The organism is Streptomyces sp. NPDC043853 (genome assembly GCF_056436025.1).
Genome location: NZ_JBWKDJ010000003.1, coordinates 383,386 through 439,075, shown reverse-complemented (window position 1 = coordinate 439,075; position 55,690 = coordinate 383,386). Strand labels below are relative to the sequence as shown.

57 protein-coding genes and 1 pseudogene (1 of these 58 cut by a window edge) are annotated in these 55,690 nt (G+C 71.8%); 28 read left to right on the top strand and 30 right to left on the bottom strand.

The features are described from left to right. The 3 genes from AC067U_RS10820 to AC067U_RS10810 all read right to left on the bottom strand — a co-directional run. Positions 1-129: the start of an NAD(P)/FAD-dependent oxidoreductase gene (locus AC067U_RS10820; RefSeq protein ID WP_478829300.1), read on the bottom strand. Its footprint begins 918 nt before the window's first position; 129 of the gene's 1,047 nt are visible here — the first part of the coding sequence; its start codon is at positions 127-129; its stop codon lies off the left edge, out of view. Positions 130-172: 43 nt separating this feature from the next. Beyond that, on the bottom strand, positions 173-1,120 hold the full coding sequence (locus AC067U_RS10815) for a cucumopine synthase-related protein (RefSeq protein WP_478829299.1): 948 nt from the start codon (positions 1,118-1,120) through the stop codon (positions 173-175). A 663-nt stretch (positions 1,121-1,783) separates the two neighbouring features. Beyond that, positions 1,784-2,002, bottom strand: a complete 219-nt coding sequence (locus AC067U_RS10810; RefSeq protein ID WP_478829298.1) for a DUF4287 domain-containing protein — start codon at positions 2,000-2,002, stop codon at positions 1,784-1,786. Between the two features lie 169 nt (positions 2,003-2,171). On the opposite strand from AC067U_RS10810, the gene AC067U_RS10805 reads away from it, so the two are divergent. Together AC067U_RS10805 and AC067U_RS10800 are read left to right on the top strand one after the other, a co-directional pair. Next, on the top strand, positions 2,172-2,627 hold the full coding sequence (locus AC067U_RS10805; protein ID WP_478829297.1) for a hypothetical protein: 456 nt from the start codon (positions 2,172-2,174) through the stop codon (positions 2,625-2,627). 122 nt (positions 2,628-2,749) lie between these two features. After that, entirely contained in the window at positions 2,750-3,502 is a 753-nt protein-coding gene (locus AC067U_RS10800) for a hypothetical protein (protein WP_478829296.1), read from the top strand. A gap of 18 nt (positions 3,503-3,520) precedes the next feature. Here the strand turns inward: AC067U_RS10800 and AC067U_RS10795 are convergent, their stop codons facing one another. Then, positions 3,521-3,820, bottom strand: coding sequence for a hypothetical protein (locus AC067U_RS10795; protein ID WP_478829295.1), 300 nt, complete (start codon positions 3,818-3,820; stop codon positions 3,521-3,523). A 406-nt stretch (positions 3,821-4,226) separates the two neighbouring features. Here AC067U_RS10795 and AC067U_RS10790 point away from each other — a divergent pair. Further along, positions 4,227-5,018: pseudogene (locus AC067U_RS10790) on the top strand (SigB/SigF/SigG family RNA polymerase sigma factor); the annotation flags it as partial. On the opposite strand, the gene AC067U_RS10785 reads toward AC067U_RS10790, so the two are convergent. Further along, positions 4,987-5,307 carry an ATP-binding protein gene (locus AC067U_RS10785; protein WP_478829581.1) on the bottom strand — a complete coding sequence of 107 codons (321 nt, stop codon included), beginning with the start codon at positions 5,305-5,307 and terminating at the stop codon, positions 4,987-4,989. The pseudogene AC067U_RS10790 and the gene AC067U_RS10785 sit on opposite strands and share 32 nt — an antisense overlap. 334 nt (positions 5,308-5,641) lie before the next feature. After that, the gene (locus AC067U_RS10780; protein WP_478829294.1) at positions 5,642-5,995 is read right to left on the bottom strand and encodes a PRC-barrel domain containing protein; all 354 of its coding nucleotides are present in this window, start codon (positions 5,993-5,995) and stop codon (positions 5,642-5,644) included. 185 nt (positions 5,996-6,180) lie between these two features. Here AC067U_RS10780 and AC067U_RS10775 point away from each other — a divergent pair, with 185 nt between their 5' ends. Further along, positions 6,181-7,521, top strand: a complete 1,341-nt coding sequence (locus AC067U_RS10775; RefSeq protein ID WP_478829293.1) for an aminotransferase class III-fold pyridoxal phosphate-dependent enzyme — start codon at positions 6,181-6,183, stop codon at positions 7,519-7,521. A gap of 379 nt (positions 7,522-7,900) precedes the next feature. Next, positions 7,901-8,818 (top strand): factor-independent urate hydroxylase, encoded by a 918-nt coding sequence (gene pucL, locus AC067U_RS10770; protein WP_478829292.1) that lies wholly within the window; start codon positions 7,901-7,903, stop codon positions 8,816-8,818. Positions 8,819-8,828: 10 nt separating this feature from the next. Here the strand turns inward: pucL and AC067U_RS10765 are convergent, their stop codons facing one another. After that, on the bottom strand, positions 8,829-9,266 hold the full coding sequence (locus AC067U_RS10765) for a histidine phosphatase family protein (protein ID WP_478829291.1): 438 nt from the start codon (positions 9,264-9,266) through the stop codon (positions 8,829-8,831). 166 nt (positions 9,267-9,432) lie between these two features. On the opposite strand from AC067U_RS10765, the gene AC067U_RS10760 reads away from it, so the two are divergent. The 5 genes from AC067U_RS10760 (at position 9,433) to AC067U_RS10740 (ending at position 11,488) form a co-directional block, all read left to right on the top strand. Further along, positions 9,433-9,654, top strand: coding sequence for a CbtB domain-containing protein (locus AC067U_RS10760; RefSeq protein ID WP_478829290.1), 222 nt, complete (start codon positions 9,433-9,435; stop codon positions 9,652-9,654). Positions 9,655-9,685: 31 nt separating this feature from the next. Beyond that, positions 9,686-10,450, top strand: a complete 765-nt coding sequence (locus tag AC067U_RS10755) for a CbtA family protein (protein ID WP_478829289.1) — start codon at positions 9,686-9,688, stop codon at positions 10,448-10,450. Between the two features lie 32 nt (positions 10,451-10,482). After that, positions 10,483-10,731 (top strand): hypothetical protein, encoded by a 249-nt coding sequence (locus tag AC067U_RS10750; protein WP_478829288.1) that lies wholly within the window; start codon positions 10,483-10,485, stop codon positions 10,729-10,731. A 120-nt stretch (positions 10,732-10,851) separates the two neighbouring features. Further along, positions 10,852-11,202 (top strand): hypothetical protein, encoded by a 351-nt coding sequence (locus tag AC067U_RS10745; protein ID WP_478829287.1) that lies wholly within the window; start codon positions 10,852-10,854, stop codon positions 11,200-11,202. Positions 11,203-11,260: 58 nt separating this feature from the next. Then, a complete protein-coding gene (locus AC067U_RS10740; RefSeq protein ID WP_478829286.1) occupies positions 11,261-11,488 on the top strand; it encodes a hypothetical protein in 228 nt (75 codons plus the stop codon). A gap of 58 nt (positions 11,489-11,546) precedes the next feature. Here AC067U_RS10740 and AC067U_RS10735 read toward each other — a convergent pair whose 3' ends face one another. The 3 genes from AC067U_RS10735 to AC067U_RS10725 all read right to left on the bottom strand — a co-directional run bounded on the left by AC067U_RS10735 (position 11,547) and on the right by AC067U_RS10725 (position 12,987). Further along, positions 11,547-11,942 carry a hypothetical protein gene (locus AC067U_RS10735; RefSeq protein ID WP_478829285.1) on the bottom strand — a complete coding sequence of 132 codons (396 nt, stop codon included), beginning with the start codon at positions 11,940-11,942 and terminating at the stop codon, positions 11,547-11,549. A gap of 101 nt (positions 11,943-12,043) precedes the next feature. Beyond that, entirely contained in the window at positions 12,044-12,439 is a 396-nt protein-coding gene (locus AC067U_RS10730; protein ID WP_478829284.1) for a RidA family protein, read from the bottom strand. A 74-nt stretch (positions 12,440-12,513) separates the two neighbouring features. Next, complete coding sequence (locus AC067U_RS10725; protein ID WP_478829283.1) at positions 12,514-12,987, bottom strand: RrF2 family transcriptional regulator; 474 nt, start codon at positions 12,985-12,987, stop codon at positions 12,514-12,516. A 120-nt stretch (positions 12,988-13,107) separates the two neighbouring features. Between AC067U_RS10725 and AC067U_RS10720 the strand changes: the two genes are divergently transcribed. The 4 genes from AC067U_RS10720 to AC067U_RS10705 all read left to right on the top strand — a co-directional run bounded on the left by AC067U_RS10720 (position 13,108) and on the right by AC067U_RS10705 (position 18,205). Beyond that, positions 13,108-13,953, top strand: a complete 846-nt coding sequence (locus AC067U_RS10720; RefSeq protein ID WP_478829282.1) for a hypothetical protein — start codon at positions 13,108-13,110, stop codon at positions 13,951-13,953. A gap of 130 nt (positions 13,954-14,083) precedes the next feature. Next, positions 14,084-16,120, top strand: a complete 2,037-nt coding sequence (locus AC067U_RS10715; protein WP_478829281.1) for an FUSC family protein — start codon at positions 14,084-14,086, stop codon at positions 16,118-16,120. A 75-nt stretch (positions 16,121-16,195) separates the two neighbouring features. Further along, the gene (locus AC067U_RS10710) at positions 16,196-16,918 is read left to right on the top strand and encodes a hypothetical protein (protein ID WP_478829280.1); all 723 of its coding nucleotides are present in this window, start codon (positions 16,196-16,198) and stop codon (positions 16,916-16,918) included. Between the two features lie 15 nt (positions 16,919-16,933). Next, complete coding sequence (locus AC067U_RS10705; RefSeq protein ID WP_478829279.1) at positions 16,934-18,205, top strand: ATP-binding protein; 1,272 nt, start codon at positions 16,934-16,936, stop codon at positions 18,203-18,205. A gap of 4 nt (positions 18,206-18,209) precedes the next feature. Here the strand turns inward: AC067U_RS10705 and AC067U_RS10700 are convergent, their stop codons facing one another. Next, the gene (locus AC067U_RS10700) at positions 18,210-20,294 is read right to left on the bottom strand and encodes a PhoX family protein (protein ID WP_478829278.1); all 2,085 of its coding nucleotides are present in this window, start codon (positions 20,292-20,294) and stop codon (positions 18,210-18,212) included. A 308-nt stretch (positions 20,295-20,602) separates the two neighbouring features. Here AC067U_RS10700 and AC067U_RS10695 point away from each other — a divergent pair, with 308 nt between their 5' ends. After that, on the top strand, positions 20,603-22,459 hold the full coding sequence (locus tag AC067U_RS10695) for a VWA domain-containing protein (RefSeq protein ID WP_478829277.1): 1,857 nt from the start codon (positions 20,603-20,605) through the stop codon (positions 22,457-22,459). Between the two features lie 73 nt (positions 22,460-22,532). Here AC067U_RS10695 and AC067U_RS10690 read toward each other — a convergent pair whose 3' ends face one another. Then, positions 22,533-23,135, bottom strand: coding sequence for a Uma2 family endonuclease (locus tag AC067U_RS10690; protein WP_478829276.1), 603 nt, complete (start codon positions 23,133-23,135; stop codon positions 22,533-22,535). Positions 23,136-23,319: 184 nt separating this feature from the next. Next, on the bottom strand, positions 23,320-25,152 hold the full coding sequence (gene aspS, locus AC067U_RS10685; RefSeq protein WP_478829275.1) for an aspartate--tRNA ligase: 1,833 nt from the start codon (positions 25,150-25,152) through the stop codon (positions 23,320-23,322). Between the two features lie 215 nt (positions 25,153-25,367). On the opposite strand from aspS, the gene AC067U_RS10680 reads away from it, so the two are divergent. Together AC067U_RS10680 and AC067U_RS10675 are read left to right on the top strand one after the other, a co-directional pair. Beyond that, positions 25,368-27,563, top strand: coding sequence for an ATP-binding SpoIIE family protein phosphatase (locus tag AC067U_RS10680; protein ID WP_478829274.1), 2,196 nt, complete (start codon positions 25,368-25,370; stop codon positions 27,561-27,563). Between the two features lie 85 nt (positions 27,564-27,648). Continuing rightward, a complete protein-coding gene (locus AC067U_RS10675) occupies positions 27,649-28,758 on the top strand; it encodes an AI-2E family transporter (protein ID WP_478829580.1) in 1,110 nt (369 codons plus the stop codon). Between the two features lie 52 nt (positions 28,759-28,810). On the opposite strand, the gene AC067U_RS10670 is transcribed toward AC067U_RS10675, so the two are convergent. Beyond that, a complete protein-coding gene (locus AC067U_RS10670) occupies positions 28,811-29,812 on the bottom strand; it encodes a pirin family protein (protein WP_478829273.1) in 1,002 nt (333 codons plus the stop codon). Between the two features lie 153 nt (positions 29,813-29,965). On the opposite strand from AC067U_RS10670, the gene AC067U_RS10665 reads away from it, so the two are divergent. Then, a complete protein-coding gene (locus AC067U_RS10665; protein ID WP_478829272.1) occupies positions 29,966-30,412 on the top strand; it encodes a hypothetical protein in 447 nt (148 codons plus the stop codon). Positions 30,413-30,475: 63 nt separating this feature from the next. Here AC067U_RS10665 and AC067U_RS10660 read toward each other — a convergent pair whose 3' ends face one another. The 3 genes from AC067U_RS10660 to AC067U_RS10650 all read right to left on the bottom strand — a co-directional run bounded on the left by AC067U_RS10660 (position 30,476) and on the right by AC067U_RS10650 (position 32,464). Continuing rightward, positions 30,476-30,844: a hypothetical protein gene (locus AC067U_RS10660; protein WP_478829271.1), complete on the bottom strand. Its 369-nt coding sequence runs from the start codon at positions 30,842-30,844 to the stop codon at positions 30,476-30,478. 122 nt (positions 30,845-30,966) lie between these two features. After that, positions 30,967-31,926 (bottom strand): ArsR/SmtB family transcription factor, encoded by a 960-nt coding sequence (locus tag AC067U_RS10655; protein WP_478829579.1) that lies wholly within the window; start codon positions 31,924-31,926, stop codon positions 30,967-30,969. A gap of 85 nt (positions 31,927-32,011) precedes the next feature. Continuing rightward, complete coding sequence (locus AC067U_RS10650) at positions 32,012-32,464, bottom strand: SseB family protein (RefSeq protein WP_478829270.1); 453 nt, start codon at positions 32,462-32,464, stop codon at positions 32,012-32,014. 146 nt (positions 32,465-32,610) lie between these two features. Between AC067U_RS10650 and AC067U_RS10645 the strand changes: the two genes are divergently transcribed. From AC067U_RS10645 to AC067U_RS10630, 4 genes are all read left to right on the top strand, one after another. Then, positions 32,611-34,440 carry an acyl-CoA dehydrogenase gene (locus tag AC067U_RS10645; RefSeq protein WP_478829269.1) on the top strand — a complete coding sequence of 610 codons (1,830 nt, stop codon included), beginning with the start codon at positions 32,611-32,613 and terminating at the stop codon, positions 34,438-34,440. Between the two features lie 214 nt (positions 34,441-34,654). Next, positions 34,655-35,383 (top strand): hypothetical protein, encoded by a 729-nt coding sequence (locus AC067U_RS10640; protein WP_478829268.1) that lies wholly within the window; start codon positions 34,655-34,657, stop codon positions 35,381-35,383. 99 nt (positions 35,384-35,482) lie between these two features. Further along, a complete protein-coding gene (locus AC067U_RS10635; protein WP_478829267.1) occupies positions 35,483-36,787 on the top strand; it encodes a M18 family aminopeptidase in 1,305 nt (434 codons plus the stop codon). 2 nt (positions 36,788-36,789) lie between these two features. Next, the gene (locus tag AC067U_RS10630) at positions 36,790-37,374 is read left to right on the top strand and encodes a DUF6434 domain-containing protein (RefSeq protein ID WP_478829266.1); all 585 of its coding nucleotides are present in this window, start codon (positions 36,790-36,792) and stop codon (positions 37,372-37,374) included. A 40-nt stretch (positions 37,375-37,414) separates the two neighbouring features. On the opposite strand, the gene AC067U_RS10625 is transcribed toward AC067U_RS10630, so the two are convergent. The 6 genes from AC067U_RS10625 to AC067U_RS10600 all read right to left on the bottom strand — a co-directional run bounded on the left by AC067U_RS10625 (position 37,415) and on the right by AC067U_RS10600 (position 42,607). Next, positions 37,415-37,930: a GNAT family N-acetyltransferase gene (locus tag AC067U_RS10625; protein WP_478829265.1), complete on the bottom strand. Its 516-nt coding sequence runs from the start codon at positions 37,928-37,930 to the stop codon at positions 37,415-37,417. Then, entirely contained in the window at positions 37,927-39,741 is a 1,815-nt protein-coding gene (locus tag AC067U_RS10620) for a thioredoxin-like domain-containing protein (protein WP_478829264.1), read from the bottom strand. The genes AC067U_RS10625 and AC067U_RS10620 overlap by 4 nt, the downstream gene beginning before the upstream one ends. Before the next feature lie 174 nt (positions 39,742-39,915). Beyond that, positions 39,916-40,359 (bottom strand): DUF6879 family protein, encoded by a 444-nt coding sequence (locus AC067U_RS10615; protein WP_478829578.1) that lies wholly within the window; start codon positions 40,357-40,359, stop codon positions 39,916-39,918. Positions 40,360-40,402: 43 nt separating this feature from the next. Continuing rightward, positions 40,403-40,630: a hypothetical protein gene (locus AC067U_RS10610; protein WP_360621510.1), complete on the bottom strand. Its 228-nt coding sequence runs from the start codon at positions 40,628-40,630 to the stop codon at positions 40,403-40,405. 207 nt (positions 40,631-40,837) lie between these two features. Next, complete coding sequence (locus tag AC067U_RS10605; protein WP_478829263.1) at positions 40,838-42,403, bottom strand: recombinase family protein; 1,566 nt, start codon at positions 42,401-42,403, stop codon at positions 40,838-40,840. 33 nt (positions 42,404-42,436) lie between these two features. Beyond that, positions 42,437-42,607 carry a hypothetical protein gene (locus AC067U_RS10600; RefSeq protein WP_478829593.1) on the bottom strand — a complete coding sequence of 57 codons (171 nt, stop codon included), beginning with the start codon at positions 42,605-42,607 and terminating at the stop codon, positions 42,437-42,439. Positions 42,608-42,753: 146 nt separating this feature from the next. Here AC067U_RS10600 and AC067U_RS10595 point away from each other — a divergent pair, with 146 nt between their 5' ends. Further along, positions 42,754-43,356, top strand: a complete 603-nt coding sequence (locus AC067U_RS10595) for a Uma2 family endonuclease (protein ID WP_478829262.1) — start codon at positions 42,754-42,756, stop codon at positions 43,354-43,356. A 9-nt stretch (positions 43,357-43,365) separates the two neighbouring features. Here AC067U_RS10595 and AC067U_RS10590 read toward each other — a convergent pair whose 3' ends face one another. Then, complete coding sequence (locus AC067U_RS10590) at positions 43,366-44,160, bottom strand: carbon-nitrogen family hydrolase (protein WP_478829261.1); 795 nt, start codon at positions 44,158-44,160, stop codon at positions 43,366-43,368. Between the two features lie 158 nt (positions 44,161-44,318). Between AC067U_RS10590 and AC067U_RS10585 the strand changes: the two genes are divergently transcribed. After that, positions 44,319-45,152: a maleylpyruvate isomerase family mycothiol-dependent enzyme gene (locus AC067U_RS10585; RefSeq protein ID WP_478829260.1), complete on the top strand. Its 834-nt coding sequence runs from the start codon at positions 44,319-44,321 to the stop codon at positions 45,150-45,152. A 30-nt stretch (positions 45,153-45,182) separates the two neighbouring features. On the opposite strand, the gene AC067U_RS10580 is transcribed toward AC067U_RS10585, so the two are convergent. Both AC067U_RS10580 and AC067U_RS10575 read right to left on the bottom strand, forming a co-directional pair. Then, positions 45,183-46,568: an MFS transporter gene (locus AC067U_RS10580; protein WP_478829259.1), complete on the bottom strand. Its 1,386-nt coding sequence runs from the start codon at positions 46,566-46,568 to the stop codon at positions 45,183-45,185. Between the two features lie 71 nt (positions 46,569-46,639). Continuing rightward, complete coding sequence (locus AC067U_RS10575) at positions 46,640-47,344, bottom strand: GntR family transcriptional regulator (protein WP_478829258.1); 705 nt, start codon at positions 47,342-47,344, stop codon at positions 46,640-46,642. 162 nt (positions 47,345-47,506) lie between these two features. Here AC067U_RS10575 and AC067U_RS10570 point away from each other — a divergent pair, with 162 nt between their 5' ends. Continuing rightward, positions 47,507-48,841 carry a DUF418 domain-containing protein gene (locus AC067U_RS10570; protein WP_478829257.1) on the top strand — a complete coding sequence of 445 codons (1,335 nt, stop codon included), beginning with the start codon at positions 47,507-47,509 and terminating at the stop codon, positions 48,839-48,841. Positions 48,842-48,990: 149 nt separating this feature from the next. Beyond that, on the top strand, positions 48,991-49,962 hold the full coding sequence (locus AC067U_RS10565) for a D-alanyl-D-alanine carboxypeptidase family protein (protein ID WP_478829256.1): 972 nt from the start codon (positions 48,991-48,993) through the stop codon (positions 49,960-49,962). Between the two features lie 96 nt (positions 49,963-50,058). On the opposite strand, the gene AC067U_RS10560 is transcribed toward AC067U_RS10565, so the two are convergent. Then, a complete protein-coding gene (locus AC067U_RS10560; RefSeq protein WP_478829255.1) occupies positions 50,059-51,963 on the bottom strand; it encodes a C1 family peptidase in 1,905 nt (634 codons plus the stop codon). 434 nt (positions 51,964-52,397) lie between these two features. Between AC067U_RS10560 and AC067U_RS10555 the strand changes: the two genes are divergently transcribed. After that, positions 52,398-53,066, top strand: coding sequence for a hypothetical protein (locus tag AC067U_RS10555; RefSeq protein ID WP_478829254.1), 669 nt, complete (start codon positions 52,398-52,400; stop codon positions 53,064-53,066). Between the two features lie 25 nt (positions 53,067-53,091). Here AC067U_RS10555 and AC067U_RS10550 read toward each other — a convergent pair whose 3' ends face one another. Further along, positions 53,092-53,553 (bottom strand): hypothetical protein, encoded by a 462-nt coding sequence (locus tag AC067U_RS10550; protein ID WP_478829253.1) that lies wholly within the window; start codon positions 53,551-53,553, stop codon positions 53,092-53,094. Positions 53,554-53,648: 95 nt separating this feature from the next. Here AC067U_RS10550 and AC067U_RS10545 point away from each other — a divergent pair, with 95 nt between their 5' ends. Further along, a complete protein-coding gene (locus AC067U_RS10545; protein ID WP_478829252.1) occupies positions 53,649-54,332 on the top strand; it encodes a sporulation protein in 684 nt (227 codons plus the stop codon). Between the two features lie 80 nt (positions 54,333-54,412). Here AC067U_RS10545 and AC067U_RS10540 read toward each other — a convergent pair whose 3' ends face one another. Further along, positions 54,413-54,607, bottom strand: a complete 195-nt coding sequence (locus tag AC067U_RS10540; RefSeq protein WP_478829251.1) for a DUF397 domain-containing protein — start codon at positions 54,605-54,607, stop codon at positions 54,413-54,415. After that, a complete protein-coding gene (locus tag AC067U_RS10535) occupies positions 54,604-55,485 on the bottom strand; it encodes a helix-turn-helix domain-containing protein (protein ID WP_478829250.1) in 882 nt (293 codons plus the stop codon). The genes AC067U_RS10540 and AC067U_RS10535 overlap by 4 nt, the downstream gene beginning before the upstream one ends. Positions 55,486-55,690 lie beyond the last annotated feature (205 nt).

Genomic DNA, 55,690 nt, shown 5'->3' with positions numbered 1-55,690 from the left:
GCCGCCGAGGCCGCCGCGTTCCAGCAGCACGGTGTCCACACCGGCTTCGGCGAGGTGGTAGGCGGCGGAGGTGCCGATCACTCCGCCGCCGATGACAACGGCGTCGGCGCGAGCAGGCAGGGTGCTCAAGGTTGTCCCCTCTCCTGTGGTGTGGGGTTCGGGCGGCGGATTCCTAGGCGCTCTGCTGGCGAAGGTGGTCCCCGGTCTCCCACGGGTACAGCTGGAGGTTCCAACCGCCGAGGCAGTTGATGTAGAGGGCCATCTGGCTGGCGACGGCGTAGAAGTCGTCACGGTCGAGCTCGTCCAGGACGGCGAGGAAGCGCTGGGTGAACGCCCACAGGTTCTCCAGGCCGCAGTAGCCCAGGAACTCGGCCGGGACGCCGACCAGGAGGCGGGTCATGTGGACGAGGGATTCCATGGGCATGCCCTGGACGGCGGCGCGGACGATTCCGCCGTATGCGGCGTACCCCAGCGGACGGGTCTCGCCGTTGACGAACAGCAGGGTGGGAAGGACGGTGCCGAAGTTGCCCGCCTGGGAGGGGATGACGCCCCGGTGGAGGCCCTCCAGCTCGGCCGGGGCCTCCAGCCAGATCCGCTCGGTCTCGGCGACGATGTCGGCGATCAGGGCGGCGGCGTCCGCGTGGGCGGCGCGGAGCGTCGGGATGCCGTGCCCGCTCGGCTCGCCCTTGCGGCGGACCTCGGCGACGATCTGCTTCTTCGTGGAGTAGACGGCGTCCCAGATCGCGGCGCCGGCCTCCAGCAGGGCGGGCATGTCCGCCTCGCGGATCCGGCCGATGGGCGTGGCGGGCATCGGCTCGGTCAGGGTGCCGTACTTGATGCCCAGGTGCTGCAGCCCGGACAGGAACACGGTGCCGTTGGGCGCCTCGCGCCGGTCGGGGATGCGCGTGTCGTGGGGCGTGTGCAGCAGGGCGGGGATGGGCGATACGTGGTAGAGGTGCTCGCCCGCGATGAGGGCGTGGCCCTGAAGGCTCCGGTAGGGCAAGGACTCCCAGAGGGCGTCGGCAAGCGCCGGGTTGCGGCCGTCGAGGTCGGCGGTGACCGTGATGCCCAGGTCGGGCCAGGAGATTTCGATATGGCGGGAAGTTAAGGACTGACTCACGGCTCTCTCCTTGGTTCGGTTCAGCGCGGTGTGGGTCCCGCGAGGGTTCTGCGAGGGTCCTGCGATTACTTCGCGAGCGACGCGAAATGCTCTCGGACGGCGTCCAGTGGCGCATTGCGCGCATTCACCGGATCGCCACGAGAACTCCTCTCGGCCGCGGGAAACCCCTTGCCCCATCGGCAACTTGTGCGAGGAGCACCCCAGGAGTACACAGCGGACCGCACGGAACCAGCCAGGGGTGGAAGGCATGAAGACAGCCGCAGGCCGCGAGTGGATCTTCGTAGATTTCCACAACGGATTCCGGGAATTCGGCGAGCGGAAGAACAGATTCTCCCGAGCATTTCCCGTGCGCGCTTCGAGCGTGCCGGCGAAGGGCCACTGCCGGCCGGATCCTCAAATGAAAGGCCATCCGGAACGTCCGGGAAATAACATAACAGCGTTCAAATAGCTTGTCTCAGCTGGGGGAATGATGAACCGCTCCGGCTCGGCCCGCCGGGATGTGTGAGGAGAGTGAGTGACGGGGCTGGTGTGACGGATGTGGCGATCGCAGGTGATCGACTCCGGATCGCGCTCCCCCAGGGCCGGCCGCCGCGCGCACGTCGGTACGACACCGCCGTGGTCCGCGCACACCGCGGCCACGGCCCACCCCGGCCCCGCCGCCCGTCAGCCGGTCTTGTCCTCGTCGAGCGTGTGCTTGACGAGGGCGTTGGCGTGGCCGTGGCCCAGGCCGTGTTCGGACTTGAGCCAGGCGACGAGCTCGCCGTGCTTGCTCAGCGGCGAGGCGCGGACGAGGTCCTTCCATTCCGCCACCGGGCGGCCGTACTTCTTCTCGATCGAGGGGAAGTAGCTCTCCGGTCCCTTGGGCGTGGGCGTGGTGGTCATGGTGTGTCTCCTCGTCGCGGCCGTGCCGCCGTTGCCGTGTCTCTCCTCTCATGACCGGCGGAACGCCGCGGATTCATCGGCCGCGGGGGGTGAGCCGGGTCACATCACCGGCGTCCGAGGGGTGGGCGTGGGCGGCGGCCGGGCCGGGGGCGGTTGTACGCTCGCCCGCATGGCCACCGTCGGAAGCTCAGCCGGAACCGCGTGGTCCTGGCGAACGACGGGGACCGCGCGCTGGGTGTGGTTGGTGTGGTCGGCGGCGTTGTTCGCCTTCCTCTACACGCACGGTGTGAACACCGAGACCGCCGCGAGCCACTTGACCGGGCACTCCGTCGTCACCGCGCACCAGAGCACCGGCCATCAGAGCAGCAACCACCAGGGCAGCGGGCACCAGGGCGCGGGCCACGAGCCGGACGGGGACCGGGAGTCCGGGGTGCATCCGGCCGGCGTCTGCGTGTCCGGGCAGCCGCCGGAGGGCGCCTGCACCGAGGCCCCGGCACCGGTCCTGCTCGCCTGGGCCTGCCACCGTGCGGCCGACCGTACGGCCGTGTCCGCGCCGGCCCCGGAGCGGACGGCCGCCCTTCCTCCCGAGGACTACTCCGCCCGTTCAGTGGTGCAGCGGATCTAGATCCGCCGGTCGAAGCACGAAGTCATCTCCCTTTTCACCGCTGCTTCCTGACGTGGTGTGACGCGCCGTCCGGCTCCGCCGGACGCGCCGCTGCGCCATGCGCCGACCGAGGAGTTCCTCCCTTGTCCACGCACCACCTGACCGACCGTCCCGCGCCTTCCCCGGCCCTGTCCCCCACCCGGGCCGCGCTGCGGCGCGCCCGCAACAGCCGGGCCCGCCGGCTGTCCCTGCCCGCCCGCTACCTCGGGTACGTCGGCTACTTCGTCGGCGCGGGCCTGATCAGCGGCGCCGTCGTGCACCACCCGCTCGACCCCGCCCGCTACACCCGGATCGCCGGCTACGGCGTCCTCGTCTTCCTCGCCGCCACCGTCCTCAACGAGTTCGTCATCAGCCGCGAGCGGCCCGGGCTGCGGCGCGCGTGTGCGGTGATCGGCGCCTCGCTGATGCTGTCCTTCGGCATCGGCATGCTCAGCGGCGGACTCCAGCACTTCGAGGACTTCCCCGCGCGCGGGGCCGTCCTCGTGCCGATCGGACTGGTCGTCTCCTTCGTCGCCTTCGTACTCAAGGACGCGGACACCTCGTGGCGGCGGATCTTCGGCCCGGTGGGGCTGGCCGTGCTGGTGACCGCGGCGGTCGCCTTCCTGGGGCTGAGCCGGCTGGCCGAGTCCGCGGACCCGGCGGAGAGCGGCGGGCACAGCCACGCCCCGGCGGCCACCTCGGGTGCCACCCCCACCGCCGGTCCGGACACGGCTCCCCACACCGCTCCGCACACGGCTCCGGACACCGCTCCGGCCGCCACCGGCGGCCCCTCGGCCACCCCCGCTCCGCGGAAGCAGCCGGAACAGGGGCACGGCGGCGACGGCCACGGCCACTGAGCAGCCGTCCTCGGGCGGTCACGCCTCCAGGTGACTGAAGCCCACCTCGAAGTGCTCCACCGACACGATGCGCTGGCCCTCCCGCCGGGCGGACTGCTCGCGAACGCGGGAGGCCAGCTCCTCGCTGTCCCGCATGGCCTGCTCGCTGTCCCACAGGGTCAGCGACTTGGCCTTCCCGGAGACCCGGTCGACGAGGTAGTACACGCCCCGGAAGCCGGGGACGTCGCGGACCTGCTGGACGACCGCCGCCGAATTGCCGGTGATGTCACCCTCCGCCGGAACCGGTGACCCCTGGTACGTGCTCAGCCTGGCGAACATCGATCACGACACCTCTCGAGACCCGTTTTGCGCTTGACGCCCGAATCGTGACAAACCCTATCGCCGCGCCCCGTCGACACCCCCGCCCGACGCCCCGGAACCGCACCGACGGCGGCGGACACTCCGCATACCGGCGCATATCCGCCTAAAATGACGCTGTGCGCCACGCCAGGGCAGCGCGCGGTCCGTGACCAGCGGGTCACGGGGTACACGTGCTGCCCTGGGGGTATATCCAAAAGGAACGGCTCACGACGGCCCCGCCGTGCTGCGCACGGCGTGACCCCCACCGTCGGAGGAGCGATCGCAGATGGACACCGACCGCGCTTGCACGAAGGCCACCGGTACCGCCGGAATCCCCGGGACGCCCGGGACGCCCGGGATCCCCGGGACGTCCGGGATCCCCGAGATGCCCGAGATCCCCGAGGAACCGCTGCGGGCCAGCACCACCGAGGCCCGCACCCTGTCGGTGGCCCTGTTCCGCCGGCTGAAGGCCCTGGAAGAGGGAAGCCCGGAGTACTCGTACGTCCGCAACACCCTCGTCGAGCTCAACCTCAGCCTGGTGAAGTACGCGGCGCGGCGGTTCCGCAACCGCAGCGAGCCGGTCGAGGACATCATCCAGGTGGGCACGATCGGCCTGATCAAGGCGATCAACCGGTTCGACCCGGAGCGCGGGGTCGAGTTCACGACCTTCGCCATGCCCACCGTGACCGGTGAGATCAAGCGCTTCTTCCGGGACACCAGCTGGGCCGTGAAGGTGCCCCGCCACCTCCAGGAACTCCGCATCGACACCGCCAAGGCGTACGACGAGCTGGAGCAGGCCCTGGGCCGCGGCCCCACCGACACCGAGCTCGCCGAGCGTCTCGGCGTGCCCGAGGAGGAGGTCGCGGAGGGCCGCAAGGCCGCGCACGCCTACTCCACCCGCTCCCTGGACGCCCCGGTGCAGGAGGACGGCGACGCGTACGCGACGACGCCCTCCCTCGGCGAGGAGGAAGCCGCCTACGACCGGATCGAGTGCATGGAGGCGCTCAAGCCGCTCCTGGCCGAGCTGCCCGAGCGCGAGCGCACCCTGCTGTCGCTGCGGTTCGGCGGTGAGCTGACCCAGTCCGAGATCGGTCAGGTGCTCGGCCTCTCCCAGATGCACGTGTCCCGGCTGCTCACCCGTACGCTCACGAGGCTCCGGACCGGGCTGCTGACCGACCCCGAGCCGTCGGCGGACCCGGTGCCCCCCACCCGTTCACCGGCCCCCGCCGATCCGGCGGACACGGCACCTCCGCCCACACCGTCTTCCCGCCGCGCGGGTCGTCGTTCCGCGCCGTGCCCCAGCTCCGGGACAGCCGCTGCAGCACGATCAGCCCGTGCCCTCCCGCCTCGGCGGGGCCGGCGCCCCGGCGCCGCCGCGGGGGCTCGGGGCTCCCGTCGCTGACCTCGATCCGCAGCCGTTCGGCGGTACAGCGGAGCACCAGCTCCCTGGGGCCGCCGGCGTGCATGCACGCGTTGGTCACCACCTCGGAGACCAGTAGCAGCACGTCCTCGGCGGCCTCCTCCCGCTCCCGCTCCGGGGAGCCCGGGGAGCCCGGCACCGGGGACCGCGGAGCGCCCGCCCCGCCGTCACCCACCCCCTCGTCGGCCGCCCGGCCGTCACCCTCCGGGCCGGTCCAGTTCCAGTCGGCCAGCGCCCGCCGGGTGAAGTCCCGGCAGCGCCCGACCACGCCCGTGGTGGACCCGCCCAGCAGCAGCCGCCGGGTCTGTTCCACGCCCACGTCCACTCCCCTCACCCCCGATCGCCCGGCCCTCCGCCCCGCCGCCCGCACCGCGTCGCCGTCAGCTGTGCCAGTACGCGTGGTGCTGCTCGGCGATCCGGATGGAAACCAGGTCCTCGTCCTCGTACTGCCCGGTCTCGAAGTCCGGGCTCGCCTTGATCTGTGCCTTCGTCGCGGCGACGTGCACCGTCTCGTTCACCAGGTCGACGTCCTTCACCAGCCCGCCCGGGATCAGCTTCCGCCGCCCCAGGATCCACGGACCGGTGTCGACCACGATGTAAGCGCGGGCGGCCCCGAGGGAATGCTTGTCGATGTGACCGATGTGCCCGTCCGCCGCGTCCACCCGGAACCCGGCGAGGTCGGCGCCCACCACGTGCCCGCCGCTGTTGGCGTATGCCCACATCTCCGTACCCACCACGGCCTCCAAGGCGCTCCCGGCCCCCGCGTGCCTGTCGTCAGCTGCGCACCTACCCGCGAGCCCTCCACGCAATCACCGCAATTCAGGTAATCGTCGCAAGCCTCGCGTTCGCGGCAGGGTCAGACTGACAACGTCGGGCAGGACTTCTCGGTGTCCACATCGCGGACGCTTACTCTCGATTCATGAACGCAGACGTCGAGACCGTCAGAACGGCAGACCGGAAGCACGTCTTCCACTCCTGGTCCGCACAGGAGCTCATCGCCCCGCTCCCCGTGGCCGGGGCCGAGGGCTCGTACTTCTGGGACTACGAGGGCAACCGTTACCTGGACTTCAGCAGCGCGCTCGTCTACACCAACATCGGCTACCAACACCCCAAGGTGGTCGCCGCGGTCCAGGAGCAGGCCGCGAAGATGTGCACGGTCGCGCCGGGCTTCGCCGTGGACGTCCGCTCCGAGGCCGCCCGCCTGATCGCCGAGCGCACCCCGGGCGACCTCGACAAGATCTTCTTCACCAACGGCGGCGCCGAGGCGGTCGAGAACGCCGTCCGCATGGCGCGCCTGCACACCGGCCGGCCCAAGGTGCTGAGCGCGTACCGCTCGTACCACGGTGCGACCACCGGGGCGATCAACCTGACCGGTGACTCCCGGCGCTTCGGCAACGACTCGGCCACCGCCGGCGTCGTCCACTTCTGGGGCCCGTTCCTCTACCGCTCGGCCTTCCACGCCACCACCGAGGCCGAGGAGTGCGAGCGCGCCCTGCGCCACCTGGAGGACACCATCGTCTTCGAGGGCCCGCAGTCCATCGCCGCGATCCTCCTGGAGCCGGTGGTCGGCGCCGCGGGCGTGATCGTGCCGCCGGCCGGCTACCTCCCCGGCGTACGGGAACTCTGCGACCGCTACGGCATCGTGTTCATCCTCGACGAGGTCATGGTGGGCTTCGGCCGGACCGGAAAGTGGTTCGCCGCCGACCACTGGGACGTCACCCCCGATCTGCTCTGCTTCGCCAAGGGCGTGAACAGCGGCTACGTGCCGCTCGGCGGCGTGGCGATCTCCGCGGCCATCGCCGAGACCTTCGCCCGCCGCCCCTACCCCGGCGGTCTGACCTACTCCGGGCACGTGCTGGCCTGCGCCGCCGCCGTGGCGACGATCACCACCATGGCCGAGGAGGGCATCGTCGAGCGGTCCGCCCGCACCGGCGCGGAGCTGCTCGGTCCGGGCCTGCGCGAGCTGGCCGAACGGCACCCGTCGGTCGGTGAGGTCCGGGGCCTGGGCACCTTCTGGGCGCTGGAGCTCGTACGGAACCGGGAGACCCGCGAGCCGCTCGTCCCGTACGCGGCCTCCGGCGCCGACAACGCCCCGATGGGCGCCTTCGCCGAGGCCTGCAAGAAGGGCGGCCTGTGGCCGCTGGCGGCCGGGAACCGGCTGCACGTCGCGCCGCCGTGCACCATCGGCGCGGAGGACGTGGCCAGGGGCCTGGAGATCCTCGACGGGGCCCTCACCGTCGCGGACGCCCACATGGCCTGACGGGCGCACCCCCCGGTCGGCGGGGCACCGCGCCCGGTCGGCGGGGCACCGCGCCCGCCCCTCGGGGCACACCACCCGATCGGTGGGCACACCACCCCAACGGCACCAGAGCGCGCACGTCGGTTCATCCAGTTCGCGGGTGCTGCTTCCCGTATGTTTCGGCCCATTCCTAACAGGACGTAAACATGCTGCAATCCGAAGCAGCACCTACGGACCGGGATGCACGTCAGTCCCGGGGCGGTCCCCCGTGCGCAAGGAAGTACCGAGGGGCCGAACGGCGGGGGGCGGCACGCCGGGAATGGGCTCCGGGGCGGACCGCCGGACGCCGGGCGTACGGGATCCATTCATCCGGACTCCGTAACCCGAAGGAAGTCAGCGCATGAGCAAGCACGTCCTGGGCCAGAACCAGTACGGCAAGGCCGAGAACCGCATCGTCGTCGTCACCCGCAAGGGCAGCGACGGTTCCTGGCACGAGATCCGCGACCTGAACGTGTCGGTCGCGCTGCGCGGTGAGTTCCGCGACGTCCACCTGACCGGCGACAACACCAACTGCCTGCCGACCGACACCACCAAGAACACGGTGTACGCGTTCGGCAAGGAGCACGGCGTCGCCTCCCCCGAGGCCTTCGCCATTCACCTGGCCAAGCACTTCGTCTCCTCGCAGACCCCGATCCGCGAGGCGCAGATCCGCGTCGAGGAGTTCGCCTGGGAGCGGATCCCGGTCCCGACCCGCAAGGAGCAGCACTCCTTCGTCCGCAAGGGCCAGGAGGTGCGCACCGCGCAGATCACCTACAGCGAGTCCACCGGCCTGCAGGTCATCTCCGGTCTGAAGGACCTGACCGTGATGAACTCGACCAACTCCGAGTTCCACGGCTACATCAAGGACAAGTACACGACCCTGCAGGAGGCGTACGACCGCATCCTGGCCACCAAGGTCACCTCGCGCTGGGCGCACTCGGCCCTCGCCGCCGACGACGCCGAGTACGACTGGGACGGCTCGTACAAGAAGGTCCGCAAGCACATGCTGGAGGCCTTCGCCGAGACCTACTCCCTCTCGCTGCAGCAGACCCTGAACCAGATGGCCGAGCGGGTGCTGGACAACTGCCCGAAGGTCAACGAGGTCCGCCTGAACCTCCCCAACAAGCACCACTTCCTCGTCGACCTGGAGCCCTTCGGCCTCAAGAACGACAACGAGGTGTACTTCGCCGCGGACCGCCCCTACGGCCTGATCGAGGGCACCATCCACCGTGACGGTGTCCAGCCCGTGATCGCGACCAGCGACTGGATCGTGGCCTGAGCCTCCCCGCTCAACGCCCGGCCGCGGACTCCTCTGCCTCCCCGCAGGGCCCGCCCAGCCGCAGGTTCCACCGCCCCGCACGCCCACTGAGTTCGGTGAGCGTGCGGGGTTTGGCGTCCAGCCGCCAGAAGGTCGCGGGCGGCAGCCCGAGGGCGTGCACGACCGCCGCCCGTACGAAGGACTGTTCGACGGTGATCCGGTGCGTGCCCGGGGCCAGGCCGTCCAGCCAGCGGCCCACGCGCTCGACGAGACCGAGGACGGATTCGCCGCCGGGCGGCGCGTACGCGGGATCGGTGAGCCAGCTGCGGACCGCTTCCGGGTCCTCCGCGGCGACCTCGTCCAGGGTCCGGCCGGCCCAGTCCCCGTGCTCCGGACCGAACCGGTGTTCCCGCATGGCGGTGTCAAGGGGCGGGGTGACCAGCAGAACTCGTACCGAAGAGGGGTTCATAAAGGCAGCGTAAGCGCGGTACGGTCTGAGCCGACAAATACACAAGACGACGGACGGCGGAAGTACCGGTGAGAATCCGGCACGGTCGCGCCACTGTGAAAGTCAGACCCGCCACCGTCGGACGTGCACCACTGACCGGGACGCGTGTTCCCCTGGAGGTACTGCCATGGCTCACTCCGCCGTGCCCGCGACGACCGATTCCGCTGCGATCGTCGCCCCCATCTCGCTCAAGACCCTCGCCCCCTGGGCCGTGTTCACCGGCGTCCTGATGCTGGTCCTGCTCTACTTCATCGGTGCCGAGCAGGGCGCCACCGCCGTCTTCGAGGGCGAGACCGTCCACGAGTGGCTGCACGACGGCCGCCACCTGCTCGGCTTCCCCTGCCACTGAGCCACCGGCTCCGAGAACCAGGGGAACCACTGTGAACTCCGTTTCGCCCCGTGCTCTGTTGATCCGGGGCATGCTCGCCGGCCTGCTGGCCGGCGCGGCCGCCTTCCTCGTCGCCTACCTGATCGGTGAGTCGAAGGTGGACGCGGCCATCGCCATCGAGGAGGCCGCCGCCCACGGCCACGACCACGGTGAGGAGGCCCCGGTCAGCCGGGCCCTCCAGGCCACCGCCGGGCTCGGTACCGGCGTGCTGCTCTACGGGGTCGCGCTCGGCGGTATCGCCGCGCTCGTCTTCGCCTTCGCGCTGGGCCGGATCGGCCGGTTCTCGCCGCGCGCGACGGCCGCCCTGACCACGGGCGCGCTGTTCGTGACGGTGACTCTGGTGCCGTTCTTCAAGTACCCGGCGAACCCGCCGGCCGTCGGGGATCCCGAGACCGCGGGCCGCCGTACGGCCCTCTACCTGCTGATGATCGCGCTGAGCGTACTGCTGGCGGCCGGCGCGGTGATCCTGGGCCGGCGGCTGGCGCCCGCCCTCGGCCACTGGAACGCGAGTGTGGCCGGCGCCGGGGGCTTCGTCGCCGCGGTCGCCCTCGCGTACGCCCTCCTGCCCGGTATCGACGAGGTCCCGGCGGACTTCCCCGCCACCCTCATCTGGCAGTTCCGGCTCGTGTCCCTGGCGATCCAGGCGACCCTGTGGGCGACTTTCGGCCTGGTCTTCGGAGCTCTTGCCGAACGTCTGCTTGTCCCTGCGGCCGCCTCCCGTGAAGCTGTCAAGGAGGCGGTAGCGCCGACGCGTTGACGTCGGTACGACGTGGGGGCGGGGGCCGGTACATGACGCGGGCGGCGATCTGGCAGTGGCACGGCTGGACCGGGGCCGCCCCGCTCTGGCTGAACACGGGGATGCTGGCACTGATCCCCTTCACCAGCGGGCCGCTGCCCGCCCAGATCGCCCTCATCACGGCCATGGCCGCCCTCGGCGGGCTGTTCCGGCAGCTCTGGTTCGGGGACTACGGCCACCCCGCCGTGCACATCGCCGCCGCGCTGCTGGGCGCGGCGGCGGTGGCGCTCGTGGCGGTCTGACCGCCGGAGGCCCGCCGTCCGTTCGGCGGTGCGGCCGGCCGGGGTGTATCCATCCGCCGCCCGGGGGTTTCTGCGGGCCCGATGGAGATCCCTCCCGGCGTGTCGGGGCACGGTCCCGGCATGAGCGGTCCGCGGTACGCACTGACGAAGGCCCTGACGGTGGCCTGTGTGGTGCTGCTCGCCCTTTTCGCCCCCGGCGCCGGAGCCGCCTCCGCGGCCGCCGCCGGAGCGGCGGAGCCGCGGCCCGCCTCTTCCGCGCCGCCCGCCGAACCCGATCCGTGTGCGGATCCGGAACCGCGGGCGGCGGTACGGACGGCCGTCCGCGGAACTCCGGTCGGGCAGCGGCCCGCCCCGGCCTGGCGGCCGTCGGCGGCTCCGGCCCCGCGGGACCTCCCGTGCGGCCGGACGGTCTCCGGGGAGCCGGGCGGAGCCCGGTGGACGGCGGTACGGAGCGTGGTCCTGCGCTGCTGAGGGCACCGAGCAGCGGAGGACCACGCCCACTCACCCAGCCGACACCCGAGGTGCCGTCATGCCCATCGACCCCTTCGCGGCCCTGAACGCCATGCTCCGCGCCGAGGCGGCGCGCTTCTCACCGCCCCCGCCCGCGCCGGCCGCCCCGTCCGCCCCGGCCGCTTCCTCGCCCCAGCAGCACGCGGATCCGGAGCCTGCCGGGCCGGCCGGTGAGGACCGTGCGTTCGGCCCGGCCGACCAGGGCCTTCGGCCCGATGCCGGACAGGTCCCGCACGAAGCACACTGACGGCGTGCGCCGGCTCCCGTCCTCGCCTCGCGAGGCACGGGAGCCGGCGCCCCAGGGGTCAGGGCTCGCGGGTGTGGTAGCGGTAGAAGGCGCAGATCCCGACGAACGCGCCGGTCAGCAGCCCGATGCCGGCCGACCTCAGGACGCTGTCCCCGGTGAGGCTGTAGAGGTAACCCATGGCGATGGCGGAGAACGCGCCGTACGCGGTGGCGCGCAGCTCCTGCGGCACCCGCCGGTCCATCCGGTCCAGGGCGAACAGGGCACCCGCGAAGATCACGCCGCACAGGATCCCGTAGAAGACGTTGGCCGCGTCGACCGGTCCCATCTGGCGCTTCATGAAGGCCGCGTAGATCCCGTAGACGGTTCCCAGCAGCAGGGGGCCGACGTACGCGCTCTTTCTCAGGTGGTGCCGCTCCGCCGCGTGCCGCGGGGCGGTGGGGACCGCTTGTGCCATGACGGGGCTCCTTCCCTCTCCCCCGTCATCCAGGGCACACCCGGCGACCGCCCCGGGCAACTTGGATCACCGGGCCGTCAGGGGCACCCGTACCGCCCGCATCAGCCGCGGACGGCGACGGCGTCCATCTCGAAGAGCATCCCGGGCAGGGCCAGGGAGGCCACGCCGATCAGGGTCTGCGCGGGCAGTTCGGTGCCCCAGGTGGCGTGCAGGTGCTTCAGCAGCACCTCCAGCTTCCCCAGGTCGTGGTCGACGACGTAGGTACCGAGGCGGACCACGTCGGAGGGGCCGAGGCCGGCCGCCTCCAGGGCGGTGCGCAGGTTCGCGAAGGTCTGCTCGACCTGCGCCTCGAAGTCCTCGGAGACCACCTGCCCCTCGGCGTCCGAGCCGTACTGGCCGGCTATGAAGACCTGCTCGCCGGGGGCGGAGACCACGTGGCTGTAGCCGAAGCCGGTGGGGTCGTGGAGACCTGCCGGGTTGATGATGCTGCGCGTCATTGCGAACTCCTCAGTGTCTGCCGTGGGTGTGCCGTGGGTGTCTTCCGAAGGTGTCGTGCGAGCGGTGCGGGCGGCTACCGGCCCGCGTCGAGCCAGGCGCGCAGCCGTCCGGCGGCCTCGGGGGCCTGCCGTTCGGCCTGCTGCCGGATCTCGTCGAGGGTCTGCGCCGCCAGTTCGCGGCGCCAGGCCAGCTCGGCCCGGTTCATGGCGTGCGCGATCGCGCAGTCGGCGGTGTAGGCGGCGGCCGGGCCTCCGCCGGGGCCCTGCTGCCGGATCTCCGTACAGCGGAAGGCCTCCTCGGCGCCTTCGATCGCGGCGACCACGTCCATGAGCGAGATGCGGTCCAGCGGGCGGGCGAGCCGGAAGCCGCCCTTCGGGCCCGGGGTGGACGTGACGATGCCCGCCCGGGCCAGCGCCTGCAGCTGCTTGTTGAGGTAGGCCGGGGGCAGTTCGTGCCAGGCGGCCAGGCGGGCCGCCGAGACCGCCCGGTCCCCGCTCCAGGCCAGGTTCACGCAGCTGTGCAGGGCCCATTCGACGCCCTCGCTCATCCTCATAATCTGGATATTACATATCCAGATTAATTCGATCAACCCTTTCGGGTGCCCGCCCCCACCCGCACGCAGCACCACCGGTCGCGGCACGCCCGGCCCCCGTCGTTCCCTGGTGCCGTGCGCACCTTCGTCTCGGCCGTCCTCATCGCGCTCATGGCGCTCCTCGTACCGCTGAGCGCCGTCGCGTACTGGGCCGACCGCGAACTGGGCGACGTCGACCGCTACACCGCCGCCATGTCCCCGCTCGCCGAGGACCCCGCCGTCCAGCACGTGGTCGTCACCCAGGCGACCAAGGCCATCTCCGGGCAGATCGACGCCGGACCGTTCCAGGGCGGGGTGGAGGCCCTGCTCTCGGAGGCACTGGGCTCCTTCACCGGCACCCCGGCCTACCGGACCGCCTGGGACACCGCGAACCGGGCCGCGCACGCTGCCTTCCTCAAGGCCCTGACCACCGGTGAAGGCAACGCCGTCACCCTCGACCTCGCCCCGGTGGTGCAGCAGATCAAGGGACAGCTGGTGGCCGACGGGGTGCCGTTCGCCGACCGCATCCCCGTCACCCACACCGAGATCGAGGTCGTCCAGTACGACAACCTCGGCGCGCTCCGGAGGGTCTTCCGCATGCTGCAGATCGCCGGCATCTGGCTGCCCGTGCTGACCCTGCTGCTCGCCGTGGGGGCGGTGGCGGTCGCCGTCCGCCGCCGACGCGCGGTCCTGGCCACCGGCCTCGGGCTGGCCGTCGGGGCCGGGCTGCTGTGGATCGCGGTGCTGGTCTGCCGCCGGATGGTCCTGCGCGACCTGCCGCCCGATGTGGACCGGCCGGCGGCCGAGGCCGTCTACGACGCGCTGACCGCGTTCCTGCGCACCACCGCCTGGGTGGTGCTGGCCGTCGGACTCGCCGTGGCGCTCGCCGCCTGGCTGACGGGCCGCCTGCGCCGCACCCGCGGCCGCCCCGGCACCCCATAAGCTCGGACTCATCCGCAGAAGGACACAAGAGGACCGGTAGCGCACGGAGGAACCGGTAAGGCACGGAAGCACCGGTTAAGCACAGGGAAACCGGTTGGGCACGGAAGCACCGGTAAGGCACGGAAAGGGCATGAACACGGAACAGATACCGACTCCGCCCGGGTCCTCGGCGGCGGCCCGACCGGACCGGCACCGCCGGAGTCCCCTCGCCCCGCCCGGCTGGCTGCTCAAGGGACTGCGCCCGAGCTCCGCGCCCGTGCCCTGGGCCGCCGTGGTGCGGGCCGGCATCGCCCTGTCCGCGCCGCTCGCCGCCGGTTTCGCCCTGGACGAGCCCGAGTACGGTGCGCTCGTCTCCATGGGCGCCCTGTCCGGGGTGATCGGCGACACCGCCGACGCGTACCGGATGCGGATCCTGAACATCGCCGTGCCGCAGCTGTTCGGCGCGGCCGGCGTGGCCCTCGGCACCCTCGCCTACGGCCGGGGCTGGGTCGCCGTCGGGGTGCTCACCCTGGTCGCGCTTGTCTCCGGGATGATCTCCACGATCGGCACGGTCGCCTCCGTCGCGGGGCTGCTGCTCCTGCTCAACGCCGTGGTCGGGGCCGGAATCCCGATGCCGGAGCCCTGGTGGACCGCGCCCGTACTGCTCGCCGCCGGCGGACTGTTCGTGCTGCTGCTCACCCTGCTGGGCTGGCCGCTGCGCGGGCGGCAGCCCGAACGGGCCGCGGTCGCGGCGACGTACCGCTCGCTGGCCGGGCTGCTGGAGGCGGCGGGCGGGCCCCCGTCCGCGTACGAGGAGCACCGGCACGCCGTCACCCAGGCGCTCGACCAGGCGTACGACCTGGTGCTGGGGCGGCGGGCCCGGGTGCACGGCCGGAGCCCCTCGCTGGTGCGGATGCTGGCGCAGCTCAACGCCGTCATCCCGCTGGTCGAGGCGGCACCCGCGGCGCACCTGCGCGGGCGGCCGCTGCCGCGGGAGATCCCCGCGGCGGTACGGCGGCTCGCCGACGCCGTGGAGTCGGGACGCGCCGAGCGGGTGGTCCTGGAGCTGCCGGAGCCGCCCGCGGGCGTGCAGTCCGCGCGGGCCATCGACACCGGGCTGCGGCACGCCGCCGACGTCGTCGCGGAGCGGGACCCGTACCGGCACAACATCGACGACCGGCTCGGCCGTCCCGCGGCCCTGCGGATCCGGGTGCGCCGGGCGGCCCGCGGGGTGCTGTTCTCGGGGGCCTCCTGGCGCTACGGCCTGCGGCTGGCCCTGTGCATCGGGCTCGCCCAGGCGCTGGTGTCGGTGGTCGAGGTCGAGCACTCGTACTGGGTACCGCTGACGGTCACCTTCGTCCTCAAACCCGACTTCGGGTCGGTGTTCTCGCGGGCGGTGCTGCGCGCGCTGGGCACGGCGGGCGGTCTGGTGATCGCGGCGGCGGTGCTGGGCGAGGTGCCCCGCGGCTGGTGGGACGTTCCGGTGATGCTGGTGCTGGGGGCGCTCATCCCGGCCTTCTCGGTGAAGGGGTACGCCTTCCAGACCGCGGCGATCACCCCGGTGATCCTGCTGCTGTCCGACCTGCTCAACCATGCCGGCTTCGACCTGATCCGCCCGCGGCTGCTGGACAGCCTGATCGGCTGCGGGATCGTACTCGTCGCGGGCTACCTGCTGTGGCCGGAGAGCTGGCACACCCGGATCGGCGACCGGCTGGCGGACGCGGTGGACGACGCCGCGGGGTACGTGGAGCGGGCCTTCGGGCCGCTGCCGGCGGGTTCCGCCGCCGATCCGGAAGCGGCCGTACGGGCGGCCCGTACGGTCCGGCTCCAGGCCCGGCGCCGGATCTACCGCGACCTGTCGTCGGTGCGCTGCGAGTTCCAGCGGGCCCTGACGGAGCCGCCGCCGACGGGTGCCCGGGCGGCTGCGTGGTGGCCGCTGGTGGTGGCGGTGGAACGGATCGTGGACGCGACGACGGCGGCCCGGGTCCGCGTCAACCACGGCGCGCCGCCGCCATCGCCCGAGGAGGTCACGGAGGTCGTCGCCGAGCTGCACGGCCTCGCGGACGGCATCCGCAGCAGTGCCGAACCCTACGCGGTCCAGGCCGCCCTGAACGCCCACGAGCCGGGCGTCCTCTCCCCGCTCCGCCAGGAGGTGGCCGCCGCCCGCGCCATCACGTCCCCGTCCTGACGCGGCCCGGCGCGGGGTCCCCCGGACGGGTGCCGGGCCGGGCCGGGTGTGCCGGAGCGGGGGAGCATCGAAGGCATGCGGTATCGCACGGCCATGGCGGCCACGGGCGCCCTCCTCGCGGCAGCGGCCGGCTGCGCGGACATCGAGGGGCTGCAGAGCGAAGGCGATCTCGGTCGGGCACACGCCCCGCTGACGCTGTGGAAGGGGCTGCGGCCGTCCCCGCCGCCGCCCGGGCAGACGCCCGGCGCACCCGCCGCCGTCCCCGGCCTGCCGGCCGTGCCCTCCGGCAGCATGCGCGGGGTCGACCCGATCGGCGTCCTCCGCGCGGACTTCGCCTCCGCCGCCCGGCAGGACGGCGGCACCGGCCGGCTCGTCGACCCCCGGGCGGTCGGGCGGCTCGCGCGCTGTACACAGGCTGTGGACAGCCGCGGCGAAGGAGCGGACCGCGGCAAGGACTGCCCCGTCCGGCCGCCCGTGCTGCACGACCTCACCGGGGACGGCAAGGAGGACCTGATCACCGCCGTGGACCTGGACGGCCGGCTCAGCGAACTGCGCGTCTACACCGTGCGCAACGGCCGCATCACCCGGGTCCTGTCCCGCCGGGCCGTGCTGGAGGGCGTCGAGGTGGCCGCCGAGCACCTCGCGGTGCGCGAGCCCACGTCCAATCCCCGCCTCGTCGCCGTCTCCGACTACGTCTGGGACCCGCGCACCGGGAACATGGACCTCGCCCAGCTCAGCCTCGACGACTGCCCCGCCCCCGAGCAGGGTTCCGAGCTGTGCCCGCAGATCGGGACCTGAGGGGACCGGCGACGCATGGGCAGCCTCCGGTGGAAGATCGCGGCCAGCACCACCGCCGTGTGCTGCACGGTCGCCGCCGTCCTCGGCGTCCTCGTGCACGACGTGGTGGCCCGGCAGATCGTCGGCGAGGTCCGCAAGGAGATCCGCGCCGAACTGGAATTCGCGCTCGCCTCGTACGAGTACGGCACCGCGCTCGACCCGAAGAAGAGCGCCCTGGACCCGCCCGGGCTGCCCGCCCCGCTGCGCCGCCTCGTGGCCCGCGGTGACACCGGCAGCATGACCGGCGAACGCGACGGCAAGCCCGTGATGTGGGCGGCCGGCCCCGCCGACGGCAAGCCGCTCGCGGTCTGGGCGCCGTACGGGGAGACCCGACGCCGGCTCCGGGACCTCGACGTGGCCATCCTCGCGGCCTCCGCGCTGGCCGCCGCGCTGGTCACCCTGGCCGGCCTGTTCCTCGCCGGCCGGATCAGCCGCCGCCTGTCCACCACCGCCGCCGTGGCCCGCAGGATCAGCGCGGGGGACCTCGACGCCCGGGTGGGCCTGCCCGCCGAGGACACCCGCGACGGCCGCCGCCACCGGGACGAAGTCCGCGACGTGGCCCTCGCCCTGGACACCATGGCCGAGTCCCTGCAGTCCCGGCTGGAGGCGGAGAAGCGCTTCACCGCGGACGTCGCGCACGAGCTGCGCACCCCGCTGACCGGCTCCCTCGCCGCGGCCTCGCTGCTGCCCGAGGGCCGACCCAAGGAAATGATCAACGACCGGCTACGGGCGCTGCACCTGCTCACCGAAGACCTGCTGGAGATCTCCCGGCTGGACTCCGGGGTGGAGCGCGCCGACCTCGAACCCCTCGAACTGGGCCCGGTGGTACGCCGGATCGTCGCGGCGGGAACGGCTGCCGGAGCCACCGCCGCCGAGGTCACGGTCGTACGGGACGCGGTGGTGCTCACCGACCGCCGAAGGCTGGACCGGATCCTGGCGAACCTGCTGGTCAACGCCCAACGGCACGGCCGTCCACCGGTAGAGGTGACCGTGGACGGCCCGGAGGTCGCGGTCCGCGACCACGGCCCGGGCTATCCGCCCGAGCTGATCGAAGCCGGCCCCATGCGCTTCCGCACCGGGGATCCGGGGCGGGGCCGGGGCCACGGCCTGGGCCTGACCATCGTGGTGGGCCAGGCCGCGGTCCTGAAGATCGGACTGATCTTCGCCAACGCGCCGGACGGCGGCGCGCTGACGAAGCTCGTCCTGCCCCTCGACGAGGGACAGGACGAGCGGGCCGAAGAGAACTGACGGGTCAGACGCCGATGTTGCGGCCGTCCTTGCGCCAGACGCTCACGACCGCCGGGCGGACCATCTTGCCCGGGCCGTCGGGCCACGCCGAGGCCGGGTTCTCCACGCTGGCGCCGTCGATCTCGCCCGGGTGCTGGACGGAGACCAGCACCCGCTTGTCCTGGATGAGCGGGCCGCAGGTCTCCGCGCCCTTGGGCACGGTCAGGAACTGCTTCAGCTCGCCGCGGCGCTCGCCGCTGACCGCGACGCCGAACAGGCCGTCGTGCGAACCGAGCTGGTTGCCGTCGGTGGAGATCCACAGGTTGCCGTGCGGGTCGAAGGCCACGTTGTCCGGGCAGGAGATCGGGCTGACCTTGTCCTTCGGGAAGCCCGCGAAGTAGGTGGCCGGGTCGCCCGGGTCACCGGCGACCAGGAACAGGCGCCAGGCGAAGGCGTCGCCGGCCGGGTCGTCGAAGCTCTCCGCGAGCTCCAGGATCTGGCCGTGCTTGTTGGCGTTGCGCGGGTTGGCCTCGTCGGCGGGGGCCGCGCCGGCGGTACCGCGCTTGGTGTTGTTGGTCAGCGCGACGTAGACCCGGCCGGTGCGCGGCGAGGGCTCGACGTCCTCGGGGCGGTCCATCTTGGTGGCGCCCACCTTGTCGGCGGCCTGCCGCGTGAAGATGTACACCTCCTCGGCGGTGAAGCCCTCCACGTGCGAGACGTTGCCGGTGGCGAGCGGGATCCACACGCCGGTGCCGTCGAACTGGCCGTCCGAGGGGTACTTGCCGCTGCCGTCGATCTGCTCGGCCGGGGAGTCGCCGGTCAGCTTGGCGACGTAGAGGGTGCCCTCGTCGAGGAGCGTGAGGTTGTGCTCCTTCGCGGCGCGGCTGTTGCCCTTCTTCATCTGCTTGCTGGAGACGAACTTGTAGAAGTAGTCGAAGCGCTCGTCGTCGCCCATGTAGACGACCGGACGGCCGTCCTCGGTGAGGCGGGGCTGCGCGGCCTCGTGCTTGAAGCGGCCCAGCGCGGTGCGCTTGCGCGGCACGGAGTTCGGGTCGTACGGGTCGAGCTCGACGACCCAGCCGAAGCGGTTGGCCTCGTTGGGCTCCTGGGCGACGTCGAAGCGCTTGTCGAAACGCTCCCACTTGCGCTCGGAGGCGGCGCCGGTGATGCCGTAGCGCTTGAGGCGGGCGGCCTGGACGGGCTCGGTGACGGAGCCGCCGTTGGCGAAGTACTGGTTGAAGTTCTCCTCGCCGTGGAGGGTGGTGCCCCACGGGGTGGTGCCGCCGGCGCAGTTGTTGAGGGTGCCGAGCACCTTCGTGCCGGACGCGTCGACGGAGGTCTTCAGCAGGTCGCTGCCGGCGGCCGGGCCGGTGAGGCGGAACTCGCTGGTCGTGTGGAGGCGGCGGTTGAGCTGGTGGCGGCTGACGGCGGTCAGCTTGCCGCTGCGGTGGTCCTCCTGGACGACGACCACGGACAGGCCGTGCGCGGCCCAGGCGATCTCGACCTGCTCCTTGGTGGGGTTGGCCGGGTCGTAGCCCTTGAACATCAGGACTTCGTCGGTGTACTCGTGGTTGGCGACGAGCAGCTGCTGGCGCTCGTAGCCGCTGCCGAACGGGAGCAGGCTGAGGAAGTCGTTGTTGTAGCCGAACTGACCGGCCTGGGCGGCGGCGGTCTGCTTGTCGGCGTTGAAGCCCGGGGCGCCCTTGATGATCGGGTCGCCCCACTTGATGACCACGTTCTGCGCGTAGCCCTCGGGGATGGTGACCTGGTCGGCGGTGTTCGGGGCGACCGAGGCGAAGCGGAGGCCGCGGGCGGCCTGGCCGGCGGACTCGGCGCCGGCGGCGGCCGCGTCACCCTCGGCGGCCACGGCGGTGCCGCCGCTCTGGCTCACCGCGATGGAGCTGCCGACGGCACCGGCGACGGTGACCACGGCGGCGGCGCGCATCATGGACCGGCGGGAGTAGGCCTTGGCTATGACGTCGCCCGCGTACTCGTTGTCGCTGGTGTTGGGCACCTCGTGGAAGCACGCGTCACCACACCGGTAACGGCAGGTGAGAGCGGAACGGTTGCCTCCGTGATTGTTGGACAAAAGGGGCAGCAGCTTGCGCACGACGGCGTCCTCCGGGTAGGTACACGGCGACGCCCCCTGCGCCGACAACGTGTCGGAACGAATCCAGCGGTGACGGTAAGTGGGCGTTGCGCCACTACGGCGGCACGTGGATGAACGCTGCGTGAACGCGACGGGTCAGAGCGGGAGTTCACTCCTGCGGCTCCAGGAACCCCCGGCAGGCACCCCGAAAGGGCGCCCCTCCCGAAGATCCAGCCAAGGGGCCGATAACCTTACGTGTCCACTGTGGGCAGGGATCTTCCGCGCAGGACGGACAAATGACGCACGCTAATCATGCGAAAGGCTCGCCCATGGGTATTCGGAGCTTGTTGCGCAAGGTGTTCGGGCGCTCCTCGGAGCCGGTTCCGGAGACTCCCATCGATCCCACTGTCACTCAGCAGCCCGCCCTTCCGGCGCAGGCTGCCGCACGGACGCCGATGGACGCGGCGGAGGCGCTCGTGGCCGCGTCCTTCGACAATCCGACCGTCCCGCCGCAGTCCGCTCCGCGCGACCGCGGCACCCTGCTGACCGCCCCGGCCCCGGCCGCGGACCCGACCGTCCCGGAAGCCCGCCGCGAGGCGTCTCCGGCGCCGGCGGAGGTTGCGAAGCCCGTGGCCGCCGAGGCGGCCGAACAGCCCGAGGCTCCGGCCGCGGCCGAGACCCCTGCGGAGCCGGTGGCCGCCGAGGTGGCCGAGGTGACCGAGGAACCGGTGGCCGCCGAGGTGGCCGAGGTGACCGAGGAACCGGTGGCCGCCGAGGTGGCCGAGGCCCCTGCCGAGCCCGAGCCGGCCGCCGCCGAGGCCCCGGCCGAACCCGTTGCCGAGGCAGAGACCGAAGCAGAGGCTCAGGCAGAGGCAGAGCCTGCGGCCGAGGCCGGGCCCGTCACCGACGCCGAGGCCCCTGTCGCCACCGCGCAGGCCGCCGAAGCGGAGACGACCGAAGCGGAGACGGCCGAGGTCGCCGGTCAGGCGCCCACCGAGGCGGAGACCGAGACCCCGGCCGTCGCCCCGGAGCCGGTTGCCGCGGCGACGCAGGAGACCCACGACGCTCCCGCCGAGCCGGTCGCCGCCCAGACCGAGGACGCCCCGGCCGAACCGCAGGCCGAGGCGGAGCCGGTGGCCGCCGACGCGGCCGTGCAGCCCGAGGCCCCGGCCGCCGAGGTCGAGGCCGAGGCCGAGACCGTGGCCGAGCCGGTCTCCGCGCAGAGCGAGCCGGCCGTCAACGCCGAACCCGAGCCGGCGGCACAGGCCGACGAAGCGCCGCAGGCGCAGGAGCCCGCGCCCGCCACGGAGCCGGAGACCGCCCCCGAGCCGGTCGCCGCCCAGGCCGAGGACGCTCCCGCCGAGCCGCAGGCGGAGGCCCCGGCCGTCGAGGCCGAGCCGGAGACCACGGCGGAGCCCGCCGCCGCCCAGGCCGAGGAGATCCCCGCCGAGGCCGAGACCACCCCCGAGCCGGTCGCCGCGCAGGCAGAAGACGCCCCGGCCGAGCCGGAGGCGGAGGCCGTGCCCGCCGAGGCCGGGCCCGCCCTCGCGCTCGCTGCGGTGAAGCGGCGGGCGCCCGGGGTCGCCGGGGCGTACAAGGCCGCCGGGCAGGTGCTGCGCGGCAAGGGCCGGACCGGGGCACGGGCCAAGGTGTACCTCGTGCTGGACCGGTCCGGGTCCATGCGCCCGTTCTACAAGGACGGCAGCGCCCAGCACCTCGCCGACCACGCGCTCGCCCTCGCCGCGCACCTCGACGAGGAGGCCACGGTCCACACCGTGTTCTTCTCGACGGACATCGACGGCACCGCCGACCTCACCCTCGACAACAGCGAGGGCTGGGTGGAGCGCACGCACGCCGAGCTCGGGCGCATGGGCCGCACCAGCTACCACCGCGCCGTCGAGGCCGTCGTCGAGCACTACGAGAAGTCGCAGTACGAGGGCCCGGCGTACGTCGTGTTCCAGACGGACGGCGCACCCGACAACCGCCAGCCGGCCAAGCAGGCGCTCGCCGACGCGGCCGCGCACGACATCCACTGGCAGTTCGTCGCCTTCGGCGACACCGACAACAAGGCGTTCGACTTCCTCCGGAAGCTGGACGCCCCCAACGCCGGCTTCTTCCACGCCGGCCCGGCCCCGGCCGAGCTGGCCTCGGCCGCCCTCCTCAAGGGCGTCCTCGACCGGTTCTGATCGCCCACGGCCGTGCCGGCCCCGTCACCCGGGGGCGGCACGGCCGGTCAGACGGCCGGCCGGTCTCCTCCGCTCAGCGGACCCATGCCTTCAGCGGCTCGGTGTCCAGCTCGATCCCGACCGGGTCCGGCAGGGTCACCGTCTTCCCGAAAGCCGCCGTCTCGGCCCTGCCGTACTTGCCGCCCTCCGGCTCGCTGTAGACCGTGACCTCGCAGACCTCCCGGTCGATCAGCAGGTAGACCGGGATCTCCGCCTGGGCGTACGCCGCAGGCTTCTCCTGCCGGTCCCTCTGATCGGTGTCGCTGTCATACGAGGTGACCTCGACGGCCATCAGCACCCCGTCGGGCTCCGCCCATTCGCCCTGCCCGACGAAGGTGTCGATCGGCGCCAGCAAACCGTCGGGGCGGGCATTCCCCTTGCGGTACGTCTCCACACGGAGTCCCTGGTCCGGGAACAGCCACCAGCCCTGCCGAGACTGGATGCACAACTGCGTGAGCCAGACGATGATCCGTCCGTGGTCACCGTCCGGCATGGCCTTCTCCCTCACCTTCCCGCTGATGAACTCCAGGCGAAGGGATTCCTCCACCCGATCTCCGTACCGCGCCAGTTCCTCGAACTGGTCCTGCCGCAGAATGCCCGGGACACCCGGCTGCTGCTTCTCATCGACGGCGCCCACGGCGGCCTCCTCCGGGATCGGTGGTGCCTTCCACGGTACGTGTTTCGGTCCGGGCGGGACCGGTTTCACCGACAGCTTCGTCATGGCGGGCATCAGAGCACGCGAAAGGGCCCGGGATCCGCAGATCCCGGGCCCTTTCACCCATGCGGGTACATGCCCGCGGAATATGCCTACGGCTCGCGCGTCAGCGCGCCGCGTCCGGGTGGACCGCCTCGGCGATCGGCTTGGCGTCGGCCGGCTTGGCGTCCGCCGACTTGACCTCGACCGGCTTGCGCAGGGAGATGTTCAGCTCGCGCAGGCGGGCCTCCTCCAGCACCGTGGGCGCGCCCATCATCAGGTCCTGGGCGTTGCCGTTCAGCGGGAAGGCGATGGTCTCGCGGATGTTCGGCTCGTCGGCCAGCAGCATCACGATGCGGTCCACTCCCGGGGCGATGCCACCGTGCGGCGGGGCGCCGAGGCGGAACGCGCGCAGCATGCCCGCGAACTCGCGCTCCACGGTCTCCGCCTCGTAGCCGGCGATCTCGAACGCCTTCAGCATGACCTCGGGCTCGTGGTTCCGGATGGCGCCGGAGGACAGCTCGATGCCGTTGCAGACGATGTCGTACTGCCAGGCCAGGATGTCGAGGGGGTCCTTCTCCTCCAGGTCCTTCATGCCGCCCTGCGGCATGGAGAACGGGTTGTGGGAGAAGTCGATCCGGCCGGTCTCCTCGTCCCGCTCGTACATCGGGAAGTCGACGATCCAGCAGAACCGGAAGACGTTCTCCTCGAAGTGGCCGGCGCGCTTGGCGGCCTCGACCCGGACCGGGCCCATGATCTTGGAGACCTCGTCGAACTCGCCCGCGCCGAAGAACACGGCGTGGCCGGCCACCAGACCCAGACGCTCGGTCAGGACCTTGACGTTCTCCTCGGTGAGGAACTTGGCGATCGGGCCGGTCAGCGAGCCGTCCTCGCCGACGCGCACCCAGGCCAGGCCCTTCGCGCCGAGCGAGACCGCGAAGTCGCCCAGGCCGTCGAAGAACTTGCGCGGCTGGCCGGCGGTGTCCGGCACCGGCAGGGCGCGGACGTGCTTGCCGGCGAACGCCTTGAACTCGGAGGCCTCGAACACGTCGGTGATGTCGACGAGCTCCAGCTGGGCACGCAGGTCCGGCTTGTCGTTGCCGTACTTGAGCATCGACTCGCGGAACGGGATCCGCGGGAACGGGGAGGTGACCTCGCGGCCGTTGCCGAACTCGGTGAAGAGCTCGGTCATCAGCTTCTCGATCGGCTGGAAGACGTCCTCCTGCTCGACGAAGGACATCTCCACGTCGAGCTGGTAGAACTCGCCCGGCGAGCGGTCGGCGCGGGCGTCCTCGTCGCGGAAGCAGGGCGCGATCTGGAAGTAGCGGTCGAAGCCGGAGATCATCAGCAGCTGCTTGAACTGCTGCGGGGCCTGCGGCAGCGCGTAGAACTTGCCCGGGTTCAGACGGGACGGCACCACGAAGTCGCGCGCGCCCTCGGGGGAGGTCGCGGTCAGGATCGGGGTCGCCATCTCGTTGAAGCCGAGGGCCACCATCTTGTGGCGGATCGAGGCGATCACGGCGGAGCGCAGCATGATGTTGCGGTGCATGCGCTCGCGGCGCAGGTCGAGGAAGCGGTACTCCAGGCGACGCTCCTCGTTCACACCGTCGTCGGTGTTGATCGTGAAGGGCAGCGGGGCGGCCGCGCCGAGCACCTCGACCTCGACGGCCTCGATCTCGATCTCGCCGGTGGGCAGCTCGGGGTTGATGTTCTCGGCGCCGCGGGAGACGACCTTGCCGTCGACCCGGACCACGGTCTCCTTGGAGAGCTTGTCCAGGGCGTCGGCGGCGGCGGTGCCGGGGCGGGCGACGAGCTGCGTGATGCCGTAGTGGTCGCGCAGATCGATGAAGAGGATGCCGCCCAGGTCTCGACGATTGTGCAGCCAGCCGCTCAGCCGGACGTCGGCGCCGACGTCAGAGGCACGGAGCTCGCCGCAGGTGTGGGACCTGTACCGATGCATCATTCATCCAGTTCTTCGCGATAGCAGGTGGGATACAACCCCACCAAGGTTACCGTCCGGGTCGGGACGGGGCCGCCGACGGACCGGCCCTGTGGACAACGGGCCGCCGGAAGCCCATCGGCGGCCCGCAGGCAGCCCACCGGCGGACCACATCGCGGACCACCCGGGGGATCACTGACGGGCCGCTTACGGGGGCGACCTGTAAAGATGACGTAATGCGCACCGAGGACGTCCTGGCCGCCACCGCGACGGGCATGTGGCGCTGGGACAACGCCTCCGGGATCGTGACCCTCGACCACGAGGCCGCCCGGCTGCTGGGCCTGCCCGCCGAGCACGTCGACCTGCCCGAGGTGGCCGTCCGCTCCCGTTTCCACCCGGTGGACTGGAACGAGATCAACGGCATCGTGAACCTCGCCGTCGCCGAGGGCACCCTCGCCGAGGCCCTGCTCCGGGTGATGGACGGGGAGGGCCGCGTCCTGCGCACCGTCCGCAGCCGCTCCAAACCGCTGGAGAACGTCACCGCGGACGGCCGTACGGACTACCAGCTGATCGGCACCCTCCAGGAGATCGCCGCACTCCAGCCCGGCACCACCGGCGCGCACACCGCCGTCACCGGCGACTGGCGGCGCTCCCGGGAGGCCTTCCTGCTGGACGCCGGGCGTGCGCTGGCCGAGGCCCGGTCCACGGCCGAGGTGCTGCGGGTCGCGGCCTCGCTGTCGATGCCGGGGTTCACCCCGGACGGGCTCGCGGTGTTCGGCGCGGCCGGCGACCGGCTGTCGATCATCGGCCACCACGGGCACAACCCCGGGGACGAGGGCCCGTTCACCGAGATGCTGCTGGAGACCGACTACCCGGCCGCGGAGGTCGTCCGCACCGGCCGGGCGGTCTACCTGCCCAGCCCGGAGGAGTACCAGCGCCGCTATCCGGCCGCCTGGCCGCTGGCCCGGCGCTTCGGCCGGGCCTCCTGGGCGTTCGTACCGCTGATCGTGGCCGGACGGACCATGGGCGCCTGGATGGCCGCCTTCAAGCACCCGGTGTCCTTCTCCCCCGACGAGCGGTCGGTGCTGACCACCGTCGCCCGGATGCTCGCCCAGGCCCTCCAGCGGGCCGGCGTGGCCGAGTCCGAGCGGGAGCTCACCACCGGCCTGCAGCGTTCGATGATGCCCACCCTCGGCCCGGAGATCCCCGGGATGACGGTGGCCGCGCGGTACGTGCCCACCGGCGGCGGCCTCCAGGTCGGCGGCGACTGGTACGACATGATCCCGCTGCCCTCGGGCCGGTTCGCGCTGGTCATCGGCGATGTACAGGGCCACGACGTACGGGCGGCCGGGCTGATGGGCCAGCTCCGGATCGCGGTGCGCGCGTACGCCTCGGAGGGCCACCGGCCGGACGCGGTGCTCTCCCGCGCCTCCCGCTTCCTCGCCGGGCTGACCGACTCGTACGGCGCTTACGGCGGCCCCTCCGCGTCCGGCCCGCCGGGCACGGCCGCGGGCGGCGACGGGGCCGCGGACGAGGAGGTGTCCGGCCCCCGCTTCGCCACCTGCCTCTACATGGAGTGCGATCCGGAGACCGGCACGCTGGAGGTGGCCCGGGCCGGCCACCCCGACCCGGTGGTCCGGATGGCCGACGGGACGGTGCTGATGCGTCCCACGGCGGGCGGGCTCCCGCTGGGCATCGTCCCCGACACCGACTACCCGACGACCCGGTTCACCCTCGAACCCGGCGAGACGGTGATGCTGTGCACGGACGGCCTCATCGAGACCGGCGGGCACGACCTCGACACCGGCTGGGCCCGGCTGCGGGCCGTCCTGGAAGCCGAGTCGCAGGCCGCGGTGGACCTGGAGAAACTCGCCGACCTGCTGGTCTCCGCCGTACACGGCCCCTCCTCGCACCACAGCACGGGCCCGCTGGCGGACCGCCGCGAGGACGACATAGCGGTGGTGCTGCTCTGCCGGGAGGGCACGGGCCCCGGCTGCGGCAGCGCGCTCGCCCAGCCGGTCCGGCCGGCCCGCCGCACCATGCTGACGGTGGCCCAGGCCGAACCCGAGCGCATCTCCGGCGCCCGCCGCCAGGTCCGCGAGCTGCTGCACGACTGGGCGGACGAGGACCAGGTCGACTCGGCGGTGCTGCTGGTCTCCGAGATGCTCGCCAACGTGCTCATGCACACCGACGGGGACGCCCTGCTGGTCGCGGAGGCGGCCGGCGAGCTGGGCTCGCGCCGCTTCCGGGTCGAGGTGGCGGACCCCAGCGACGAACTGCCGCACAAGCGCCAACCGGGCGAGATGGCCTCCAGCGGACGCGGCGTGCTGCTGATGGAGATGCTCGCGGACCGCTGGGGCGTGGACCCGCGCGGCGAGGGCAAGTCCATCTGGTTCGAGCTGTCCGAGCGGTCGCAGCCCGCCTCCGGCTGACCGGGGCCGTGAGCCACGGGACCGGGACCGGGAGGCCGGGGACCAGGAGGCCGGGGAGGGCGCGTGGTTGGATGACGCCGTGTCGATCTCCCTCCTCCCCGAACCGGTCCGGCGGCTCGCCGCCTGGTGCGCCGTCTTCCTCCTCGTCACCGGTGTGGCGGCGGTGCTGGTCTGGCTGTGCATCACCTTCAAGGCCGCCGTCACCCCCGCACTGCTCGCGCTGCTCGGCACGGCCCTGCTCGGGCCGATGCACCGGCGCCTCATCCGGATGCGGGTGAACCGTTCCCTCGCCGCCGCCCTGACCTGTCTCGCCGTCGTCGCCCTGGTCGGCGGCGCCACGTACGCCGTGGGCGTCGCGCTGGTGCAGACGGGCGACGAGATCATCGACTCGTTGCGCAAGGCCGGCCGGGACATCGCCGAGCACTTCGGGGCGGCCGGCACCTCCCTGGAGGACCTCGCGAAGAACTCCCGGGACCTGCTCTCCAAGTTCGGCGGCACGGCCGCCTCCGGCGTGATCACCGGGCTCAGCGTGGTCGGCCAGATGTTCGCGACGGCGCTGCTGGCGATGGTGCTGGTCTTCTTCTTCCTGCGCGACTCGCACCGGGCCGCCGACACCCTCCGCTCCATGGTCCCCAGCCGCTCCGGGGACATGATCGAGGCGATGGGCCGCCGGGCCTACGAGGCCGTGGAGGGCTTCATGCGCGGCACCACCTTCATCGCGCTGATCGACGCCGTCCTCATCACCGTGGGCCTGCTCGTGCTCAAGGTGCCCGGAGCGGTGGGCCTGGGCGCGCTGGTCTTCGTGACCGCGTACATCCCCTACCTCGGCGCCTTCCTCTCCGGCGCCGTCGCGGTCCTGGTGGCCTTCGCCGACGGCGGCTGGACGGTCGGCCTGTGGGCGCTGGGCGTGGTCCTGGCCGTGCAGGTCATCGAGGGGAACATACTGCAGCCGGTGGTGCAGAGCCGGACCGTTCAGATGCACCCCGCCGCGGTGATGCTCACCATCACCGCGGGCGCGAGCATCGCCGGGATCCTGGGCATGCTGCTCGCCGTCCCGCTGACGGCGGCGGCCTTCGGCGTCCTGTCGGAACTGCGGGCCCGCTACGCCGAACCCGAGGGCGGGGCAGCCGCCGACGCGGGGACCGGAGCAGGATCCGGGACCGCGGGCACGGCCGCCGACGGAGCGGGGGCCTAGCGGCCCCGCCCGCCGGCGGCCGTGCCCGCCGGCCCGTCAGCCCGTCAGCCCGTCACTCGGTCTCGCTCTCGGCCTCGCCGGTGCCCCGGTGGCCCAGGCCGGTCCGCTCGGTGGTGGGGATGCGGCCGAGCCGGCCGGCCTGGAAGTCCTCGAAGGCCTGCTGGAGTTCGGCACGGCTGTTCATCACGAACGGGCCGTAGTGCGCCATCGGCTCCCGGATCGGGCGGCCGCCCAGCAGCACCACTTCGAGGGCCGGGGTGTGGGAGTCCTGCGACTCGTCAGCCCGTACGGTCAGCGAGCCGCCCTCGCCGAAGACGGCGGTCTGGCCGGTGTGCACCGGCCGCCGCTCGGCGCCCACCGAGCCGCGTCCGGCCAGGACGTACGCGAGGCCGTTGAAGTCCTCCCGCCAGGGCAGGGTGATCTGCGCCCCCGGGGTGACCGTGGCGTGGATCATCGTGATCGGGGTGTGGGTGATGCCGGGGCCGTGGTGCCCGTCCAGCTCGCCGGCGATGACGCGGAGCAGCGCACCCCCGTCGGGGGTGGTCAGCAGCTGGACCTGTCCGCCGCCGATGTCCTGGTAGCGCGGGGGCATCATCTTGTCGGCGGCCGGCAGGTTCACCCACAGCTGGAGGCCGTGGAACAGGCCGCCGGACACGACGAGGGCCTCCGGCGGGGCCTCGATGTGCAGCAGGCCGGAGCCCGCGGTCATCCACTGGGTGTCGCCGCCGTTGATGACTCCGCCGCCGCCGTTGGTGTCCTGGTGCACGAAGGTGCCGTCGATCAGGTACGTGACGGTCTCGAAGCCCCGGTGCGGGTGCCAGGGGGTGCCCTTGGGCTCGCCCGGCGCGTACTCCACCTCGCCCATCTGGTCCATCATGATGAACGGGTCGAGGTACTGGTAGTTGATCCCGGCGAAGGCCCGGCGCACCGGGAATCCCTCGCCCTCGAACCCGGCGGGTGCGGTCGTCACGGCCAGCACCTTGCGCGGCACCGCCGTCTGGGGTTCGGCGACGCGCGGGAGCGTCAACGGGTTCTCCACGGTCACAGCAGGCATGGTCGGACCTCCTTCTGCGTCGAGTTTAGTTGAAACTCGAACTTTCTGCCACACCCGCAGAACAGAAGCGGTCCCGGGGACATTCCCCGGGACCCTGCGAACCTTCATGGCCCTGCCAACCTTCGTCCGCCGCCGCGCGTCTTCCCCCGCGTGATGGAGATCTTGCACGGCGACGACATCGCCGACGGGGAGGAAGAGGGCGAGCTCCGGCCCGGACCGTGGTGGCGCCACGCGCTCTGGGTACTGGGCGTGGTGGCCTGCGCCGTCGCCTTCGGCTGGGCCGCCTCGGCCTGGCGGCTGGGCCCGGAGGAGTACGGCATCCCGAGCGCGGCCCCCGGCCCCCTCTGGCCGCTGTTCGGCCTCTGCGCCGCCACCGGGCTGCTCGCGGTCGGGCTGCTCCGGGCGACCGCCGCCCGCATCGCGGTCTACTCCCCCGGCCGCGTCGGTTTCGCCCTGGTCATGCTCGGCACCCGGCTGGCCCTGGGCTTCCGCCCCGAGCCCCCGGTGCTCGCGGCGGGAGCCGCCGCGGTCGTCCTCGCCGCCGCGGTCTGGTGCGGCTACGCCGCGTGGACCCACCGCGGCGCCACCCCCGCGGCATAGCCCCCTGCGCGGCGAGCGGCGCCGACGCCGGGACCCCCGTACCCGGCGCCGGCCCCCGGCGGCCTACGGCTCGATGGACACCGAATTGAACGGGGTCATGTCCACCACCACCGGGTGACCGGGCCAGACGGCGAAGTCGCAGTTCTTGCCGTAGAGGTCCCGGCACAGCCAGATCTTCCAGTCGTGCGTCTGGTTGTTCACGACCAAGTAGCGGCCGACATAGCCGTAGATCCGGTACACGCCGTAGATCTTGTAGGCGTCACGGATGCCGCTGGCCTGCGTCGTCCCCTTGTAAATGCACGCCCACTCGGTCCCGCAGGTTTCCGTGGCGGCCGCCTGCGCCGGGCCGGCCGTCAGCAGTGCCGTGCCGATCGACATGATCCCGGCTGCCGCGGTCGCGGCGAACCTCGTACGTAGCGACATGCGTGCCATCTGTGCCTCCCGGTCCGTGGAAGCGGGGCGGCTCGTCCCCCCGCGGCAACACACTGCGGCAGGGCACACCGGGGCCGCGATGGTTTCGGCGGTCGCCGAAAGGTCCCCGCCGCAGCGGCGGTTCAGCCGCCGCTGCGCAGCAGGTCCACGCCCAGGCCGGTCGCCGCGTGCAGCACCGCCTTGCCGTCGCGCTCGGTGGTGATCAGGCCGGCCGCGCGCAGGGTGCGGGTGTGCTCCGACACCGAGGGCAGGGAGATGCCCAGGTCACGGGCGAGTTCGCTGGTGGTGCGCCGGTCGGTCAGCAGTTGGAGGACGGCTGCCCGGGTGCGGCCCAGCAGGGCGTCCAGCGAGCCGTCCGTACCGGCCGGGGCGACCAGCGGCAGCGGGGTCAGCGCCGGGTAGATCAGCAGGTGGGAACCGTCCGCCCGGGGGGCCAGCAGGGGGCGGCCGGTCCAGAACGCCGAGGGCATCAGGGTCAGCCCGCGACCGCCGAGCAGGGCCTCGAACCGCGGCCCGCCGGGGACCTCCAGGGTGGTGCCGGACCAGGAGGCGCCGGGGTGGGTGCCCGCCAGGGCGGTCTTGATGCCGTGCCCGGCCAGCATCCGGGTGCGCCAGGCCACGTCGGCCCGGAAGGACTGCCGGATCTCGCGCCGGTGCGGGGCGATCAGGGCCTCGTGCGCCGAGCGGAGCGCCCGGTCCAGCAGCGCCCAGGCCTCGCGGTCCTGCTCCCACAGGCCGCGCAGCCAGCCCCCGGGGTCGCCGCCGCTCCGGGTACGGGACGCCACCCGCACCAGGTCCTCGTACGGCAGGTGCCGGCCGCCCTCGCGGACGGCGTCCAGGGCGGCGTCGAGCTCCCGCACCGGCGGTTCGACGAAGCCGGGGTTGTCCCCGTCGGGGCGCAGCAGTTCCAGCAGCGGGCGGGCGTCGCCCGGGAGTTCGCGCGCCACCTGCCGGCGCCACCGGGCGAACACCCCTGGCCGGTCGGTGCGCTGCCAGGCCGCCAGGGCGAGGCAGAGCTCGACCAGCGGCAGTGGTTCGGCGGCGAACCTGACGTCGAGCAGGTCCTCCGCGCTGAAGTGCACCCTGAGCAACGCCCCGCCCCCTTCCCGAGGTCCGGCGGCCGGCCCCCCGCCTCCGCCCGGTCGGCCGGCCGGGCGTGGCTGCGGCTCAGCCGTACATGCGGCGCATGGCGTAGTCGACCATCTGCTCCACGGCCTTCGCGTCGAAGACCATGCGGTGGTCGCCCTCCATGTCCAGTACGAAGCCGTACCCCGTCGGCAGCAGGTCGATGACCTCGGCGCCGGTGATGACGAAGTACTTCGACTCCTTGCCGGCGTACCGGCGCAGCTCCTTGAGCGTGCTGAACATCGGGATCACCGGCTGCTGGGTGTTGTGCAGCGCCAGGAACCCCGGGGTGTCCCCACGCGGGCAGTAGACCCGGGAGGTCGCGAAGATCTGCTGGAAGTCCTCGGCGGACAGCGAGCCCGTGGTGAAGGCCCGGACCGCGTCGGCCAGTGACGGCGGCGAGGGCTCGGGGTAGAGCGGCTGCTCGGCGTACCCGCCCGGCATCTGCTGCTGTTGCGGGGCGGCGTACTGCTGCTGCTGGTCGTAGCCGTACATGGGAAAAGACTACCGACCGCGTCTGGCGATGCTGGTCACAGTCCACAAGCAGGGGTTGATTCTTATTACCCGTGGGTAGCAATATGTCGTTACCGATTGGTACGTACGAGGATCCTGTCTCCCGAGCGCTTAACGGAGCCGTCGCCATGGGGCACTACAAGTCGAATCTCCGCGACATCGAGTTCAACCTCTTCGAGGTGCTCGGCCGCGACAAGCTGTACGGCACCGGCCCGTTCGAGGAGATGGACGCGGAGACCGCGAAGAGCATCCTCTCCGAGATCGCCCGCCTCGCCGAGAACGAGCTGGCCGAGTCCTTCGCGGACGCCGACCGCAACCCGCCGGTCTTCGACCCGGAGACCAACACCGCCCCGGTCCCGGCCTCCTTCAAGAAGTCCTACGAGGCCTTCATGGACTCGGAGTACTGGCGCCTGGGCCTGCCGGAGGAGATCGGCGGCACCACCTCGCCCCGCTCCCTGATCTGGGCCTACGCGGAGCTGCTGCTCGGCTCGAACCCGGCGATCTGGATGTACTCCTCCGGCCCGGCGTTCGCCGGCATCCTCCACGCCGAGGGCAACGAGGCGCAGAAGCGCGTCGCGCAGATAGCCGTCGAGAAGCGCTGGGGCTCCACCATGGTCCTCACCGAGCCGGACGCCGGCTCGGACGTCGGCGCCGGCCGCACCAAGGCCGTCCAGCAGGAGGACGGCTCCTGGCACATCGAGGGCGTGAAGCGCTTCATCACCTCCGGTGAGCACGACATGGAGGAGAACATCCTCCACTACGTCCTCGCCCGCCCCGAGGGCCACGGCCCGGGCACCAAGGGCCTGTCGCTCTTCCTCGTCCCGAAGTTCCACTTCGACTGGGAGACCGGCGAGCTGGGCGAGCGCAACGGCGTCTACGCAACCAACGTCGAGCACAAGATGGGCCTCAAGGCCTCCAACACCTGCGAGATGACCTTCGGCGACCAGCACCCCGCCAAGGGCTGGCTGATCGGCGACAAGCACGACGGCATCCGCCAGATGTTCATGATCATCGAGTTCGCCCGCATGATGGTCGGCACGAAGGCCATCGCGACGCTCTCGACGGGTTACCTGAACGCGCTGGAGTACGCCAAGGAGCGCGTGCAGGGCCCGGACCTGGCGAACTTCATGGACAAGTCCGCGCCCAAGGTCACCATCACGCACCACCCGGACGTCCGCCGCTCGCTGATGACGCAGAAGGCGTACGCCGAGGGCATGCGCTCCCTGGTGCTCTACACCGCGGCCGTCCAGGACTCCATCGCCGTCAAGGAGGCGAACGGCGAGGACGCCTCCGCCGAGATCGGCCTGAACGACCTGCTCCTGCCGATCGTGAAGGGCTACGGCTCGGAGCGCTCCTACGCGCTGCTGGCCGAGTCGCTGCAGATCTTCGGCGGCTCCGGCTACCTGCAGGAGTACCCGATCGAGCAGTACATCCGCGACTCAAAGATCGACACCCTGTACGAGGGCACCACCGCCATCCAGGGCCAGGACTTCTTCTTCCGGAAGATCGTCCGCGACCAGGGCGCCTCCCTGAACGTCCTCTCCGAGGAGATCAAGAAGTTCCTCGCCACCGCCGAGGTCGGCGAGGAGCTGGCCGGCGCCCGCGACGCGCTGGCCAAGGCCGCCGTGGACCTGGAGGCCATCGTCGGCCAGATGATCACCGACCTCACCGCCACCGGCGAGGACGTCAAGAACATCTACAAGGTCGGCCAGAACACCACCCGCCTGCTGATGGCCTCCGGCGACGTCGTGATCGGCTACCTGCTGCTCCGCGGTGCCACCGTGGCCGGCGAGAAGCTGGCGGCCGGCGCCTCCGGCAAGGACCTGGCCTTCTACCAGGGCAAGATCGCGGCGGCGAAGTTCTTCGCCTCCCAGGTCCTGCCGGGCGTCGCGGTCGCGCGTCAGCTCGCCGAGGCCGTCGACAACTCGCTGATGGAGCTCGACGAGGCCGTCTTCTAGGCGGTAGGCGGCGTACGCACGAGCCTGTGGCCGGACCCCTCCGTACCGGGGGTCCGGCCACAGCCGTCGGCCGCCGACCGCTGCCCGACCGCAGGTCAGAGGCAGGGCCGGAGGCAGGTCAGAGGCAGGCCGGGGGCAGGCCGGGGGCGGGTTTTCCACAGGTCACAGCGGCCGTCGGTCCCGGTTGTCGGTCATCCATGGGACGCTCGTGGGTATGAGTCCACAGGAGCAGCAGAACAGCCGGGGATACTCCGTCCCGACCGGTCGCCCGTACGCCCTCAAGGAGCTCCAGGCGAGCCTGGGCGCCCTCGGCGACCAGGTCCAGGACCTGTACGACGGCGCGCACCCGAGCGAGTACGACGGCGTGGCCGACGCGCTGTACGCGGCGTTCCAGACAGCCGCCGGGCTGGCCCCCGCCAAGAGCTACACGGGCTGCCCCGCGCACCCCAACGGCGCCCTCGACCCGGAGGCCCCCGAGGGGTGGGGCCGCTGCCTGCTCTGCAACGACCGGCGCCGGCTCGGGCAGCGCTCCCAGGGAGTCCGCGGCGCCGCCCCGGCCACCGAGCAGCGCCGGCTGGGCTACCCGGTGCCGCCGGGCCCGTACAGCCTCGCCGTGCTCCGCCGTCACCTCCAGGCGATCGAAGACCGCCGCTTCCACCTGGGCATCTCCTCGCCCGACGAGGAGTTCGTGCGGATCACCGACGATCTGCACCGCGCCTTCATCGTCGCCCGTGAACTCTCCCGTCCCCGCAACGCCTCCGGCTGCTCCGAGCATCCCGGCGCGCCGATCGACCCCGATGCCCCGCCCGGGGAAGCCTGTATCTTCTGCGCCGGGCGCAGAAGACGTGCGCAGCGGTCACCGCAGACCCCCGAGATGCTCCCCCGCATCCGCCGGGGAGAGCGGCGTGGCCTGCTGCGGCGTTTCGAGCGACCGCCGGGCTGACCGAACCGGGGCGGCGTTCACCACCACCCGAACCCCAACTCTTCGGCCATCCGCCGCAGTCCGGCCATGACGCACACGACCGTCGTTAAGGTGAACCACATGAGCTCTCCCGCCCGCTTCGACCGCGGACACACCGACGATCTGATGACCTTCCTGGCGGCGAGCCCCTCGCCGTACCACGCCGTGGCCAACGCCGCCGAGCGGCTGGAGAAGGCGGGATTCAGGCAGCTGTCGGAGACGGACGCCTGGGACGCGGGAGCGGGCGGCAGGTTCGTGCTGCGCGGAGGAGCGATCATCGCCTGGTACGTGCCGGAGGGCGCGGCCGCGCACACCCCGTTCCGGATCGTCGGCGCACACACCGACTCCCCGAACCTGCGGGTCAAGCCCATCCCGGACACCGGCTCCCAGGGCTGGCGGCAGATCGCCGTCGAGATCTACGGCGGGACGCTCCTCAACACCTGGCTGGACCGGGACCTCGGCCTCGCGGGACGGCTCACCCTCGCCGACGGCACCGAACGCCTGGTCAACATCGACCGGCCGCTGCTGCGCGTCCCCCAACTCGCCGTGCACCTCGACCGGTCGGTGAACAGCGACGGCCTCAAGCTCGACAAGCAGCGGCACATGCAGCCGATCTGGGGGCTGGGCGACGCGCACGAGGGCGACCTGATCTCCTTCCTGGAGGAGGAAGAGGGCCTGGCGGCGGGCTCGGTGGCCGGCTGGGACCTGATGGTCCACTCGGTCGAGCCGCCGGCCTACCTCGGACGGGACAACGAACTGCTCGCCGGACCGCGCATGGACAACCTGCTGTCGGTGCACGCCGGAGTGGCCGCGCTGGCCGCGGTCGCCGCCGCCGGCGGCACCGCCGAGAAGCTTCCCTGCATCCCGGTGCTGGCGGCCTTCGACCACGAGGAGAACGGCTCGCAGTCCGACACCGGCGCCGACGGCCCGCTGCTGGGCAACGTGCTGGAACGATCCGTCTTCGCCCGCGGCGGCTCCTTCGAGGACCGCGCCCGCGCCTTCGCCGGCACGGTCTGCCTCTCCTCCGACACCGGCCACGCGGTGCACCCCAACTACGGTGAGCGCCACGACCCGACGCACCACCCGCGCGCCAACGGCGGCCCCATCCTGAAGGTCAACGTCAACCAGCGCTACGCCACCGACGGCACCGGCCGCGCGGTGTTCGCCGCGGCCTGCGAGCGGGCCGGCGTGCCGTGGCAGACCTTCGTCTCCAACAACTCCATGCCCTGCGGCACCACCATCGGCCCGATCACCGCGGCCCGGCACGGCATCCAGACCGTCGACATCGGCGTGGCGATCCTGTCCATGCACAGCGCCCGCGAACTGTGCGGCGCCGAGGACCCGTACCTCCTGGCGAACGCCCTCGTCGCCTTCCTGGAGGGCTAGCGGTGTCCGTTCCGGGGACACCTCCGGCCGCACCGGCCCCCGAGGTCCGGCCGCGACCGAGCCGGGAGCTGACCGGGACGGAACTGCTCCGGTGGTACTGGACCCTGGCCGAACTCACCGGGCTGGCCCGTGAGATGGGCCTCCCGGCCGGCGGTGGCAAAGCGGCCCTCACGGACCGCCTCGCCGCCGCCCTCGACGGCCGCCCGCTGCCCCCGCCCCCGGCCCGCCGCCGGGCGGCCGGCGGCACCGCCCAGCTCACGGCACCCGTCGACGGCGACACCGTGATCCCCGAGGGCCAGCGCTGCAGCCAGGTGCTGCGCGCCTGGTTCCGGGCCGAGCTCGGGCCGTCGTTCCACTTCGACGCGTTCATGCGGACGTACATCGCCGAGAACGCGGGCCGCACCCTGGGCGACGCCGCCCGCCACTGGCGGGAGACCCGCACCGAGGCGGCCCGCCCGCAGGAGATCGGCGCCCAGTTCGAACTGAACCGCTTCCTGCGGGACTGGCACGCCGCGCACCCGGCCGGCAGCCGCGCCGAGGCCCTCACGGCCTGGCACGACCACCGTTCACAGCCGCGGAGACGATGAGCCGCGGATCACGAGCTGCTGAGCTGCTGAGCCCGGCGGCTCAGCCGCCGGGACGCGGCAGCACCAGCACCCTGGTGGTGCTGCCGTCCTCCTCCTCCACGTCCCGGACATGGCCGAACCCGAGCCGGTCCAGCAACACCAAGGACCCGTGGTTGGGCTCGGCCACCGTGGCGTACACCTCGGACAGCCCCAGGGTGTCGAAGCCGTAGCCGAGCAGGGCGCGGGCCAGCTCGGTGCCCAGCCCGCTCCCCCACGCCTCCGGCGCCAGCGCGTACACCAGCTCGTACCCGTCGACCTCGTCGGTCCGCTTGATCTCGGCGTGCCCGATCAGCGGACCACCGCCGGCCCGGCGCACCGCCCACACGTCGAACAGCCGCTGCGCGTACACCTTCCCGAAGATCCGGCCGAACAGGGCCCGGTCGTTCTCCTCGGTGTCCGTGCCCTCGCCCATCCACCGGGAGACCAGCGGGTTCTGGAAGAGCGTGACGAACGCGTCCTCGTCCTCGGGCCGGTACGGCTCCAGCAGGAGCCGCTCGGTCCGCAGCTCAGGCGTCACCGCTCGTCGTCCATGCCGGCGAGGACGAGGGCGAGGCGGGCGGTCCCGTCGGGGGTGACCGTCACCGGGACTCCCCAGTCCTGCTGGTGCACGTGGCAGGCCGGGTACTCGTTCTCCGGGTCGTCGTCGCAGGACGCGGCCATCGCCGACACGTGCAGCACGCCCGCCCCGACCCCGTCGGCCAGCACCAGGTCGCGGAACAGGTCGGTGCCGGACCCGGCGCCCTCCGCGAGCAGCTCCGGCGGGGTCGAGGACACCAGCAGCCGGGTCGAGGGCCCGTAGCGGTCGTCGAGCTTCTGCCCGGCCGGGGCGCTGAACACCACGTCCAACCGGAGCGCCCCGCCCGCCACTTCGGTCGCCGCGCGCTGGGTGCGGTGCGCGACGGCCTCGACGCGTACGGCCTCCTCGGGCAGCCGCAGCCGGGTCAGCCGGTGCCGGGCGGATTCCACGACCACGATCTCGTCGCCGTCCAGCACCGCGTCGCTGGGCTCCCGGAGGTCGGTCGCCAGGGTGGAGACCTGTCCGGTCGCCGGGTCGAAGCGCCGCAGCGCGTGGTTGTACGTATCGCAGACCGCGACCGAGCCGTCCGGCAGCACGGTCACCCCGAGCGGGTGCTGGAGCAGCGCCTGACCGGCATCCCCATCGCGGTGCCCGAAGTCGAACAGGCCGGTGCCGACCGCGGTGTGCACGACCCCGTCGGTGTCGATCCAGCGCAGCGCGGAGGTCTCCGAGTCGGCGATCCACAGCCGGTCCCCGGCGGCCGCCAGCCCGGAGGGCTGCGCGAACCAGGCCTCGGCGGCCGGCCCGTCGACCAGGCCCTCGTTGGTCGTCCCGGCCGCGAGCTGTACGGTCCCGGCCTCCGGGTCGTAGGTCCACAGCTGGTGCACGCCCGCCATCGCGATCCACACCTTGCCCTGCCACCAGGCCACGTCCCACGGCGAGGACAGGTCCACCTCCAGGGCGGGCCCCGAGGTCGGCGATCCCTGCCACCACTGCCGCCCGGTCCCGGCGACCCGCTCGACGGCCCCCGTCGCGGGGTCGAACAGGGCCAGCGCGTGGTGGACGGTGTCCGCGACGACCACCTTGCCGCCGGGCAGCAGCGCGAGCCCCTGCGGCTCACGGAACGCCCCGTCCCCGATCCGCCGTACGACGGTCTCCCCGTCGGCCTCCAGCTCCACGAGCTGGTGCCGGGTGGAGTCGCTGACCAGCAGGTTCCCGTTCTCCAGCCGCAGCGCCTTGCCGGGGAACCGCAGGTGCGTGGCCTCCGGCTCGGGCGCCACGTACGGACCGTCGCCGCGCCGCAGCGTCCCCTTGGCCTCGTGCTCGGCCTCCAGCTCCTCGACCAGCCGCGCGATGGCGTGCGCGTGCCCCTCACCGGCGTGCTGCGCGACCACGTACCCCTCGGGGTCGATCACGACGAGCGTGGGCCAGGCCCGCACGGCGTACTGCTTCCACGTCACGAGCTCGGGATCGTCGAGCACCGGGTGGTGCACCTCGTACCGCTCGACGGCGTCGACGACGGCCTGGTGCTCGGCCTCGTGCACGAACTTCGGCGAGTGCACGCCGATGATCACGACGGTGTCGCGGTGCTTCTCCTCCAACTCCCGCAGTTCGTCGAGGACATGCAGGCAGTTGATGCAACAGAACGTCCAAAAATCCAAGATCAATGTGCGACCTCGGAAGTCGGCGAGCTTCAGATCCTTCCCGCCGGTGTTGATCCAGCCTCCCTTGCCGATCAGCTCAGGGGCACGGACACGGGCACGCTTGCGGGGTTCGGGCGCGGGGGTGGGCGCCGGAGCAGCATCGTTCATGCTTCAAGCTTGCCATTGGCCCATGAACACCGGATCACGGCTGTACGACGCCGTTGGCCCGCCGAGCTATGGGATCCGCTCCACCACGGCTACCTCCGAGAATCCAGGCGCTTGCCCAGGGCCTCCCGGGCTTGCTGGACGCTGGACGATGACGTCACGTTCGACTGCTCTGGATCAGACCGGCTGGTAGTCCTCGTGCGGGATAGCCCGTGCCCACACGGCCGTGAACGCAGACGCACACAGTTCCACTACGGCAGGGTCTGTGACCAGCTCCTCGCCAGTCATCTCTCCATTGCCGTCGAAGTGGTTGAAGAGCACGGACGTGCCATCGAAGAGCCACAGGTCGTTGCCGGGCAGTGCCAGGCCGGAAGCCTCCCGGCGGGGCAGCCAGCGCACGCTCTCCCCGGCCTTGATGTTGTGGCCGCTGGTCAGCTCGTACTCGTAGCGCACGTACGGAGAGATCGGCTCGGAGACGATGCGCGCCCGGCGGACATCGACGCCCCGCGCCACGGACCCGGAGACCAGCTCGATCCACCAGGACCAACGTTCCGCCGGGTCGAATCGGCTGCCCGAAGTCCACTCGGCGTAGTCCTGATCCAGCGCGTAGGCGTCCCTCATCTCCAGGTGGTACGCGCTGTGCCTCGCGGCGCGGAACAGGTCCTCAAACGTCGGCTCCGTCGCCACCGTTCACCTCCGGGAAGAACTGCATCATGCGCTTCGGGAACTCGATGACGGTCTCATGGGCGGGGATGTCCAGCTGGGCCAGCCGTTCCGCGTCCGTCACGCGCCACCCTTGCAGGATGTAGTTCCCAGTCTCGTCGTCCAAGTAGACGGTCGGGGAACCGTTGTTGGGGCTCTCCGGATCCTTGCCAAGCCGGTGCAACGTCATGGTGTCCTCCGGTCGCTCTGGTGGCGATCAACATGAACGAGCTTGCTCCGGATCACCCGGGCGTGCCAGCAACTTGCACGAACTTCTACGGGCCGGGGAACGGAAATGCCCCCGTGCCGCCACCCTCGCAAAGGCGGCAGACACGGGGCTCAAGGGTGTTCATCGGACTTCTAGGGGGCCTCTTAAGGAAGTAATGGAATTCGATCGTCATTCCGTCACTTCGTCACCTGCTGCCTTCGCCCCAGCGCTGTCCTTCGTCGCCCAGACGATCCGGCAGCGCTCGTTACCGTCGAACCTGACACCCACCTTCCCGCGCTGGACTTCCACGCGATCGATAGCGAGGCCAAGACGTTCACGCCGTCCGGCTGCATCGTCGGCTTCCCAAGCTTCACGTAGCAGGCCCGCGTCCAGGAGCGGAGAGATGTCCACAGAAGGGGTCGGCATCCGCAGTAGGTCCGCGCGAAGCCCCTCGATCCGGGTACGAAGTCGTCCGGCGAGCCGGTTGTACCGGTCGATCGCGTCTGTGCCGGTGAACTCGCCACGGACGTACCTAGCCTCTTCCAGGTCCGCCAGACGGGCTCCCTCGTCCGCGATCTCCGCCTCGATCGCGTCCCGCTTCGCGAATACCTCCGGGTCCTCCCTCCGTACCCAGCGATCGGCGATCACGGCAAGCAGCGGATCCTGGGGCTCCAGGGACGGCAGGCGGGAGAGGAACGCCCGGGTCACGTAGTCGTCGATGCTCTCCACCCGAGCCGATACGCCGGAGCATCCTCGTCCCATCCGGTGGCTGGAGCACTGGTACGACGTGCCGGCCTTGCTCATCCGGGCCCCGCAGAGCCCGCAGCACGCTATGCCGGTGAGCAGTGACTTGCCCTGCTTGTGGCCGTGCCGCTTTCCTGCCAGAGGAAACGTCCGCGCTTCGAGCTGGCGGAGGATGAGCTCACGCTCCCCGACCGTGATGATCCCCTCGCCGATGCTCACGGTTTCGAGGGTCTCCGGGTCCCGGTAGGAGGAGACCCGGTTCATGTACTTGCGTGTCCCGTCCGGCTGCTCCTCGTACTCGGTCTGCGGCATGAGACCGGCGAAGGCCGGCGAGCGAAGGAGTTGCATGATGCTGGACGGGTTCCACTCGCCTCCACGGGCGGATTCCACCCCGTGCTCGTTCAGCAACCGGGCGATGTGGACGAGGGCCTTCCCGGACAGCGCCTCGTCGGCGATCAGGCGGGCGTAGACGGCGGTCTCGGGGTCGTGGACGAGCTTCTTCGCCTCAGGGTCCACCAGCAGCCCGTAAGGCGGCTGTCCGCCGATCCACTGGCCCCGCTGGCGTAGGTACCGCTTGGCGTTGCCGACGCGCATCCCGAGGTTGCGGGACTCGTTGCGCGCCAGTTCCGCCAGCATCGCGATGGTGACCCGGGCGCTGTCGTTCTTCGTGTCGAGGCCGTCCATGACGGAGACCAGCCGTCCGCCGACTCGGCCTATGTCGTCCAGAGCCTTGCCGACCTCGCCGATGCCCTTGCGGGACAGGCGGTCGAGCTTCCAGACGATCAGAACCCCCACGACGCCGGCCGTGGCTGCTGTGATCGCCGCATCGAACCCCTTGCGGCTGACGTTCTTGTAACCGGAACGTCCACGGTCGATGTGGACCTTGCGGACGGTCAGTCCGTTGCGCTCCGCCCATGCGCGGCAGTCGGCTTCCTGGCGGTCGATCCCAGTCTTGCCCTCCCGGTCCAGGGACAGGCGCAAGTACAGGTCGGCTGTGGTGTGTTGGTGCACATCCTCACGCTAGCGAGGAGTGCGCACTTTGGTTCAGGAAATCCAAAAATCAGCAATGCTGATCTTCCCGCGCAGATCAGCGAGGGTCAGATCCTTGCCTCCGGTGTTCAGCCAGCCACCCTTGCCGATCAGCTCGGGGGCACGGACACGGGCACGTCGGCGGGGCGCGGGCGCGGGGGTGTGCGCCGGGGCGGCATCGTTCATGCTTCACGCTTGCCATCCCGGTCTCCCGGTCTCCCCTGCCCCTCCAGGTCTCCGGCTGCTCCCCGAACGGGTGACCGCTTCCGTCGTCGCAGGACTCCGGAACGCCCGGCGTGGGAGCGTGGGAGCGAGACGGAAGGAGCTGCCTCATGGCCACCGCCGCCGAGCCCGGCAATCACCGCCGCAGAATCGAGCCGAACACGGACGACTACACCGATGGGATCGACCCCGAGCGCGCCCTGAAATACGCCATCCAGCACTTCGCGGGCGACGACCGCACCGAGATCATCGAAGGGGTCATCAGCCGCATGACGCCGACCTGGGATCACGAGCTCGCAGCTCAGGTGGTGCGCAGGCAACTCGCGAACAGAGTTGATGAGCTCCAATGCGTGGAAGGTTCGGGCAACCTGGACCTTCCCAGTTCGTCGAACTGGTATGTCCCGGACATCGCCGTCGTGCCCGAAGAACTGGCTCGTGGCGGAAGTGCCCTTCTCCCTGACCAGACCCTGCTGGTCGTGGAGGTCACGTCCAAGTCGAACGCCGACACCTATCGCATCGTCAAGCGCAAGCGGTACGCCGAGTACGGCGCACCGCTCTATCTGCTCGTCGACCGGATCAGCCGTGAGGTCACCCTGTTCTCGGAGCCCGGACAGCTCGGTTACGAGGGCAAGGACGGGCCGCACCCGTTCGGGACGCCGGTCCGGCTGCCCGAGCCCTTCGACCTCGTGCTCGACACCTCGCAGCTGAAGTGACGCGCCCGGTCAGCCCCTGGCCGGGCGGATGCCCAGCATGCGGTCCTTCAGGGCGGGGAACTGCTCGCGGGTCTCCGCCACCTTCCGCGGGTCGAGGTCCACGGTGAGGACCTGCTCGTCCGGGCCGGCCTCCGCCACGACCTCCCCCCACGGGTCGACGACCAGGCTGTGCCCGGCCTGCCGCACCCCCGCGTGGGTGCCGGCGGTGCCGCAGGCCAGGACGTACGCCTGCTCCTCGACCGCGCGGGCCCGGCTCAGCAGGGTCCAGTGGGCCCGCCGCCGCTCGGGCCAGCCCGCCGAGACCACCAGGGTGGTGGCGCCGGAGTCGATCAGGCCGCGGAAGAGCTCCGGGAAGCGCAGGTCGTAGCAGGTGGCCAGGCCCAGGGTCTGTTCCGGGAGCTCCACCGTGGTCAGCGAGTCGCCCGCCGACATCAGCACGGCCTCGCCCTCGTCGAACCCGAAGCGGTGGATCTTGCGGTAGGTCGCGGCCAGCTCGCCCGCCGGGGAGATCACCAGCGCGGTGTTGTAGAGCCGGCCGTCACCCGCGCGCTCCACGATCGACCCGGCGTGCAGCCATACGCCGGCGTCCCGCGCCGCCCCCGCCAGCTCGGCGTACGTCGGCCCGTCCAGTGGTTCGGCCTCGGTCTCGAACTGTTCGTAGGCGAAGGCGCCGACCGGCCACAGTTCGGGCAGCACGACCAGGTCGGAGTCGCTCTGCTCACGGACCAGTCCGGCGACCCGGTGGCGGCGAGAAACCACCGACTCGGCATCGTCCACAGCGATTTGGATGAGGGAGGCGCGCACGGTACCACCGTCCTGGCGTTCAAGCCGTCAACTCGGGCCTACGATCGTCACACGAAAGCACTGCCGGGGTGCTCCTGGGCAGCGTAGCTTTGGGACACACGTCCGCCCGCAGTCCACAACGCGCCACTGAGCCACTGAACAGCACGCGAGGGGTCCCGTTGACCGTCCATCCGCATCCCAGTCTCCAGCCCTATGCCGACGCGTGGACTCACTCCATCGAGGCGATATCCGAACTGGTCACGCCGTTGACGGAAGGCGAGTGGAACCGGGCCACGCCGTGCCCGGGCTGGTCCGTGCGGGACGTGGTGTCGCACGTCATCGGGATCGAGTGCGAGATGCTCGGCGACCCCCGGCCGATCCACACCCTGCCGCGGGACCTGCGGCACGTGGTGGACGAGTTCAGCCGCTACATGGAGGTGCAGGTCGACGTACGCCGGCACCACACCGCCCCGGAGATGACCTCCGAGCTGGAGTACACGGTCATCCGGCGGTCCCGGCAGCTGCGGAACGAAAAGCGCGATCCGGCCACGATGGTGCGGGGGCCGCTGGGCGACCAGGTGACGCTGGAGCACGCGCTGCGGCTGCGCGCGTTCGACGTGTGGATCCACGAGCAGGACCTGCGGACGGCGCTGGGCGTGCCGGGGAACCTGGACTCGCCGGGTGCGCTGGTGGCGCGCGACATCCTGCTGGCCGGGCTGCCGAAGGTGGTGGCGAAGCGGGCGGGCGCGCCCGCGAACTCGGCGGTGGTGGTGGACGTGCACGGGCCGGGGCCGGAGTTCCTGCGGACGGTCCGGGTCGACGCGGACGGCCGCGGCTCGGTGGACGGGACCCCGTCGCTGGGACCGGCCGTGACACTGGTGCTGGACTGGGAGACCTACGTACGGCTCGCGGCGGGACGCGTCCGCCCGGCCGCGGTCTCCGACCGGGTCAAGGTGGAGGGCGACCGGGACCTGGCCGGGGCCATCCTCGCGAACTTCGCGGTCACGCCGTAGGCAAACCGGTGCGGCCCGGACCGGTCCGGCTCAGGCCGGTGCGCCGTGAACGGCGGTGTCCCGCTGCCGCGCGCGCTCCCGCTCCCGTCGCAGGGCCGCGCCGCGCAGCGACAGGATCCGGGTCACGCCGAAGGCCTGGAGGACGAAAACGGAGCAGAGAGCGGTCCGGTAGTCCTGGCCGGTGGCGTCCAGCAGCACTCCGACGGCCAGCAGGGTGGTCATCGAGGCGATGAACCCGCCCATGTTGGTGATGCCGGACGCGGTGCCCTGCCGCTCGGGCGGGTTCGCCGGCCGCGCGAAGTCGAAGCCGATCATCGAGGCGGGGCCACAGGTGCCCAGCACCACGCACAGCACCACGAGCAGCCACATCGGGGCCCGGCCGCCCGGATGGAGGATCACCGCGGCCCACAGCACGGAGGTGGTGGCGACGGTGCCCAGTGCGAGGGGGATCCGGGACGCGGCCCGGCGGGCCACGATCTGGCCGTAGACCAGGCCCCAGGCCATGTTCGAGGCGACGATCAGGGTGAGCAGGCCGCCCGCCGCGGACCGGGACAGCCCCTGCGCCTCGACCAGGTACGGCATGCCCCAGAGCAGCAGGAAGACCATCGCGGGGAACTGGGTGGTGAAGTGCACCCACAGGCCGATCCTGGTGCCGGGTTCCCGCCAGGACTCGGCGATCTGGTTCCGGACGAAGGCACGGCCGCCGCCCGTCGGACCGTCGGCGGCCGGCGCGGGAGCCGTCCCCTGCCCGTCGGGGTTGTCCCGCAGGAACAGCAGCACCGGGACCAGCACCACCAGGCCCGCCACCGCGCTGCCCGCGAAGGCCGGCACCCAGCCGAACCCGTGCAGCACCGGTGCCAGGACCAGCGTGGAGACCAGGTTGCCCGCCATGCCGACCAGTCCGGCCAGCTGGGCCATCAGCGGGCCGCGCCGGGCGGGGAACCACCGGGTGCCGAGCCGGAGCACGGAGATGAAGGTCATCGCGTCACCGCAGCCGAGCAGGGCGCGCGCCGCGAGTGCCATCCCGTACGAGGGCGAGAGCGCGAAGCCGACCTGGCCCGCGGTGAAGAGGACCACGCCGAGGGTGAGGACCCGCTTGGTGCCGAGGCGGTCGACCATCAGCCCGACGGGTATCTGCATGCCGGCGTAGACGAGCAGCTGGAGCAGCGAGAAGGTGGCCAGCGCCGAGGCGTTGACCTGGAAGCGGTCGGCGGCGTCCAGGCCGGCCACGCCCAGGCTGGTGCGGAAGATGACGGCCACGAAGTAGACGGCGACGGCGATGGACCAGACGAACACGGCCTGGCGCCCGCCGGGCGGCTCGGGAGGAGCCGCCGGACGGCCCGCCGACCCGCTCGCGGAGGAGCCGCTCGCGGAGGAGCCGCTCACGGAGGAACCGCTCGCTGAGGACCCGCTCATGGCGGAGCCGCCCACCGGGGACCCGCTCATGGAGGGGCCGCCCACGGAGGACCCGCCCACGGAGGACCCGCTCACCGTTCCGCCCCGCGGACCAGCGCCTCGACCCGCCCGATGTGCCCGCGCACCGAGGCCGCCGCGGCCTCCCGGTCCCCGGCGCGCAGCGCGTCGAGGATCTCCGTGTGTTCGGCCAGGGTCCGGGCGATCCGCTCGGGGTGTGCGTGCAGCACTGCCGCGCCCATCCGCAGCTGGCGGTCGCGCAGCTGGTCGTAGAGGCGGGACAGGATGTGGTTCCCGGCGTGCCGGACGATCTCGGCGTGGAAGCAGCGGTCCGCGACGGACATCGCGGCGAGGTCGCCGCTCTCCGCGCACCGCCGCTGTTCGGCGAGCAGCTCCGCCAGCCGGTCGAGCAGCGCGGGCGGCGCGGGCACGGCCCGCCGGACCGTGAACTCCTCCACCAGCAGCCGGGTCTCGACCACGTCCGCGATCTCCTGCGCGGACACGGCGAGCACCAGGGCGCCCTTCTTCGGGTAGAGCTTGATCAGTCCCTCGGTCTCCAGGCGCAGCAGCGCCTCGCGCACCGGGGTGCGGGACACCCCGACGGCCTCGGCCAGCTCGCCCTCGGTGAGCAGGGTGCCGCCTTCGTAGCGCCGGTCGAGCACGCCCTGCTTGACGTGCCGGTAGACGCGGTCGGTGGCGGGCGGCTGCTTCGCGGCGGCGGCTGTGGGCGGCGCCGCGGCGACGGCGGAGGCGGGAGACGCCGGGAACGCGGAGGACATGGACGCAGCATAGATACAACAGAGGTGCAAGCAGGGCGGTGTCCGCGATGTGGACCGCCGGGGCGGGAGGAGTCCCCGCGCGGCCCGCTGCATCGAATGATGTACGCCGCTTTCGTCCGGCCGCAGGACGAGGGGCGCCCGCCCCGCCGGGACCCTTGAGACATGGCTGACACCCCTTCCGGCACCGCGCCGGACCCCGCATCGGTCGACGCTTCGGTCGACGCTTCGGTCGACGCTTCGGTCGACGCTTCGGTCGACGCTTCGGTCGACGCTTCGGTCGACGCATCGGTCAACGCTTCGGCCACCACGGCACCCCTCGCGTCCGGGCCCGTGCCCAGCCCCGTGTCCGGACCCGCATCCGGGCCCGCCTCCGGCCGCCGCATCCCGCTGCTCGACGTCCTGCGCGGGGCGGCCATCCTCGGCACCCTGATGACCAACGTCTGGATCTTCGCCGCACCCGGCTCGGAGTGGGGCGTCCTTCAGGGCGGCCTCGACATGCCGGCCGAGGTCGACGCCGAGTTCGTCTTCCGCTTCCTCGCCGACGGCAAGTTCCTCGCCCTGCTCACGGTCCTGTTCGGGGTCGGGCTGGCCATCCAGTACGACTCGGCCGGCCGCCGGGGCCTGCCCTGGCCCGGCTCCTACCGGAAGCGCGCCGCCTTCCTCTTCCTCGAGGGCACCGTCCACTTCCTGCTGGTCTTCGCCTGGGACGTGCTGATGGGGTACGCCGTAGCCGCCCTGGTCGCGGCCCGGCTGCTGGCCCGCTCCGAGCGAGCCCGCCGCATCACCCTGTGGACCGCGGTCGGCCTGCACCTGGCTCTGATCGGCTTGGTCACCCTCGCCCTGGCCGCCGCCTCGGACGACCCTCCGGGCGTCTCCGACCGTGCCGTCGAGCTCTACGCCCACGGCAGCTGGGCCGAGCAGATCGCCTTCCGCGCCGAGAACGCCCTCGCGCTCCGCATGGAGCCGGTCTTCTCCTTCGGACTGCTGCTGTTCCTCTTCCTGCTCGGCGTACGACTGCACCGCGCCGGCGCCTTCGCCGACAGCCCGGCCGGCCGCCGGATCCGCACCCGGCTCGCCGTGGTCGGCCTCGGCGTCGGCCTGCCGCTGAACCTGGCCGTCGCGCTCGCCGGCCCCGACTTCTTCCTGCTGGGCCGCTACGCAGCCGCCCCGCTGGTCGCACTCGGCTACATCGGCCTGATCGGCTGCGCCCTGGACCGCGTCCGGGTGCCGGCCGTGTTCACCACCTCCCTGTCCTCGGTCGGCCGCACCGCCCTGTCCTGCTACGTCCTGCAGAACCTCCTCTGCATGCTGGCCTGCTACGGACTCGGCCTGGGCCTGGCCGCCCGCTTCGGCCCCGACGCCGGCCCCTGGTGGGTGATGGGCCTGTGGGCGGCGGTCTGCGCGGTGCTCATCACCGGCTCCCGGCTCTGGCTCCGCCACTTCACCCGCGGCCCGCTGGAATCCATACAACACCGGGCACTTCGGGCAGGTTCCTGACGGCCACCGAATCCGTCGGGCCATCCGACGGAAAAGATGTCCTGATCCCGTACATCCATTCGCGTCCCTCGTGCGTCTCAGGTCGGGGCCCGCTTTACCCATGGGCCCGGACTTGATAGCTCCTCCTACCCGAACTCGGGGGACCCCTCTTGAAATTCGGCTTCTCGCGCACCCGTCGGGCCCTGCTGGTGGGCGCTGCCACGGGCACGCTGCTGACCGCCTCGCCGCTGGTCAGCGCCGCCGGTGCGGCCACGGCCCCGGCCCCGGCCCCGACGGTCACCGCCAAGGGCGCGTTCATGCTGGACGGCGCCACGGGCGCCACGAAGTACTCCAAGGCCGCGGACACCAAGCGTCCGATGGCCAGCACCACCAAGATCATGACGGCGTACGTCGTGCTGACCACGCCGGGCCTCGACCTGAACCGCCGGGTCACGGTCCAGCAGGCGCACAAGGACTACGTCGTCAAGAACCCCTACAGCAGCGCCAACCTGCGCGTCGGCGACAAGGTGCGCGTCGGCGACCTGCTGGACGCCACGCTCGCCCCCTCCGGCTGCGACGCCGCCTACGCCCTCGCCGACACCTTCGGCAAGGGCACGACGCGGGCCGACCGCACCAAGAACTTCATCGCCCAGATGAACACCAAGGCGAAGGCCCTCGGCCTGGTGAACACCAAGTTCGACTCGTTCGACGGCAACTCGCCCAACAACAGCGCGAACAACTACACCACCCCGCGCGAGCTGGCGAAGCTGGCCCGCGAGGCGATGAAGAACAGCACGTTCAAGGCAATCGTGCAGTCCACCGGCGTCAGCGGCACGGCCATCGACCCGGCGGGCAAGCCGTACAACTACGCCTGGACCAACAGCAACCGCCTGCTCGGTGCCTACCCCGGCGCCAACGGCATCAAGACCGGCACCACCACCCCGGCCGGCCCGTGCCTGGTCTTCTCGGCCACCCGGGACGGCAAGTCCGTCATCGGTGTGGTGCTGGGCGCCAGCACGATCGACACCCGGTACGCCGACGCCAAGAAGATGCTCGACTACACCCTCGGCCCGGTGAAGACCGGTATGCGCTCGGGTGAGTTCAAGCTCCGCGAGCTGCCGGCGGGCGCGAACCAGGACTGATCACACAGGTGATCACGCAGGGGATCACACGGGTGGACCCGTAGCCGATGGCTCGGGCGATCACCCAGGTGGTCACCCGGCGGCACGAGGGGGCGGTCAGGCGATGACCGCCCCCTCGTGCCATCCCTCCCCGTCCCGCCCGTCCGCGTCCGGGTCCCGCCACCAGTGCTGCAGCCGCCCGTCCGCGCGCAGCACGAACACCTCCAGCCGGAACCCGAGGCTGCCCTGCAGCATGGCGGTCACGGCCACCGCGTCCCGCCCGAACACGGCACTCCGTTGCCAGGCCGAACCGCGCGCGTTCCCTTGCCACCAGTGCTCGACCCGGCCCCCGGCCCCGACCACGCACAGCTCGTAGTTCCCGGCCGTGTCCTCGTCCCGGGCGTCGTACTGCGACTCGATCAGGCAGGGCGCGGAGCCGATCCCGCTGCCGAAGATCTCCCCCGGCCGCCACACGAAGCCGGCCGCGTCGTCCCGCCACCACCGCTGCATCCGGCCGTCCGTGCGGGTGGCCACCAGATCCAGGCGGCGGGCCCGGGTCTGCACCAGGGCGGGCCCGTAGTGGGCGATGCGGGAGGCGAAGCAGCCGCCGTCGTTCCAGGTCCATGGCGAGCCGTTGATCCGCCACCAGTGCCGCAGCCGCCCGTCGGCGGTCCGCACCACCACCTCGAAGTTCCCCGGCTGCCCGTAGTCGCTCTGGATGAAGGCGGGCGTGGACCCGGGAGCCGCGTCCCCCTCGGCCCCGAACAGGCCGCCGTCCCGCCAGGTCCGAGCGGACTGCTCGTAGTACCAGTGCCGGAGCCGCCCGCCCGGGGTGACGTGCAGGGACTCCATGTTCCGGTTGTACGTGGTCCCGGTGAAGGCGGGCTGCCCGGACGCGTCCCCGCCGAAGGCCGGCCGCCCGGCCCGGTGCCAGCGGAACGGCGCCTCGCCCGCCCGCCACCAGTGCCGCAGCCGGCCGTCGCCGCCCGCGGCCAGCAGCTCCACGTTGCGGTGGGCGGGACCGTTGCCGCTCTCGTACGCGTTCCCGGTGTGCAGCCGCCGCTTGCTCCACGGGTCGATGTTCGTCCCGTGCAGGCCGCACTTGGCCCAGTGGTCGACGCGGGCCTCGCCGTAGCCGATGCGTCCGTAGCCGCCGACGTGGTGGCCGGTCCCCCAGGAGTTCTTGAACAGCCAGCAGCCCGCCGCGTCGTCGTAGCCGACGACGAGCACGCAGTGGCCGCCCACCCTCCGGTCGGTGGTCGGGTGGTAGACGCCCGCGCCGAGCCCGAAGAAGTCCTCGTACACGTCGAAGCAGGCGGTCAGCGGCCCCACCGTGTCCAGCCAGACCTTCTGCTGTTCCACGTCCCCGAGCCGTACGTAGCCGCGGATCCGGACGGTCCGCCCGGACCGGTCCCAGCTGGGGGTGTTCGCGGCCCGCCAGGCCTCGCGCCGCCCGGCGGGCAGCCCGGGAGGGGGTACGGAGTACGGATGGCAGTCGGGGTCGGCGATCCCGCCGTTGTCACGGATCCAGTCGAGGGCGGCCTCCGGCGTGCCGAGCCGGCCGCAGGCGGCCCGCAGCCCGTCGTGGACGTCCCCCTCGGACCGCGGCGCCCACACGTCGTGCTCGATCCGCGCCATCGACTCGACCAGCCCGGCGGCGGCGAAGGCCCAGCTCGCGCTGCACGGGTTCTGGTCCCGGACCGCCGTGATCCAGGGCCAGCCCCAGCGGTTGCGCCAGTCCACGGCGGCCGGCCGGGACGAGGCGGCCCGGCGCCGCCGCAGGTGCGGGTTGCCGCTGTCCGGGAGCCGCGCGATCAGCTCCCGTACGTCGACGTGGCCCACCTCCGCGGCGGTGGTCAGCGGGCTGCCGGACAGGTCGAGCCCGAGCGCGGCACGCGGCACGGGCTCGTCCTCCCCGAGCCGCTCGATCACCGACCAGCGCGCGGCCTGCTTGTCGAGCCGGGCCCGCAGCTCCCCGGCGAGCAGCACCCCTTCATCCTCGTGTCCCCCTGCCCCCGGCATGTCGGCTCCCCCCTGAACCGTTACGGATGCGGAGCCGTGAGCGTCCATCCGCCCGAACCGTCCGTCAAGGGGGTCAACCGGCCGCGACGGGCCCCGGCCCCCGCGGGACTACGGGCCGAGCAGTTCCAGGATCTGCCCCACGGCGTGTCCGTCATCCCCCTGTGTCTCGACCCCCGAGCCACCCAGTGGTCCACGTCACACTGAGGGACGATCCCGGCCCATCGGCAGTTCCCCGAGCGACGGACCGCATCCCGCCTGGCCCACGGACAAGCTGAACGCGCTGCGCCCGTGGCACACGGACGAGCCCGGCTAGGACCCTCCGTTGGAGTGCCGTCATGTCGCGGTCCGGCGTGGCGGCAGCGCGCAGGTGCAGCGGCTCGGTAAGCACGTGGTGCGGCAGCGCTGTCGTGCAGTGCCGGGATCAGGGGTCGGCGGTGAGCAGCGTGGGGCAGGAGGAGCCGGCTTCGCGTGCCAAGTGGTTCGGCGCCGTGCATCTGTGGATCACGACGCTTACGGGCGTGGCCGCCCTGGGCATCTCGTTGTACAACTTCGCCGTACTCCAGGGAACTCCGAAGGTCGACGTTGCGCTTCCGCGTCTCGTGAGGATCGAGCCGCGTGCGCCGGGCAACGCCGTCCACTTCTTCCTGCAGCCGACGCTGTCGATCCGCCGCAAGACCGAAAGCGTCGAGGTCATCACCGACGCTCAGCTGAAACTGCTGCCGAACGATGCCACCACCCCTCGACCCGGGTTCTTCTGGCTCGATTTCGGCCGTTACGTCTACGATCACGAAACCAACGGCGACCACTGGGAAAAGAGCAGTGATCCCACCCCGATCCTCGTCAGCCAGGAAGAGCCCAGCCTCTCCACGTTCAACTTCCGTGCGAACGATTGGGATTTTCGTGCCGGCCGCTACGAGGGTTCGCTGATGCTGCACCGGTCCGGTGGCGATCCCATGGAGGCAAGGTTCTGCCTTCTCGTCGACGCCGCGGATCTGAAAGTGTTCGAAGCGGCTCCGGAGCGTAAGACGTTCATGTTCCGCAACGACATCCCCGACGGCTCTGAGGCCACCCGGACAACCGGCTGTTACACCGCTGCCCTGTGACGCCGTCGGGGCCCGCGCGGGCGGTCTACCCGCCGATCGCGCGCAGCGCCACACCGGCCATGGCCACGAGGCAGGCGATGCCGCCGGCGGCGAAGACCAGCCCGAAGCCGACGCTCCAGACCGCCCGCGACGGCGAGTCGAGGACGGTCACGAAGTTCGGCCTCCGCGGGTTGTAGGCGACCCGTACGGCCGAGCCGCCGGGCTTGGCGTAGACGGGCCGGGTCCTTCCGCTGGTGTCCGTGTACGCGTAGGTCTCCCGGCCGTCGAGGACGATCCTCCTCGCTTCGACGGTGATGCCGTAGCGGGGGAGGTACCAGCGCTCGAAGGCCAGATACAACCCTCCGGCGCCGAACGCGGTCGCCCCCGCGCCCATGGCGCCGAGCACCAGGGTCCCGAACGCGGAAGGCACGTTCCCCCAGATGCCGACGGCCACGGAAAGGAGGACGAGCACCACAACGACGACAAGTGCCGATCGCTTGAAGAGCATCAGCACCTTGTCCCCCTCCTCGTCCTCGCCCTCGGGGGCGGTCCGGGTGAGGGTGACGAGCGTGGAGCCGTCGACCGCCTCCTCCCCGTCCGGAGGTGGTGGTCCGGGCCCCCGAACGCGATCTGGAGATCGAGTCCATACAGCTGCGGCTCGCCGTCAACGTCTCTCCGGCGCACAAGGGCGACGGGTACGACGAGGACGACGGCGACCTCATCAGCTACCCCGGCGCGAGCGGCTGGTTCAAGCTCGCGAAGGGCGAGGAGCAGCGGGTTCCGATCAGGCACCGGTTGCTCTGGGAGACCCCGCTGACCGAGCTGCGGGGGGAGCAGCTCGGTGTGTCCATGGGTGTGCGCACCGAGGTCGAGGCGGTCGGCGTCAAAGCGGGGACCGACTTCGACCCGGTACGGGTCGGACCGCTTCCGCTGCACGAGGCGGTCCTCGACGCCTTCGCGGCGGAGGGCTACGGCTGCCAGGGCGCGCGCGTCTACTACACCCCGATCGACGACGTCGAGAGCCGTCTCTACATGTGGCAGGGCTTCCGGCTCACCACCCCGCAGCAGGCCGGCGACCGTCCGCAGGAGCTGGAACTGTCCTTCCACACCAACGCGGTCGGCAGCGAGATCTTCCTGCGCCGGTACGGGCAGGGCAAGTACTGGAAGGACAAGCCCCCGGCCCTGCGCGACGTGGCCGCGCACCACGAGGTGGGCGCACGGGACTTCGGCACGGACGTCCGGCGCTGGCTGGACGAGGTGGGCACCCTGCAGGACGACAAGCGCTGACCTGACGGCGCTCAGTCACGCTGGAAGCGCCTCCGACCGGTCCTCGCCGATCAGAGCCGCTTCCCGGCGCTGCCGGTCACCTACTGGACGGCCCCGTCCCGGATCGCGCCCAGGGCCTCCCGCCAGGCCACCGGCCCGACTCGAACCACGGGGCCGTGCGGCCGCTTGCTGTCGCGGACGGCGACGGTGCCCATGACGTTGGTGGCGACCTCGACGCAGTCCGAGTCAATCGTGTTGTTGCTGTAGCTCGACTTCACGAACTGAAACTGGGTCATCCCTGCATACCCTTACTGATGGCTTCGATCAGACTCACGGAGTCACGCGGCGCGAGACTCAGGCGCGACACCCGGTCGAACGAACGCGCATACTCCTCGTTTCCTTCCGCCCCCTCCACCCACACAGTAGACGCGATGCCCTCCGAATAGCCGACGTCGAGTGCCCCGGGTTCTGCGAACGAAACGATGTTGAATGCCCCAGCCACGCCGTGGTTGGCGCCGACTCGGAACGGCAGTACCTGAACATGGACGTTGGGCAGTTCGGTGATCTCCACGAGGTGGTCGAGCTGACTGCGCATGACGTCACGGCCGCCAATCTCCTGACGAAGGGCCGCTTCCCAGATCACGGCGTGGAACTCAAGCGGCCTGTCGCCCCATAGCCGCGCCTGCCGCTTCATCCGGCTGGATACGAGGTCCTCGATCTCGTCGGGGTGTGTCCACGAGTCGGAGCTGACACCCAGGGCCCGGACGTAGTCGGCGGTCTGAAGGAGCCCAGGGACAAGCGCAAGCTGCCATGTGCGGATCTTCGTGGCGACGTCCTCCATGGCCACGTACTCGGCCAACCCACCCATTCTTGGGACTTGTTGCCACCAACCCTTGGCCTTCCGACGTTCACGGTCCAACCGGGCCAGGTCGAGGAGACCCGTCACCGACGCGGCGTCGGTCACGCCGTAGAACTCGCACAGCACCCGGATGTCCGGATCCCGCATCGGGACCCAGCCGCTCTCCATCTTGGCAACCTTGGTCGTGGTGGCACTGATCGCATGCGCCGCCTGTGTCTGCGTCTTGCCGACGGCCAGGCGCAGCTTCTGAAGTTCACCACCCAGCCTGCGGCCGAGCACGGTCGATGTCCGGTTGCCCTGATCGGTTCGCCTCACCCGGCCAGTCTCCCGCTCTTCGCCAGGGGAGTCGACACCCCGCTCACCCACACGGGGACAATTTCTCCCGAAGCACTTGCCCCGAAATCTCAGGCACCTCTACCGTCGGTGACGAACCGCCCACCCAAACAGACCAGTTGGCGGAAGTGCACCGGCATGCCCCCGCATGCAACGGCAAAGCCACCGCCCCACCCGGAGGTGCATC

Coding starts and splice junctions, on each gene's coding strand:
- pucL (WP_478829292.1), top strand. CDS start 7,901: ATGAGCAAGCACGTCCTGGGCCAGAACCAGTACGGCAAGGCCGAGAAC.
- AC067U_RS10670 (WP_478829273.1), bottom strand. CDS start 29,812: ATGCCTGCTGTGACCGTGGAGAACCCGTTGACGCTCCCGCGCGTCGCC.
- AC067U_RS10710 (WP_478829280.1), top strand. CDS start 16,196: ATGCGGTATCGCACGGCCATGGCGGCCACGGGCGCCCTCCTCGCGGCA.
- AC067U_RS10570 (WP_478829257.1), top strand. CDS start 47,507: ATGGCTGACACCCCTTCCGGCACCGCGCCGGACCCCGCATCGGTCGAC.
- AC067U_RS10765 (WP_478829291.1), bottom strand. CDS start 9,266: ATGAACCCCTCTTCGGTACGAGTTCTGCTGGTCACCCCGCCCCTTGAC.
- AC067U_RS10740 (WP_478829286.1), top strand. CDS start 11,261: ATGCCCATCGACCCCTTCGCGGCCCTGAACGCCATGCTCCGCGCCGAG.
- AC067U_RS10560 (WP_478829255.1), bottom strand. CDS start 51,963: ATGCCGGGGGCAGGGGGACACGAGGATGAAGGGGTGCTGCTCGCCGGG.
- AC067U_RS10635 (WP_478829267.1), top strand. CDS start 35,483: ATGAGCTCTCCCGCCCGCTTCGACCGCGGACACACCGACGATCTGATG.
- AC067U_RS10730 (WP_478829284.1), bottom strand. CDS start 12,439: ATGACGCGCAGCATCATCAACCCGGCAGGTCTCCACGACCCCACCGGC.
- AC067U_RS10645 (WP_478829269.1), top strand. CDS start 32,611: ATGGGGCACTACAAGTCGAATCTCCGCGACATCGAGTTCAACCTCTTC.
- AC067U_RS10595 (WP_478829262.1), top strand. CDS start 42,754: ATGGCCACCGCCGCCGAGCCCGGCAATCACCGCCGCAGAATCGAGCCG.
- AC067U_RS10705 (WP_478829279.1), top strand. CDS start 16,934: ATGGGCAGCCTCCGGTGGAAGATCGCGGCCAGCACCACCGCCGTGTGC.
- AC067U_RS10540 (WP_478829251.1), bottom strand. CDS start 54,607: ATGACCCAGTTTCAGTTCGTGAAGTCGAGCTACAGCAACAACACGATT.
- AC067U_RS10785 (WP_478829581.1), bottom strand. CDS start 5,307: ATGCACGCCGGCGGCCCCAGGGAGCTGGTGCTCCGCTGTACCGCCGAA.
- AC067U_RS10775 (WP_478829293.1), top strand. CDS start 6,181: ATGAACGCAGACGTCGAGACCGTCAGAACGGCAGACCGGAAGCACGTC.
- AC067U_RS10610 (WP_360621510.1), bottom strand. CDS start 40,630: ATGACGTTGCACCGGCTTGGCAAGGATCCGGAGAGCCCCAACAACGGT.
- AC067U_RS10745 (WP_478829287.1), top strand. CDS start 10,852: ATGAGCGGTCCGCGGTACGCACTGACGAAGGCCCTGACGGTGGCCTGT.
- AC067U_RS10805 (WP_478829297.1), top strand. CDS start 2,172: ATGGCCACCGTCGGAAGCTCAGCCGGAACCGCGTGGTCCTGGCGAACG.
- AC067U_RS10810 (WP_478829298.1), bottom strand. CDS start 2,002: ATGACCACCACGCCCACGCCCAAGGGACCGGAGAGCTACTTCCCCTCG.
- AC067U_RS10750 (WP_478829288.1), top strand. CDS start 10,483: ATGACGCGGGCGGCGATCTGGCAGTGGCACGGCTGGACCGGGGCCGCC.
- AC067U_RS10695 (WP_478829277.1), top strand. CDS start 20,603: ATGGGTATTCGGAGCTTGTTGCGCAAGGTGTTCGGGCGCTCCTCGGAG.
- AC067U_RS10580 (WP_478829259.1), bottom strand. CDS start 46,568: ATGAGCGGGTCCTCAGCGAGCGGTTCCTCCGTGAGCGGCTCCTCCGCG.
- AC067U_RS10795 (WP_478829295.1), bottom strand. CDS start 3,820: ATGTTCGCCAGGCTGAGCACGTACCAGGGGTCACCGGTTCCGGCGGAG.
- AC067U_RS10550 (WP_478829253.1), bottom strand. CDS start 53,553: ATGCTCTTCAAGCGATCGGCACTTGTCGTCGTTGTGGTGCTCGTCCTC.
- AC067U_RS10665 (WP_478829272.1), top strand. CDS start 29,966: ATGGAGATCTTGCACGGCGACGACATCGCCGACGGGGAGGAAGAGGGC.
- AC067U_RS10575 (WP_478829258.1), bottom strand. CDS start 47,344: ATGTCCTCCGCGTTCCCGGCGTCTCCCGCCTCCGCCGTCGCCGCGGCG.
- AC067U_RS10650 (WP_478829270.1), bottom strand. CDS start 32,464: ATGTACGGCTACGACCAGCAGCAGCAGTACGCCGCCCCGCAACAGCAG.
- AC067U_RS10660 (WP_478829271.1), bottom strand. CDS start 30,844: ATGGCACGCATGTCGCTACGTACGAGGTTCGCCGCGACCGCGGCAGCC.
- AC067U_RS10620 (WP_478829264.1), bottom strand. CDS start 39,741: ATGAACGATGCTGCTCCGGCGCCCACCCCCGCGCCCGAACCCCGCAAG.
- AC067U_RS10600 (WP_478829593.1), bottom strand. CDS start 42,607: ATGAACGATGCCGCCCCGGCGCACACCCCCGCGCCCGCGCCCCGCCGA.
- AC067U_RS10725 (WP_478829283.1), bottom strand. CDS start 12,987: ATGAGCGAGGGCGTCGAATGGGCCCTGCACAGCTGCGTGAACCTGGCC.
- AC067U_RS10715 (WP_478829281.1), top strand. CDS start 14,084: ATGAACACGGAACAGATACCGACTCCGCCCGGGTCCTCGGCGGCGGCC.
- AC067U_RS10680 (WP_478829274.1), top strand. CDS start 25,368: ATGCGCACCGAGGACGTCCTGGCCGCCACCGCGACGGGCATGTGGCGC.
- aspS (WP_478829275.1), bottom strand. CDS start 25,152: ATGCATCGGTACAGGTCCCACACCTGCGGCGAGCTCCGTGCCTCTGAC.
- AC067U_RS10615 (WP_478829578.1), bottom strand. CDS start 40,359: ATGAGGGACGCCTACGCGCTGGATCAGGACTACGCCGAGTGGACTTCG.
- AC067U_RS10640 (WP_478829268.1), top strand. CDS start 34,655: ATGAGTCCACAGGAGCAGCAGAACAGCCGGGGATACTCCGTCCCGACC.
- AC067U_RS10760 (WP_478829290.1), top strand. CDS start 9,433: ATGGCTCACTCCGCCGTGCCCGCGACGACCGATTCCGCTGCGATCGTC.
- AC067U_RS10735 (WP_478829285.1), bottom strand. CDS start 11,942: ATGGCACAAGCGGTCCCCACCGCCCCGCGGCACGCGGCGGAGCGGCAC.